This is a genomic window from Cellulosimicrobium sp. NPDC055967 (assembly GCF_042269845.1).
Lineage (GTDB): Bacteria > Actinomycetota > Actinomycetes > Actinomycetales > Cellulomonadaceae > Cellulosimicrobium.
Genome location: NZ_JBHJYJ010000015.1, coordinates 1 through 56,711 on the forward strand (window position 1 = coordinate 1; position 56,711 = coordinate 56,711).

Annotated in this window: 49 protein-coding genes (1 of these 49 running past the window's edge); 27 read left to right on the forward strand and 22 right to left on the reverse strand. The window is 74.0% G+C overall.

What is annotated here, in order from left to right; genetic code table 11:
- Window positions 1–1,196: 1,196 nt before the first annotated feature.
- From ACFC2L_RS16595 to ACFC2L_RS16605, 3 genes are all read right to left on the reverse strand, one after another.
- Window positions 1,197–1,700: a hypothetical protein gene (locus tag ACFC2L_RS16595; RefSeq protein ID WP_375825429.1), complete on the reverse strand. Its 504-nt coding sequence runs from the start codon at window positions 1,698–1,700 to the stop codon at window positions 1,197–1,199.
- 1,025 nt (window positions 1,701–2,725) lie between these two features.
- Window positions 2,726–3,397: a GAP family protein gene (locus ACFC2L_RS16600; protein ID WP_375825430.1), complete on the reverse strand. Its 672-nt coding sequence runs from the start codon at window positions 3,395–3,397 to the stop codon at window positions 2,726–2,728.
- A gap of 143 nt (window positions 3,398–3,540) precedes the next feature.
- Window positions 3,541–4,038 carry a DUF1269 domain-containing protein gene (locus ACFC2L_RS16605; protein ID WP_375825431.1) on the reverse strand — a complete coding sequence of 166 codons (498 nt, stop codon included), beginning with the start codon at window positions 4,036–4,038 and terminating at the stop codon, window positions 3,541–3,543.
- 212 nt (window positions 4,039–4,250) lie between these two features.
- Here ACFC2L_RS16605 and ACFC2L_RS16610 point away from each other — a divergent pair, with 212 nt between their 5' ends.
- From ACFC2L_RS16610 to ACFC2L_RS16620, 3 genes are all read left to right on the forward strand, one after another.
- A complete protein-coding gene (locus ACFC2L_RS16610; RefSeq protein ID WP_375825432.1) occupies window positions 4,251–5,576 on the forward strand; it encodes an ion channel protein in 1,326 nt (441 codons plus the stop codon).
- A gap of 149 nt (window positions 5,577–5,725) precedes the next feature.
- Window positions 5,726–7,366, forward strand: coding sequence for a SulP family inorganic anion transporter (locus ACFC2L_RS16615; protein ID WP_375825524.1), 1,641 nt, complete (start codon window positions 5,726–5,728; stop codon window positions 7,364–7,366).
- Window positions 7,367–7,698: 332 nt separating this feature from the next.
- Window positions 7,699–8,322, forward strand: coding sequence for a PAS and ANTAR domain-containing protein (locus ACFC2L_RS16620; protein ID WP_375825433.1), 624 nt, complete (start codon window positions 7,699–7,701; stop codon window positions 8,320–8,322).
- 46 nt (window positions 8,323–8,368) lie between these two features.
- On the opposite strand, the gene ACFC2L_RS16625 is transcribed toward ACFC2L_RS16620, so the two are convergent.
- The 3 genes from ACFC2L_RS16625 to ACFC2L_RS16635 form a co-directional block, all read right to left on the reverse strand.
- The gene (locus ACFC2L_RS16625; protein WP_375825434.1) at window positions 8,369–8,788 is read right to left on the reverse strand and encodes a phage holin family protein; all 420 of its coding nucleotides are present in this window, start codon (window positions 8,786–8,788) and stop codon (window positions 8,369–8,371) included.
- Between the two features lie 131 nt (window positions 8,789–8,919).
- Window positions 8,920–16,815 (reverse strand): DUF5979 domain-containing protein, encoded by a 7,896-nt coding sequence (locus ACFC2L_RS16630; RefSeq protein ID WP_375825435.1) that lies wholly within the window; start codon window positions 16,813–16,815, stop codon window positions 8,920–8,922.
- Between the two features lie 301 nt (window positions 16,816–17,116).
- Window positions 17,117–19,006 (reverse strand): alkyl/aryl-sulfatase, encoded by a 1,890-nt coding sequence (locus tag ACFC2L_RS16635; protein ID WP_375825436.1) that lies wholly within the window; start codon window positions 19,004–19,006, stop codon window positions 17,117–17,119.
- 179 nt (window positions 19,007–19,185) lie between these two features.
- On the opposite strand from ACFC2L_RS16635, the gene ACFC2L_RS16640 reads away from it, so the two are divergent.
- The 3 genes from ACFC2L_RS16640 to ACFC2L_RS16650 all read left to right on the forward strand — a co-directional run bounded on the left by ACFC2L_RS16640 (window position 19,186) and on the right by ACFC2L_RS16650 (window position 22,735).
- A complete protein-coding gene (locus tag ACFC2L_RS16640; protein ID WP_375825437.1) occupies window positions 19,186–19,881 on the forward strand; it encodes a hypothetical protein in 696 nt (231 codons plus the stop codon).
- Between the two features lie 170 nt (window positions 19,882–20,051).
- Window positions 20,052–22,064 (forward strand): sensor histidine kinase, encoded by a 2,013-nt coding sequence (locus ACFC2L_RS16645; RefSeq protein WP_375825438.1) that lies wholly within the window; start codon window positions 20,052–20,054, stop codon window positions 22,062–22,064.
- Entirely contained in the window at window positions 22,061–22,735 is a 675-nt protein-coding gene (locus ACFC2L_RS16650) for a response regulator transcription factor (RefSeq protein WP_375825439.1), read from the forward strand. Before ACFC2L_RS16645 ends, ACFC2L_RS16650 begins: the two co-directional genes overlap by 4 nt.
- Window positions 22,736–22,825: 90 nt before the next feature.
- On the opposite strand, the gene ACFC2L_RS16655 is transcribed toward ACFC2L_RS16650, so the two are convergent.
- Together ACFC2L_RS16655 and ACFC2L_RS16660 are read right to left on the reverse strand one after the other, a co-directional pair.
- Window positions 22,826–23,194 (reverse strand): VOC family protein, encoded by a 369-nt coding sequence (locus ACFC2L_RS16655; RefSeq protein WP_375825440.1) that lies wholly within the window; start codon window positions 23,192–23,194, stop codon window positions 22,826–22,828.
- Between the two features lie 18 nt (window positions 23,195–23,212).
- Window positions 23,213–24,673 carry a DUF1254 domain-containing protein gene (locus tag ACFC2L_RS16660; RefSeq protein WP_375825441.1) on the reverse strand — a complete coding sequence of 487 codons (1,461 nt, stop codon included), beginning with the start codon at window positions 24,671–24,673 and terminating at the stop codon, window positions 23,213–23,215.
- 165 nt (window positions 24,674–24,838) lie between these two features.
- Between ACFC2L_RS16660 and arsB the strand changes: the two genes are divergently transcribed.
- From arsB to ACFC2L_RS16675, 3 genes are read left to right on the forward strand one after another with little or no spacing between them, the layout of a single operon-like run.
- Complete coding sequence (gene arsB, locus ACFC2L_RS16665) at window positions 24,839–25,960, forward strand: ACR3 family arsenite efflux transporter (RefSeq protein WP_375825443.1); 1,122 nt, start codon at window positions 24,839–24,841, stop codon at window positions 25,958–25,960.
- Window positions 25,961–25,964: 4 nt separating this feature from the next.
- A complete protein-coding gene (locus tag ACFC2L_RS16670) occupies window positions 25,965–26,981 on the forward strand; it encodes a metalloregulator ArsR/SmtB family transcription factor (RefSeq protein WP_375825444.1) in 1,017 nt (338 codons plus the stop codon).
- 22 nt (window positions 26,982–27,003) lie between these two features.
- On the forward strand, window positions 27,004–27,441 hold the full coding sequence (locus ACFC2L_RS16675; protein ID WP_375825445.1) for an arsenate reductase ArsC: 438 nt from the start codon (window positions 27,004–27,006) through the stop codon (window positions 27,439–27,441).
- A gap of 50 nt (window positions 27,442–27,491) precedes the next feature.
- Here the strand turns inward: ACFC2L_RS16675 and ACFC2L_RS16680 are convergent, their stop codons facing one another.
- A complete protein-coding gene (locus ACFC2L_RS16680; RefSeq protein ID WP_375825446.1) occupies window positions 27,492–28,910 on the reverse strand; it encodes an FAD-dependent oxidoreductase in 1,419 nt (472 codons plus the stop codon).
- Window positions 28,911–28,994: 84 nt separating this feature from the next.
- Here ACFC2L_RS16680 and ACFC2L_RS16685 point away from each other — a divergent pair, with 84 nt between their 5' ends.
- Window positions 28,995–29,357, forward strand: coding sequence for an ArsR/SmtB family transcription factor (locus ACFC2L_RS16685; RefSeq protein WP_375825447.1), 363 nt, complete (start codon window positions 28,995–28,997; stop codon window positions 29,355–29,357).
- A 120-nt stretch (window positions 29,358–29,477) separates the two neighbouring features.
- Here the strand turns inward: ACFC2L_RS16685 and ACFC2L_RS16690 are convergent, their stop codons facing one another.
- A complete protein-coding gene (locus ACFC2L_RS16690; protein ID WP_375825448.1) occupies window positions 29,478–29,768 on the reverse strand; it encodes a hypothetical protein in 291 nt (96 codons plus the stop codon).
- Between the two features lie 123 nt (window positions 29,769–29,891).
- Here ACFC2L_RS16690 and ACFC2L_RS16695 point away from each other — a divergent pair, with 123 nt between their 5' ends.
- The 3 genes from ACFC2L_RS16695 to ACFC2L_RS16705 all read left to right on the forward strand — a co-directional run bounded on the left by ACFC2L_RS16695 (window position 29,892) and on the right by ACFC2L_RS16705 (window position 33,334).
- Window positions 29,892–30,908, forward strand: coding sequence for a 5'-3' exonuclease H3TH domain-containing protein (locus ACFC2L_RS16695; RefSeq protein WP_375825449.1), 1,017 nt, complete (start codon window positions 29,892–29,894; stop codon window positions 30,906–30,908).
- Between the two features lie 122 nt (window positions 30,909–31,030).
- Entirely contained in the window at window positions 31,031–31,828 is a 798-nt protein-coding gene (locus tag ACFC2L_RS16700) for an alpha/beta hydrolase (RefSeq protein WP_375825450.1), read from the forward strand.
- Between the two features lie 117 nt (window positions 31,829–31,945).
- Entirely contained in the window at window positions 31,946–33,334 is a 1,389-nt protein-coding gene (locus tag ACFC2L_RS16705) for an FAD-binding oxidoreductase (RefSeq protein WP_375825451.1), read from the forward strand.
- Between the two features lie 42 nt (window positions 33,335–33,376).
- Here ACFC2L_RS16705 and ACFC2L_RS16710 read toward each other — a convergent pair whose 3' ends face one another.
- The 4 genes from ACFC2L_RS16710 to ACFC2L_RS16725 form a co-directional block, all read right to left on the reverse strand.
- Entirely contained in the window at window positions 33,377–33,964 is a 588-nt protein-coding gene (locus tag ACFC2L_RS16710; RefSeq protein WP_375825452.1) for a histidine phosphatase family protein, read from the reverse strand.
- Between the two features lie 55 nt (window positions 33,965–34,019).
- Window positions 34,020–34,595: a DUF4240 domain-containing protein gene (locus ACFC2L_RS16715; RefSeq protein WP_375825453.1), complete on the reverse strand. Its 576-nt coding sequence runs from the start codon at window positions 34,593–34,595 to the stop codon at window positions 34,020–34,022.
- Window positions 34,596–34,665: 70 nt separating this feature from the next.
- Complete coding sequence (locus ACFC2L_RS16720; RefSeq protein ID WP_375825454.1) at window positions 34,666–35,136, reverse strand: protein-tyrosine phosphatase family protein; 471 nt, start codon at window positions 35,134–35,136, stop codon at window positions 34,666–34,668.
- Window positions 35,133–35,846: a DedA family protein gene (locus ACFC2L_RS16725; protein ID WP_375825455.1), complete on the reverse strand. Its 714-nt coding sequence runs from the start codon at window positions 35,844–35,846 to the stop codon at window positions 35,133–35,135. Before ACFC2L_RS16725 ends, ACFC2L_RS16720 begins: the two co-directional genes overlap by 4 nt.
- Before the next feature lie 130 nt (window positions 35,847–35,976).
- Between ACFC2L_RS16725 and ACFC2L_RS16730 the strand changes: the two genes are divergently transcribed.
- Together ACFC2L_RS16730 and ACFC2L_RS16735 are read left to right on the forward strand one after the other, a co-directional pair.
- On the forward strand, window positions 35,977–37,140 hold the full coding sequence (locus ACFC2L_RS16730) for a sensor histidine kinase (protein ID WP_375825456.1): 1,164 nt from the start codon (window positions 35,977–35,979) through the stop codon (window positions 37,138–37,140).
- Window positions 37,140–37,778: a response regulator gene (locus tag ACFC2L_RS16735; protein WP_375825525.1), complete on the forward strand. Its 639-nt coding sequence runs from the start codon at window positions 37,140–37,142 to the stop codon at window positions 37,776–37,778. Before ACFC2L_RS16730 ends, ACFC2L_RS16735 begins: the two co-directional genes overlap by 1 nt.
- A 13-nt stretch (window positions 37,779–37,791) precedes the next feature.
- Here ACFC2L_RS16735 and ACFC2L_RS16740 read toward each other — a convergent pair whose 3' ends face one another.
- Both ACFC2L_RS16740 and ACFC2L_RS16745 read right to left on the reverse strand, forming a co-directional pair.
- A complete protein-coding gene (locus tag ACFC2L_RS16740) occupies window positions 37,792–39,534 on the reverse strand; it encodes an acyl-CoA dehydrogenase family protein (RefSeq protein WP_375825457.1) in 1,743 nt (580 codons plus the stop codon).
- 88 nt (window positions 39,535–39,622) lie between these two features.
- The gene (locus ACFC2L_RS16745) at window positions 39,623–40,354 is read right to left on the reverse strand and encodes a TetR/AcrR family transcriptional regulator (RefSeq protein ID WP_375825458.1); all 732 of its coding nucleotides are present in this window, start codon (window positions 40,352–40,354) and stop codon (window positions 39,623–39,625) included.
- Window positions 40,355–40,504: 150 nt separating this feature from the next.
- Here ACFC2L_RS16745 and ACFC2L_RS16750 point away from each other — a divergent pair, with 150 nt between their 5' ends.
- Window positions 40,505–42,070 (forward strand): class I adenylate-forming enzyme family protein, encoded by a 1,566-nt coding sequence (locus tag ACFC2L_RS16750; RefSeq protein WP_375825459.1) that lies wholly within the window; start codon window positions 40,505–40,507, stop codon window positions 42,068–42,070.
- 25 nt (window positions 42,071–42,095) lie between these two features.
- On the opposite strand, the gene ACFC2L_RS16755 is transcribed toward ACFC2L_RS16750, so the two are convergent.
- Window positions 42,096–42,557 carry an Lrp/AsnC family transcriptional regulator gene (locus ACFC2L_RS16755; RefSeq protein ID WP_375825460.1) on the reverse strand — a complete coding sequence of 154 codons (462 nt, stop codon included), beginning with the start codon at window positions 42,555–42,557 and terminating at the stop codon, window positions 42,096–42,098.
- Window positions 42,558–42,747: 190 nt separating this feature from the next.
- Here ACFC2L_RS16755 and ACFC2L_RS16760 point away from each other — a divergent pair, with 190 nt between their 5' ends.
- Window positions 42,748–44,208, forward strand: a complete 1,461-nt coding sequence (locus ACFC2L_RS16760; protein WP_375825461.1) for an NAD(P)/FAD-dependent oxidoreductase — start codon at window positions 42,748–42,750, stop codon at window positions 44,206–44,208.
- A 139-nt stretch (window positions 44,209–44,347) separates the two neighbouring features.
- Here the strand turns inward: ACFC2L_RS16760 and ACFC2L_RS16765 are convergent, their stop codons facing one another.
- Entirely contained in the window at window positions 44,348–44,683 is a 336-nt protein-coding gene (locus tag ACFC2L_RS16765; protein WP_087470594.1) for a YnfA family protein, read from the reverse strand.
- A gap of 199 nt (window positions 44,684–44,882) precedes the next feature.
- Here ACFC2L_RS16765 and ACFC2L_RS16770 point away from each other — a divergent pair, with 199 nt between their 5' ends.
- The 4 genes from ACFC2L_RS16770 (at window position 44,883) to ACFC2L_RS16785 (ending at window position 47,816) form a co-directional block, all read left to right on the forward strand.
- Window positions 44,883–46,016 carry an RDD family protein gene (locus ACFC2L_RS16770; protein WP_375825462.1) on the forward strand — a complete coding sequence of 378 codons (1,134 nt, stop codon included), beginning with the start codon at window positions 44,883–44,885 and terminating at the stop codon, window positions 46,014–46,016.
- A 297-nt stretch (window positions 46,017–46,313) separates the two neighbouring features.
- Window positions 46,314–46,559: a hypothetical protein gene (locus ACFC2L_RS16775; protein ID WP_375825463.1), complete on the forward strand. Its 246-nt coding sequence runs from the start codon at window positions 46,314–46,316 to the stop codon at window positions 46,557–46,559.
- A 54-nt stretch (window positions 46,560–46,613) separates the two neighbouring features.
- Window positions 46,614–47,399 (forward strand): deoxyribonuclease IV, encoded by a 786-nt coding sequence (locus ACFC2L_RS16780; RefSeq protein ID WP_375825464.1) that lies wholly within the window; start codon window positions 46,614–46,616, stop codon window positions 47,397–47,399.
- Between the two features lie 3 nt (window positions 47,400–47,402).
- Window positions 47,403–47,816, forward strand: coding sequence for a VOC family protein (locus tag ACFC2L_RS16785; RefSeq protein WP_375825465.1), 414 nt, complete (start codon window positions 47,403–47,405; stop codon window positions 47,814–47,816).
- Window positions 47,817–47,879: 63 nt separating this feature from the next.
- On the opposite strand, the gene ACFC2L_RS16790 is transcribed toward ACFC2L_RS16785, so the two are convergent.
- Window positions 47,880–48,470, reverse strand: a complete 591-nt coding sequence (locus ACFC2L_RS16790; protein ID WP_375825466.1) for a hypothetical protein — start codon at window positions 48,468–48,470, stop codon at window positions 47,880–47,882.
- Window positions 48,471–48,674: 204 nt separating this feature from the next.
- Between ACFC2L_RS16790 and ACFC2L_RS16795 the strand changes: the two genes are divergently transcribed.
- The 3 genes from ACFC2L_RS16795 to ACFC2L_RS16805 are packed head-to-tail and all read left to right on the forward strand — an operon-like array spanning window position 48,675 to window position 50,634.
- Window positions 48,675–49,361, forward strand: coding sequence for a YceI family protein (locus ACFC2L_RS16795; protein WP_375825467.1), 687 nt, complete (start codon window positions 48,675–48,677; stop codon window positions 49,359–49,361).
- A 20-nt stretch (window positions 49,362–49,381) separates the two neighbouring features.
- Entirely contained in the window at window positions 49,382–49,888 is a 507-nt protein-coding gene (locus tag ACFC2L_RS16800) for a sigma-70 family RNA polymerase sigma factor (RefSeq protein ID WP_375825468.1), read from the forward strand.
- Window positions 49,885–50,634 carry a zf-HC2 domain-containing protein gene (locus tag ACFC2L_RS16805; protein WP_375825469.1) on the forward strand — a complete coding sequence of 250 codons (750 nt, stop codon included), beginning with the start codon at window positions 49,885–49,887 and terminating at the stop codon, window positions 50,632–50,634. The genes ACFC2L_RS16800 and ACFC2L_RS16805 overlap by 4 nt, the downstream gene beginning before the upstream one ends.
- A 69-nt stretch (window positions 50,635–50,703) precedes the next feature.
- On the opposite strand, the gene ACFC2L_RS16810 is transcribed toward ACFC2L_RS16805, so the two are convergent.
- Window positions 50,704–51,153 (reverse strand): Lrp/AsnC family transcriptional regulator, encoded by a 450-nt coding sequence (locus tag ACFC2L_RS16810; protein ID WP_375825470.1) that lies wholly within the window; start codon window positions 51,151–51,153, stop codon window positions 50,704–50,706.
- Between the two features lie 105 nt (window positions 51,154–51,258).
- Between ACFC2L_RS16810 and ACFC2L_RS16815 the strand changes: the two genes are divergently transcribed.
- Complete coding sequence (locus ACFC2L_RS16815; protein WP_375825471.1) at window positions 51,259–52,233, forward strand: SMP-30/gluconolactonase/LRE family protein; 975 nt, start codon at window positions 51,259–51,261, stop codon at window positions 52,231–52,233.
- On the opposite strand, the gene ACFC2L_RS16820 is transcribed toward ACFC2L_RS16815, so the two are convergent.
- Together ACFC2L_RS16820 and ACFC2L_RS16825 are read right to left on the reverse strand one after the other, a co-directional pair.
- Window positions 52,209–54,083, reverse strand: coding sequence for a cation:proton antiporter (locus tag ACFC2L_RS16820; protein ID WP_375825473.1), 1,875 nt, complete (start codon window positions 54,081–54,083; stop codon window positions 52,209–52,211). The two genes, ACFC2L_RS16815 and ACFC2L_RS16820, sit on opposite strands and share 25 nt — an antisense overlap.
- Window positions 54,084–54,272: 189 nt before the next feature.
- Entirely contained in the window at window positions 54,273–55,001 is a 729-nt protein-coding gene (locus ACFC2L_RS16825) for a DUF2306 domain-containing protein (RefSeq protein WP_375825474.1), read from the reverse strand.
- A gap of 301 nt (window positions 55,002–55,302) precedes the next feature.
- Here ACFC2L_RS16825 and ACFC2L_RS16830 point away from each other — a divergent pair, with 301 nt between their 5' ends.
- Complete coding sequence (locus tag ACFC2L_RS16830) at window positions 55,303–55,818, forward strand: DinB family protein (RefSeq protein ID WP_375825475.1); 516 nt, start codon at window positions 55,303–55,305, stop codon at window positions 55,816–55,818.
- 360 nt (window positions 55,819–56,178) lie between these two features.
- Window positions 56,179–56,711, forward strand: partial view of a peptidase gene (locus tag ACFC2L_RS16835; RefSeq protein WP_375825476.1) — the 5' portion only. The gene runs 139 nt beyond the window's last position; only the first 533 of its 672 coding nucleotides appear in the window; it begins with the start codon at window positions 56,179–56,181; its stop codon lies beyond the right edge, outside the window.

The window sequence follows — 56,711 nt, forward strand, 5'->3', positions numbered from 1 at the left end:
ACCCCGACGACGAGGACATCGACTGGTCGATCTCGGTCCACACCCGCCCCGGAGCACTCGGCGGCTACGAGATCGAGCACCGCGACGCCGCCACCAGCGAGCACACCACGACCACCGAGGCAGACCACACCACCATCACGAGCCACCTCCTGGACTGGATCAGCCACCGCTGACCACTTCCGAAACAGGCCCTAGGAACCCTCCTTGCGGTGACGCTACCCATCAGCCAGCCCTTGGCCTATCGGAGTTGGGCCGTCATGCTCATGGTTGACCCTTCGGTCAAACAACGTTTGATACACCGAAACCACGAGGGTGCCGAGAGAGAGGATCAACAAGAGATGCACGGCCGAGTTGGTGGCACCTTCCTCGATCCAACCTTGCCCGCCACGCGCGAAGCCCACCGAAATTCCACCGGCGGCTTTATCCCTGGCTGCAGCGAGGTAGAGACCCAACACACTCAGACCACCGACTGTGATGCAGAACCCGATCAAGAGCGAATGCCGTCTCCCACGCGGCCAGGCCGCGACCCCCAACGTAAGCATGTACGAGATGAGTGCGCCGGAACTGGCTATCGCCGCAAATTGGAGTATTGGTAGACGCGGATCGGTGACGCCCACTACCTCGTTGTTTAGCGAGAGCACCGCTCCGCCCTCTAGGGCGACGGCTTGAGCGCTCATAACGCCAATTATTGCCACCGCAAGAACCCCAAGAGCACCACCCGCTACACCCCAGGCAAATAACCTCATAGAACACCTCGGGTAGATCGTTGATGAAGCACGATAGACGTGTTGCTCGCTAGTAGGTGACTCGGCACGTTAGCTCAGCCGGATCGCCCCCGTAGCCGCCAACCGACCAGCGACAAAGGCTGGAAGCACTATATTGGCGCTGATGCTGGAAACTGATACTTCCCCCCGGCGTCGACGTCGCGGAATGAATAAGCATATATCCAGGCGCTGGATAGTAGTTCTCAAGCCTTACAACCACCAGGCCGAGGTTCACAAAAGCGCTGCCTCCTGTAATGCTTGAGCGAACGCCGGAATAAACATTCACTCCCTCGCTGGTAGGCCGAGCACTGGCGTATGTGTATGTCGCGGCCTGAGCGGTCGGAACTGCGATGAGGCATGTCACAGCGAGGATCGTCGCTACGAACCCAGCGCGGGATCCCCTGCCCGGCGTGAAGCGGAGTCCCTTTGCCTTCACTCGGAGACCTCCCGTGCAGGGGCGAACTGGAACACAGAGCCGTCAGCGCGTGAGACGTCGAACTGCGCCAAACCCGGCGATTCCGGATTGACTGAGACGAGATTCGATGTCGATGACGACACCTCCGCGCGCATGATGCTCTCGCGGTTCTCGTGCGCGGCCGTCGGGAGAACTATGTCGGCGGGAAAGAGGTACGCTTCGGCCGAGGTTTCTGGATCGCGGATGCCGCTTCCAGCGCTGAGTCCGATGCCGTGCCTGTAGAACGTCGTGATATCAGCGCAGGACGACGCACTCATCCCCTCCGTTCGGATGTGCGAGATAAAGCAAAGGCGCGATGTCCCCGACCGCGCGATCCAGTAGTCCGCCGCGGCATCACGCCCCAGGAATCGCGACGAGGTCTCATCGATGTCGCCGAGGTCTTCAAGCGGCACTGAGCTCGGAACGATATCAGCAGCGTCTTGCGGTGTCGAAAATTGGGGAATCATTACCTCGAGGCTCACGCCCTCACCGTCCGCGAGCGCAGGGCCCGCGGCGGTAAGCCCTACCAGCGTTGCCACTGCGCCAAGAAGCCCTGTTGTAGTGCGTCGCATGTGTACTCCTATCTAGCCGCGACTAACGCGTCTTGCAAGTAAGGTCCAGGTTCCCGATGTTCGAACCAGAGAATGGAAAGTCCTACCAGCACTTGAAGTAGACGTTAGTTCGTCGCTGATGAGACATGTTCACCTCGCCGGCGGTCCCGTAGGTATAGTGCAGCGTTTGATAGCCAGGAGCGGGGATGAACGTCTCGATGTGCACGCGAGCGCTTGCCCCATCAGCACTGAACGCCTCCGTGAAGGCCGTCCCACCGCTGATCGACACGAGGGGCGGTGATTGCCTAGCGGACAGCTCGCTCGTACTGACCGCACTCGCATAAGTGACCGCCACCGCCTGGGCTGGCGGCGCGAGGGTGATGCACCGCGATGGCTGCGACTGTCACAATGAGCGTATTTCCGGCTCGGCGCAGACCGCCTAGTCTTGCCGACGACGACGTGGATTTCCCGGCGTGAAGTGCCGGGTGGTCTGTGCTCAACTCGACTCCTTCGTCTCGTTTTGTCTACCGTGCACCGTACGCGGGCCCCCTGGTGAATGCAAGGCTGACTCTTGACCCGTTGCAAGACTGCGTATGGTGCGGAGATCGCCTCAATCGCTGGAAGGCGTGTCCGACGCCGCGTCACCGGATGCGGTTCGAGCTGACTGACCCAGGTCTGGCCGCCATCGTCCGGTACCTGGTCTAGGCCGTTGCGATCCCGAGGCCCGTCACGTTCGCGAAGATTCTTGTGGTCCGCGGTGAGGCCTGTGCCGGGCGTGATGCCCAGTCGGGTTGCCCAGCCTGGTGATGAACGCGACTGGTCGCTGAGCGGTGACCACCGGTCGTCGTACTGCTGGAGACATGTTGCCGGAGCGACCCAGACGGTCTGACGGCCCGGGTGTGCATCGACAGCACCGGACGGCTCCGGCGAACCGGGCTCCCGTCGGCGGGACGCGGTCAGAGCGCCGCGACGCCGTCGCCGAGCATCTTGGCGCCCAGGACGAGCAGGAGGACGGCCATGATGACTGCGTTGTTGTGGATCATCCACGCCTTGAGCTCGTCGAGCATCGTGGCCGCGCGGGACCCCATGAACAGGTAGATGAAGACCGGGGTCGCGACGCCGAGGCTCGCGACGAGCGCGAACACGACGGACGCGACCACCTGGGCGTTCGTGTCCGCGGGGGCGGCCGACGCGATCGCCGCCCCGCCGGAGACCACGAGCAGCAGGTTCTTGGGGTTGACCGCGCCCAGCAGCACCGCGAGGCCGGCGGCCTTCACGGGCGTGAACGCGTCGATCGCCGCCATCCACGTCGGCGCCGGCGGCTCGACCCCGGCCCGCGGGCGACCGCGCCACTGCTTCACCGCGAGGAGGAGCAGCAGGACGCCCAGGACGATCTTGAGGATCGCGGCCCACAGCGGCGGGCCGTCGTCGTCCGGCGTGGCGGCCCCGGCGAGCGTCGCGACGAGCAGCGTGACCGCCCCGACCGCGACGAACCACCCGACGAGGAACGAGAAGGCGTTCGCCTTCGCCCGCCCGCTCACGAGCATGAGCGCGACCGCCACGATCGGCAGCGGGCTGATGAGCACACCCACCGCGACGGGGAGGGACTGACCGATCGCCGCGCCCATGGGCGGCCTCCTTCGTGGTCCGGTCCCGGGGCGGGACGACGCGGACTCCGCGGGCTACGGCACCGGTGCCGTCGCATACGGGCGGGTGAGGTGCCCGACGGCGGTCCGCGCCGCCGTCGGGCACCTCACCCGGGGAGGGCCGCTCAGGCGTTCTCGTCGAAGGCCGCGCGGAGCTTGGCCTCCTCGTCCGCCGAGAGGTTCGTCTGGATGAGCTCGCCGTGGACGCCGTCGGCCTGCAGCGCCTCGTGCACGCGGTCGATCACGGCGCCCGAGGTGAGCACGAACAGCGCCGACGTGCCCGGCGTGACCTTGCTGCGCACGGAGTCGATGAAGTCGTCGTCGATGCCGACGTCGGTCAGCGCGCCCGCGATCGCGCCGGACGCCGCGCCGATGGCTGCCCCGAGCAGCGGGACGAAGAAGAGGAGGCCGAACAGCAGGCCCCAGAACGTGCCGCCGAGCGCCCCGACCGCCGTCGTGTTGTTGCCCTGCCGCGTCTTCGGCTTCTTCTTGCCCTCCTCCCAGGACACGATCGCCGCGTCCTGGACCTGGATGAGCTCCTGCTTCTGGAGCGCGAGCAGCGCGTCCTCGGCGCGCTGCGCGCCCTCGGGGGTGTCGAACTTCCACACGGTGAGCGTTGCCACGTCAGACCTCTCGTTCCGGTTCGTACGTTCGGCGGGGGCGCGGCGCTGCGCCCCGGGACGCGTCGAACGTAACCCTGGGCCCTGGGTTGCGCGCGGCGAGCGTCGACGGTCTCGACCGGCGCGCCGCAGGCGCCGAGGCCCAGGGCTTCCACGGCTCCCGGGGCTCCGGGACTCCGGATGCAGCCCTGGCCCGCCCGTGGTTCTCTTCCCGTGTGTCCGACGCGCCGGCTACCGCCCTCACGACGAGGCGCCTCCTGCGGTCCGTGGTCCCGGCCCTCGTCGTCGGTGTCGTCAGCGCGCTCACGCTCCTCGCGCTCTCGGAGCTCGCGACCTGGATCCAGCACCTGGTGTGGGACCGGCTGCCGCAGGCCTGGGGGGTCACGACGACGCGCACGTGGTGGACGGTGCTCGTGCTCACCCTCACCGGGGTGCTCGTGGGTGCCACCGTCCGCTGGGCGCCGGGGCACGCCGGCATCGACCCGGCCACCACGGAGCTCGTCTCCGCCCCGCTCCCGCTCCGGGCCCTGCCGGGTCTCGCGCTCGCGCTCGTCCTGGGCCTCGCCGGAGGGGTGAGCCTCGGTCCCGAGAACCCGATCATCGCGATCAACGTCGCGCTCGCCGCGTGGTTCCTGTGCCGCCCGCGGTTCGGAGTCCCCGTCACGGGAGCGGTCGCGCTCGCGATGGCCGGCACCATCGGCGCGATGTTCGCGACTCCCCTCGCCGCGGCGCTCGTGCTCACCGAGAGCTTCGCCGAGCGCGGCGACCGGAGCGGCCCCCTGTTCGACCGGCTGTTCGCCCCCCTGGGTGCCGCCGGGGCGGGCGCCGTCACCATGACGGCGGTGGGCGCCCCGACGTTCGCCGTCGACCTCCCCGACTACCCCGGCCCGGCCCTGGGCGACGTGGCTAGCATGGCGGTGATCGCCACCGTCGCGGCCCTGGTCACGCTCCTCGCGGTGCTCGCGTTCACCCCCGTGCACACCCTCTTCCACCGTTTCCGCAGCCCGGTGCTCGCGCTGGGGCTCGGGGGGCTGGTGCTGGGCCTGCTGGGTGTCCTGGGCGGGCCCCTCACCCTCTTCAAGGGCCTCGAGGAGATGAAGGAGCTCGCCGACCAGGCCGACACCCTCGCCTGGTCCGCGATCCTCCTCATGGCCGTCGTGAAGCTCGCCGCGCTCGTCGTCGCGGCGGGCGCGGGCTTCCGCGGGGGCCGCATCTTCCCCGCGGTCTTCGTCGGTGTGGCCCTGGGGCTCTCGGCCTCCGGGCTCGTCCCCGCGGTGCCCCCCGCGATCGCCGTCTCGGCCGGCGTGCTGGGAGCCGTCCTGGTGGTGGCCCGGGACGGCTGGCTCGCACTGTTCATGGCGGCCGTGGCCGTCGGCGACGTCCAGCTGCTGCCGGTGCTGTGCGTGGCCGTGGTCCCGCTGTGGCTCGTCGTCCGCTCGATGCCGCCGCTGCGCGTCACCGTCCCCACGGGCAGGCCCGAGTTCGGCGCGCTCGGTCCCGTGCCCGCACCGGCCGGCCCGGCCGGCCCCGCGGAGCGCTGACCGTGCCCGGCACCGGCGCACCCGCCGGCCCCGGAGGCACGGGCCCCGACGACGGCCGTCACCCCGGGCGGACCGGGCGGACCGGGCGGACCGGGCGGACCGGCTGGGCCGGTCTGCTGCGACGCGCCGGGCGCCCGACGCGCTCGGACGTGGTCTCCGGCATGGTGACCGGACTCTTCTCGATCCCGGAGGGCATGGCCTACGCCTCGATCGCCGGCTTCAACCCGGTCGCCGGGCTCTACGCCGGTGTCGCGCCCGCGATCGTCGGGTCGCTGACCGCGCGGACCGTCCTCATGATCACGACGCTGACGAGCGCGATCGCGCTCACCTCGCAGAGCGTCCTCGCGGCCGCCGGCCTGGACCCCACGGACCCCGCCAACGTCGCGACGCTCACGATCATGGTCGGCCTCGTCATGCTGGTGCTCGGCGCGCTGCGCCTCGGCGCCGTCATGAGCTTCGTCTCCAACGCCGTCATGGTGGGCTTCTCCACCGGGATCGCCCTGCAGATCATCACGGGCGTCCTCGAGGACGCGACCGGTTACGACCCGCAGGGCCACAACCGGCTCTACCAGCTCGGCGACTGGCTCGTCCACGTCACGTCGTGGGACCTCGCGACCACGCTGGTCGCGGCCGCGACGATCCTCGCGTGGGCCCTGGCCCGGTCGGTCCGGCGCCTCGTCCCCGTCGCGCTCCTCGTCGCGATGGTCGCGGTGACCGTCGTCGTCGTGGTGGCCGGGATCGACGTGCGTCAGGTCGCCGACATCGCCTCGATCCCGTCCGCGCTGCCCAGCCTGTCGCTCCCCGACGTGTCCGCGGCGCCCGCCCTCGTGGGCGGCGCGGTCGCCGTCGCGCTCGTCGGACTGGCGCAGGCCGCGTCCATCGCGCCCTCGATGCCGAACCCCGACGGCTCCCGCGCGGACACCAACGCCGACTTCCGCTCGCAGGGGTGGGCGAACGTGGCCGGAGGCCTCTTCCAGGCCCTGCCGAGCGGCGGCTCGATGTCCCGGACCGGCGTCGCGGCCGAGGCGGGGGCGCGGACGCGCTGGGCCGGCGTGGTCAGCGGGGTCTTCCTCGCGCTCGTCGTGCTCCTCCTCGGCGGCCTGGCCGAGCTGATCCCCATGCCGGTGATCGGCGGGCTCATCCTCGTCGTCGGGGGCGAGCTCGTCTGGGGGAAGCGGCGCGAGATCCTCCTCGTGCTGCGGACGTCGCCCCTCTCGTCGCTCGCGATGGTCGTCACGTTCCTCGCGACGACGCAGATCCCGCTCCAGCAGGCGATCGTCGTGGGCGCCGTCCTGTCCCTCCTGCTGTACTGCGTCCAGGCGGCACGGCAGTCGCGCCTCGTCCTCCTGACGCGCGCGCCGGACGGCCGCTGGCGCGCGGCGCCGGAGCTCCCGACCCGGCTGCGCTCCGGCGAGGTCACCGTCCTCGACTTCTCGGGGACGTCGTTCTTCGCGGCGCTCCCCCGGATCGAGGGCCAGTTCCCCGACGGCAGCGGCGCCGAGCGCGCCGTCCTCGTCCTGGTGCTGCGCACCCTGCCGGACATCCCCTCCTCCGCCGTCATCGAGCTCCTGCACCGGACGGCGAGACGCCTCGCCGGGCAGGGGAACCGGCTCGTCCTCGTGGGCGTCACCCCCGCGATGCGCCAGCTCCTCGAACGCACGGGCACCGTCGCCGAGCTGGGCGAGGACGCCGTCGTCGACGCGACCCCCGAGGTCATGGGAGGGCTGGACGACGCGGTGGCGGCCGCCGAGCGCTGGGCGCAGCAGGCTCCGGGCGAGGGTGCCCGGTAGGCCGCTCCCGGCCTCGCGCGGACCTCACGGCCGACGACGACGTTCTCGCCGAGGCACCCAGCGTCGTGGAGCGCCGCTGTCGCCAGCGGGGCATCGACCGCCGCGCCGACGACAGCAACGCGCGCCCGAAGGACCGCGCGAGGATGTTCCCGCACGGCGCGCCGGAGCGGGCTGCTTCACGTCCGGCGCCCCGCGGCACCTCGGCCGCGTCTTCACCGTAGGAACCCCGCCCGGCGCTCGCCATCGCTGCGGGTCTCGTCGAGCGGTAGGCTCGGGAGGTCGAGTCTGGACCTGGCTCCTCACCCACCGGAGACCCGGAGGCCAGCATGTCCGTGGACGACCATGCCGTCGAGCAGGCCCTCGCGCGGGGAGCGCACCAGCAGATCGGCCAGTACCGCCTGGACCTGAGCACGGGCGTGTGGTGGTGGTCGCCCGAGACGTACCGCCTGCACGGCTTCGAGCCGGGCGACGTCGTGCCGACGACCGCCCTCGTGCTCGCCCACAAGCACCAGGACGACCGCGAGCGGGTCCGGCAGGTCCTCGACGAGGCGCGTCTCACCGGCGAGCCGTTCTCGAGCGTGCACCGGATCATGGACGCCCACGGCGGCGAGCGCTTCCTCGTCGTGGTCGGCCAGGGCCGGCGCGACCGCGAGACGGGCGAGGTCTGCGAGCTCGTCGGCTACTTCGTGGACGTGACGCGGACCGTCACCGACGCCGCCCAGGAGCGCGCGCGGCACGACATCGCCGCCGCCGCCGAGACACGGGGCGCGATCGAGCAGGCCAAGGGCATCGTGACGCTCGCGTACGGCGTGGACCCGGACGAGGCGTTCGCCCGCCTCCGGCGCGCGTCCAACGACCGCAACGTCCCGCTGCGCGAGCTCGCCCGGCTCGTGGTGCACGAGGGTGCGCAGGGCGGCACGGACGGCGTCGAGCGCGTCGCCGCGCTCCTGCGCTAGCTGTACTGACGACGGCGCCGCCCACCCTCGGGCGGCGCCGTCGTCGTCAGCCCTTGGCCGTGGCCTCGCGGATCCGCTTCTGCTCCTGGCGACGGTCCCACCAGCGCGTGAGGACGAGCCACCCGAGGAGCCAGCCGCCGAGCGCGCCGATCAGCCAGACGACGACCGTCACGCCGATCCACGTGGACGCGCCCGAGATCTCCAGGCCGTCCCCGACGAGCGTCGCGACCCACAGGGCGAGGAACGTCGACACGAGGCCGATCCCGCCCAGGATCGCCGACGCGTACTTGCGCGCCACGTTGAACACGAACGGCGCGAGGATCGCCTGGGCCACCGCGAAGATCAGCACCGCGACGACGAAGCCCGAGGCGTGCACCGTGACGCCGTCGAACAGGCTCGAGGCGACGAGGAGGCCCACGGCGGCGAGGACCACGTTGATCGCGAAGCTCAGCAGGAAGCGGATCATGCGGTAACGGTCCCGCCCCCGGTCAGGTTCCGCAACCCCAAGCACGCGCGCCTGCCGGGTCTGTCACGACCCGGGAGGCGCGCCGTCCGGGGGACCCGTGCCCCGGCGCGGGGAACAGGACCACCGTGGGGTCAGCCGCGGCTCGCGGTCCGGGTGCCGCGCCGCCGCGCGTCCGCCAGGAGCGCGCCCGTCCCGGCGAGCAGGACGGCGAGCACCGCGGCCGCCCCGACGCTCGCGCCGGTCGGCGGGAGGCTGCCCCCGCCGGTGGCGCGGAACGCGTTGGTCACGGTCGCGTCGACCTCGGCGGCGTCGCCCGTCGGGACGGTGAACGCGTCCGACGTCGGCGTCGCGTCGTCGGGGTCGACCGTCACGTCGGTCCCCGCGACGGCGAGCGTCACGGCCTCGGCGTCGCCCGCGTCGGTCTCCGCGAGCGTGCACTCGGCCCCCTGGGGGACCTGCTCGTAGACGGCGGTCCAGTCGTCGTCGTCCGAGAGCGTGCGCTCGGCGCCGCCCGGGACCACGACGTCCGTCGTGACGCCGTCGACCTCCCACGTGCAGGCCAGGTTGACGACGAACTCGTCGCCGCGGTGCTGCGACGCGCCCGGCCCGGCGAGGGCCTTGGTGACGACGACCTGCCCGACGTCGAACGTGTTCGTCACCGTCACCCGGGCGGGGTCCGGACCGATGGTGGCGGCCCCGGGCTCGCCGCCCTCGACCGCCGCGGAGATCGTGGTCGAGGCGGCGCCGCCGGTCGCCGTCTCCGTGACGACGCACTCCGCGCCGACGGGCAGGCCGTCGTAGACGGCGACCTCGCCCCCGGAGATCTCCCGGGTCGCTCCGCCGGGTACCTCGACGTCGGTGCCCTGGAAGGCGCACGCGAGACTCACCTCGAACGGCCCGGCGCCGAACGCCTCGCCACCGTCACCGGTGACGACCTTGGTGACCTCGATCGCGCCGGCGTCGTAGGTGTTGGTCACCGTGACCTCGACGGGGTCCCAGACCTCCGCCGTCGCGTCCACGACGACCGGGTCCGGGGTCACCGCGACCGAGGTCGCGCCACCCGTCTCGGTCTCCGTGACGGTGCACGTGTCGCCGTCCTGCAGCCCGAAGTAGAGCGCCGGGAAGCCGGGACCGAACCGACGGTCGGGACCGCCCGGGATGACCGTCACCGGCTCACCCTGGGACGTGGTGCACTCCAGCGTCACCGCGTACGGGAACTCGTCGAACGGCACGGCCGCCAGGTACTCCTGCAGCTCGTCGAGCAGCGCGAGGAGCGTCTCCAGGTCGATCGGTCCCTCTGGGACCTCGGGGAGCGGGGGCAGCTCCGGCATCGCCGGCGCGAACGCCGCCGCATCGCCGTCGACCACCTTGCGGACGACGAGCGGAGCCGTGTCGAACGTGTTCTCCACGGTGAGCGTCACGGTCGTCGGGTCGCCGTCGACCGCGGGCGGGACCACGACGTCCACCGACGTCCCGTCCACCGGCTCGCCCCCGTCGACGGCGATCGTCGTCGACGAGGCCCCGAAGTCGTCCGTCTCCGTCAGGGTGCACTCCGACCCGACCGGCAGGCCGTCGTAGACGACGCTCGCGCCGCCGTCGACCTCGCGGACCGCGCCACCCGGGATCGTCAGCTCGACGTCCTGGTACGTGCACGCGAGCGTGAGCTCGAACGGGCCGGGGCCGTAGAGCGCGCCGAGACCGGCGAGCTCCTTGTCCACCTGGATCGACCCGACGTCGAACGTGTTGGTGATGACCACGTTCGCGACGTCGCCGCTGCCGACCGTCACGGTGTCCGGGACGACGACGACCTCCTCGTCGGGGTTCGTCGCCCCGCCGTCGTCCGTCTCCTCGATGTCGCACACGGCGCCGGTCGGGAGGTTCGAGATCTGGGCCTCGAGCGGCCCGGCGGCGCCGAGCACGACGTCGGCGTCGTAGACGGTGCGCGGCACGCCCGGCCCATCGCCGTCGTCGTCGTAGGTGCACGTCACGTGGATGGTGAACGGGCCGGTCCCGTACGCGGGTGCGCCCTCGCCGGTCACGATCTTCTGCAGGTTGATCGCCCCGACGTCGTACACGTTCGTCAGGGTGACGTCGTTGGTGCTCAGGCCGCCGACGTCCCCGACCAGGCTGACGTCCGTCGTCGGGCCGTCCGTCGTCACCGGGTGGCCCGGCAGGCCCTGGTCCACGGTGATCGTCACGGACGACGCGTTGCCCGTGCCCGTCTCGGCGACGGTGCAGACCGACCCGACGGGCAGCTCGTCGAACTCGACCGTCTCGCCGTCCTCGATGGTGACCACCATCGGGTCGTCGGGGCCGTAGCCCGCCGCGTAGACGGGCTCGCCGAGGAACGTGCAGTCGACCGTCGCCTCGAACGGGCCGAACGGCACCGGGGTCCCGTCCTGGTCGACGGCGTCGGTGACGACCTCCTTGTCGATGACGAGGCTCGCGAAGTCGTACCAGTTCACAGCCTCGATGACGGCCGGGGCCGCCGGGTCCTCGCTGTCGATGGTCACGGTCTCGGGGACCAGGACGAGGCGCGTCTGCCCGTCGCTGCCGTCCTCGGTCACGGTGCACACCGCCCCGTACGGGAGGTCCGGCACGACCGTCGGGGTCCCCGGGGTCACCGTGATGGGGATGGGGTCCAGGACGGTCTCGACCCACGTCCCCACGGCGGACGTGCACTCGACCGTCATGGCGAACGAGTCGGGCGCGTACTCGGACGCGTCACCAGCCACGGTCTTGTTCACCTGGAGCGCGCCCGCCGCCGTCGCGACGCCGACCTTGGTGCCCTCGGTGGAGACCATGTTGAACCGGGTACCGCCCTGCGTCACCCCGACACCGTTCGCGGCGGCCGAGTTCCAGGCGATGGACCGGGGTCCGGCCTCGGGCACCTCGGGAGGCGTCGTCGTCGTACCGTCGATCGCGATGAACTGGCCCGGCTGGAACGGGAAGTCCGGGTCCATCTCGACGACGGCCTTGAGCGCGGTGATCTGCTCGTACGTCTCGGCGGGGATGTCAGCCGTGAGCTCGGCCCAGCCTCCCGCCGTCGGGTCGTCGGAACAGGTCGGCTCGTCGATCGGGGAGGCCAGGTCGTCCGCGCAGTAGTCGTCGACGAGCGTGTAGTAGAACGTCGTCGTGCTGTTCGCGGGCGCGTTGACGAGCTGCGGCGGGGTCGCGGGGTCGAGCAACGGCGCCCACTGCGACCCGCGCTCGGAGGTCGACCGGGGGTCGGAGGCGGTGTCTCCGGGCCGCGGGAGCCGGTCGTAGACGACGACCGTGTCGATCGGCAGGTTGCCGACGTTGTCCACGCGGATGCGCCAGGTCTCGTCGTGCCCCGGGATGATCACGGGCGTGCACGGGTAGGCGTAAAAGCCGTCGTCACCGAGCGGGAGGCACTCGGCGGGCGGGTTCGGCGCGGCAGGGTCGACGATGACGTCCAGCTGGTCGTCGGCCGTCGCCTTGACGAACTTGGACTGCGAGAGCACCGCCGACGGGATCGGGGTGACGTCGGCGTCCGCCTGGCACTGCCCGGTCTCGGCGTCGAGGCGGCTGACGCACTCGTCCCACGGCCGGTCGCCCGTGACTCCCGCGGTGTTGTTCACGACGGTGTTGGCGGCCAGACCCGTGCGGAACTGCACCTGGACGGTGATGGTGTACACCTGCCCGACCTCGAGGACCGTCCCCTCGGGGAACGTGAACGTCAGCCCGAAGATGTTGCCGTCGCGGTCGACCGTGACGTCGGCGGGATCCGTGGGCATCTGCGGTCCGTTGGGACGGCCCGGGGGCGGCGGGAGCGCCGGGTCACGGTCCTCCGGCTCCGTCAGCGCGTAGCTGTACGGCTCGTCCACGTCGGCCAGCCGCAGCTGCGGGCCGTCGGCGTCGCTGGGCATCGGGTCGTCGACGATCACCGGGTCGACGATCGGGCGGTTGCCCGTGTTCGTCACCGTGATGTTCATGGGGATCACGGCGTTGGGCTGCTCGGTGCCGCCCGAGACCACGCCCTCGAAGTCCTTGACGATCTGCACGCCGTTCTCGGTGTGCTGGTAGGTGATGCCCCCCTGCGCGTCGGCGTCGGCGGTCACCGGGACCGGGTTCTCCGGGTCGTCCGGGTTGAAGACGAGGTCGGCGCCCGTCACCGTCGACGTCACGTCGTTGGTGGCGAGGCCCGGCGCGGTCTCGCCCGGAGCGGGGGCGTTCTGCGCGAGGTCGCTCGGCACCGGGGTGCCCGGGTCAGAGCGCAGCGTGTCACGCACCTGGATCTCGAGGTTCACCGCCTGGACGGGGTTGGCCGGGTTCTCCCAGATCGCGCCGTCCGCCCGCGTGAACGTGAAGCGCAGGCCGGTGACGGTCGACGGGTCGGTGACGCCGTCCGGGAGGGCGAAGGCGTCGGCCGACTCTCCGTCGGTCCACGTGCAGTCGGCGAACGTGTCGTTCGCCTCGTCGTAGGTGCCGCCCACGCAGGCGTCGACCTGCACCTGGTCGATCGGCGCGGTCAGGACCGACGCGTCGAACCCGACCAGGTCGTACTGGTTCCAGAAGCTGCCGTCCACGTCGGTGAGCACCATCTCGACCGCGCGCGACGGGCCCGTCGGCTGGCCGGTGATGGTCAGCGTCGAGGTGGGGTTCTCCTCGGCGTCCGACCCCGGCTCGACGATCGTGGCCGGGTCGAACGACTTGGTCTGCACCAGGGAGATCGCGGCGTCCTGGAGCTCCATGTCAGCGGTGTCCCACGCCTGCGGGACGTCCGCCGTCGTGCCACCGGGGTCGACGACCTCCGCGCCGGCGCTGTTGGGCACCGGCGAGTAGTCGGCGACGGTGATCCGCGCCGAGGTGTCGTACCGGTCGAACTCGCGCAGGAGGAGCGTGAGGTCGAGGATGCCGGTCGCCTCGGAGTCCACCCTGCCGTCGAACGAGACGTCGATGCCGGTCACGTCCGCCAGGTCCGCGGCCGAGAGGTCCTCGGCGCCCGCCTCGTCGTACGTGTCCGTGCTCGTCGCGGCCCCGTCCCACCTCGTGAGGACGACCGTCGTCGTCTCGGCACCGCTCGGCGGCGTGATGTCGACGGCGGTGAGGGTGAAGGCGTCGAACGGTGACGTCCCCGGGTCGGTGACGGGGTCGAGGTCACCGTCCGGGTTGGCGGACGACGGCTCCGTGATCCGCAACGTGTCCACCCGGGCGACGGAGTCGTTGGTCGCCGTGATCACCGCGTGGGTCGACGGGTAGGCGTCGTCGGGCGTGCCGTCCGGCGGCACCGAGAGCGGCCCGCCGGTCCAGTCCTTGACGATCCCGACGTTGATGGGCTGGTCGATGATCAGCACGTCGTCGTCGTCGGTGTCCGTGCGGTCCGTCCCCTGGAACGTGGCCGTGCCGCGCGCGGTGTCGTTCACCAGGCCCGGGTTGCCCTCCCGGTTGTAGAGCATGCCGTTGGTGCTGCCGAGCGCGGGGCCGCCGCTACGACGGTCGTCACGGAGCTGGAACGTGAGGTCGAGGTGGCGGCCGTCCGCCTGCGTCGAGCGGGCCACGCCCGATCCCGCCGCGGGCTGCGTCGGGTCGGCCGGGAACTCCTCGCGTGTCGGGGACTCCGTGTAGGTGAGCCGCACCGAGGTGGCGTTCGCGCGCTCGTCGTCCGTCAGTGTGTACCCCGGGAACGACGTGTTGCACGGCGCGGCGACGCTGCACGGGTCGTTCTCGGCGTCGACCCATGCCCCGTCGACGAACAGGTCGACGCCGGTGACCGCGTCGTAGATCATGAGCGGGTCGGCCGACGGGTCGATGGCCTCCACCCGGACCAGGTCGAAGGCGTCGTAGAACGACCCCTCGATCGCGTCGTCGTCCGCGGCGACCGGGTCCGCGATGTCGCTGATCACCATCGGGTCCACGCCCTCGAACCCGTTGGTCGACCAGGTGATCTGCGCGGTGATCTCGTCCTGCGTCCGAGCCCGCACCGTGTACGGCTCACCCGTCTGCCCCTCCGGCGCCAGGAAGTCCTTCGCGATGAAGTCCAGGTCGCCCGGGTCGGTCGGCACCGGGAACGGGTCCACGGTGGCGCAGCCCTCCGCGGGCGGGGTCGGTGCGACCGCGCCCGACGAGGCGCTGGAGGCGCCGCAGTTCGCGATCGGGTCGTCGGCGTCCTCCGGGCCGATGTAGGCCGCGGTGAAGTTCGGCTGGAAGCTCGTCCCGGGCGGGAAGCCCTCGTCCGAGTGGTAGGCGAACTGCACGCCCTGGGCCCCGTCCGGCAGGTCGCAGTTGACGGTGGTCGCGCCAGTGAACGTGCCGCAGTCGGGGTCGGTGACCCACGCGGTGCCGTCCCAGTAGCTGATCGTCAGCGTCGCGCCGGCCGGCACGTCCGTGGAGCGTACCGAGGTCGCCTCGAAGTCGTTCCAGAACGCCTCGGGGGCGTTCGGGTCCGTCGGGTCCTGGACGACGACGTCGTTGGCGTCCGTGGTCGAGCCGTCCGGGCCGAACGGCAGGAGCTGGGTGGGCAGCTGCACGATGACGCTCTGCCCGGGCAGTGCCGGGATCGTGGACGGCGAGATCGACTTCGTGGTCTCGGTCGCGAGCCGGTCGGTCAGCGTGACGAGCGACGCGTCCGCGGTCTCCGAGTCGTTGGGGATCGTCGCCGTGATCTGGTTCGGGTGGGTGACGTCGTCCTCCGCCTGGTCCGGGTCGGTGTCCGCCTGGAACGGGATCGACGCCTCCGCGCCGGTGACGATGGCGCCCGTGAACGTCACCGTGAACCCCACGACGACGCAGCCCCCGGGCGGGTCGGGCAGCGTGTTCTCCGCCTCGGCCTGAACCGTGGGTGTCGAGCCGTCGGAGCACGTGTAGGTGACGCTCGCGGCGTCGGCGTTCGCCGGCCACTGGACCACGCCCGGGGCGTCGGGCGTGCCCCAGCCGGTGAAGGTCAGCGGGTCGTCGCCCTCGAACGGGCTGGGCGTGCCGGGTGACGGCTCGGTGATCGTCAGGGACGTGGTCGGGTCGCCGTCGTTCGTCGCGCCGATCGTCACCGTCGTCGGGTCGCCCGCGGACACGACGGCCGGGTCGAAGCTCTTGGTCGGCGTGACCGAGTTGTTCGGCGGCGTGATGACGTACGTGTCGCTCGCGTCCACCGGGTCCGTCTGCTCTTCCCCGTGGATCACGTTCGACGACGTGGTGTTGCTGACCGTGGTCGGGTCGGTGATCTCCGTGACGGCGTCGGTCTGCTCGACGTCGAACGGGATGCTCGCCGAGGCATCGATCGCGATCTCGCCGTTGAACTGCACCGTGAAGCCCTCGACCACGCAGTCGGCCGGAGGGTCGGGGAGCGTGTTCGGCGTCGTGCTGGTGTCCGACGGCGTCGTCCCGTCCGCGCACGTGAAGGTCACGTCCGCCGACGTCGCGCCCTCGGGCCACGAGACGTCGCCCCATCCCGTGAAGGCGAGGTAGGTGAACGGGTTCGGGTCCGTGCCCGTCGTCGGCTCGGTGAGGACGAGGGCGTCCACGGCGTCGTTCGACGTGTTGGTGCCGCCGATGGTCATGGTCGCCGGTGTCCCGGGGCTCGCGATGGCACCCGGCGGCTCGATCGTCTTGGTCGTCTCCGAGCCGAGGACGAGGGGGACCACGATCGCGATCGTGTCGGACGCCGACTGCATCGGCGCGTTGTCCGAGACGACGGTCGCGGTGTTCGTGTACGTCGCGCCGTTCTCGCTGTACGGGATGTTCTCGGGCACCTGTGCCGTGATGAGGACCTGCGCCTGCTGGCCGTTGTTGACGTTGTCCGCGGTGAACGTCACGGTGTCGGTGTCGGTGTTCGCGTCGACGGCCGGGTTGACGGTCCCCGCACCGGCGCTCTGGATCACCGCGCTCACGAGCTCGAGGTTCTCGGGCAGCGGGTCGGTCATCGTCACCGGCGCGCAGGGGTCGGCGTTGGGGTCCGAGCACGAGATGGTGACGGCCCACTGGACGTTCTGGCCGGGCTGGTACGGGCCGGTGCTGATCTCCGTCTTCGAGATCTGCCAGTCCGCGGCCGCCGCCGGCAGCGCGGGCACGAGCGCGAGCGGCAGCGCGAGGAGGACGGTCCCCAGAGCGGCCCAGGCGCGCCGTACGCGCCTCGCGCGTCGAACCGACCGTGTCCGGGTAGCCCGTGTCGCCCCGCTCGTCGCCCAGCCGTTCGCCATGCCGCCGCCCTCCGGTCACGCCCACCCACGGCGCACACCCGTGTACGCCTCGTCCCGACATTGACACAGCGGCTCCGCTTCGTCGCGGCGAAAGGGACAGCCGTCCCGGTCCGGGGACGACGACGCCCGCGCCACAGCCCTCGGGCTGCGGCGCGGGCGTCGGACGGCGAGGTCAGGGGGTGACGATGGCGAAGTCCGGGTCGCCGAGGTCGAGAACGGCGGTGAGCCGCGCGAGCACGCCCGCGTCCCCGGACACCTCGATGCCCGCCGCAGCGAGCGCCTCCGGGGTGGCTGCCCCCGTCGCCAGCGCAGGGAGCGCGCGGCTCGTGGCCGTGAGCGTCGCGTCGGCGTCACCCTGCTGGGGCGCGGCGGAGTACGTGAGCGCGCCGTTGGACAGGCGCAACCGGTAGCGGGCGCCGGTGTCGGTCAGCACGACGTCGAGCGACAGCTTCTCGTCCCACGCACGCGGCCCGTCGACCTGGATCGCGATCGCGTCGAACAGCATCTCCGGGGTGAGCGCCGAGATGACGTCGGCCGACGCGGAGACGGTCGGCGTGCCGAAGGAGCCTTCGCGCAGCTCGGTCGCGCCCGAGAGGTAGATGTTGCGCCACACCCCGTTCTCCGCACCGTAGCCGAGCTGCTCGAACGTGTCGGCGAGCAGCTCGCGGGCCGCGGCGTGGTCGGGCTGGGCGAACACGACATGGCTGAGGACCTCGGCCGCCCAGCGGTAGTCCCCGTCGTCGAACGCGGTGCGGGCGTTGTCGACGATGTTGTCGGCACCGCCGGCGAGGGCGACGTACCGCTTGCCCTGCTCGACCGGCGGGTGCTGCCACAGGTGCGCGGGGTTCCCGTCGTACCAGCCCATGTAGCGCTGGTAGATCGCCTTCAGGTCGTGGCTCACGGACCCGTAGTACCCGCGCGCGTGCCACGCGTTCTCCAGCGCCGGCGGGAGCTTGAGCTCCTCGGCGATCTCGGTCCCCGTCCAGCCCTTGTTGATGAGCCGCAGCGCCTGGTCGTGCAGGTACGCGTACAGGTCCCGCTGTTCCGAGAGGAACCGCACGACCCGCTCGTTGCCCCACGTGGGCCAGTGGTGGGACGCGAAGACGACCTCGACCTCGTCGCCGAACAGGTCGATCGCCTCGGTGAGGTACCCGGCCCACGCGTGCGGGTCGCGCACGAGGGCGCCGCGCAGCGTGAGCAGGTTGTGCAGCGTGTGCGTCGCGTCCTCGGCCGCGCACAGCGCCTTGTGGTCCGGGAACCACACGAGGAACTCCGCCGGCGCCTCGGTGCCCGGCGCCATCTGGAAGACCATCCGGACGCCGTCGACGACCTCCTCCTGCCCGGTCGTCGTGATGTCCAGCGTCGGGGCGATGAGCGTGATGTTCCCGGTCGCGACGGTCTGCGCGAGGCCGGTGCCGAGCGCGCCCTGCGGCCCGCGCGCGAGCGCGGCACCGAACATGTACGCCGACCGTCGCGCCATCGCGGTGCCCGCGTACACGTTCTCCGAGGCCGCGTGCTCCGTGAACTCCGCCGGCGCGATGATCGGGACACGGCCGGCGTCGACGTCCTCCTGCGTCGTGACGCCGCGGACCCCGCCGAAGTGGTCCACGTGCGGGTGCGTGTACAGCACCCCGGTGACCGGGCGGTCCCCGCGGTGCTCGCGGTAGAGCTCCAGAGCGGCCGCCGCGGTCTCCTCGGTGACGAGCGGGTCGAGGACCAGGACGCCCGTCTCCCCCTCGATGAACGTGACGTTCGACAGGTCGAACCCCCGCACCTGGTAGATGCCCGGTACCACCTCGAAGAGTCCTTGGATCGCGTTCAGCGTCGACTGGCGCCACAGGCTCGGGTTCGCCGTGTCCGGCGCGTCGCCCTGGAGGAACGCGTACGTGTCGTTGTCCCAGACGACCGTGCCCTCCGCGTTCCTGATCGCGTTGGGTTCGCGCGTGCCGAGCAGGCCCCGGCGTGCGTCGTCGAAGTCCTGCGTGTCCGAGAAGGGGAGGGACTGGAGGAGGGCGGAGTTCTGCGCGACTATCGCAGGCGTCGCTGGCTTCGGAGTCGACATGGTTCGGAGCATGTCAGCGGCACCGCAGGACCGCATCCGGAGTGCCGGTCCGCATCGCCCGGCACGTCGGGACGCCTGCCCCTGGGGCCCGGGACGCCGCCCGGCCGACGCTGCGGGGACCGTCGCGGCACGTGGCGGGCCCCGGCCGCGGGATGGGCGGCCCGAACGGAGGTCGTCCCATGCAGGACAGCTCGCTCACCGCCCCGTCGCCGCTCGCCGGCGACCCGACCCGCCGCTCGCGCGGCACGACACCCCGCGCGTGGGCCTGGACCGGCGTCGTCGCCGGGGTCCTGGGCCTCGTCTCGATCCAGTCCTCGATGGCGCTCGGCGTGAACTGGGAGGAGACCGCCGGTGACGCCGACGCGATCGTCGCCGACCTCGCAGGTCGCACCGGGACCCAGATCCTCTTCCACACCGCGACGATCGCGTGCGCGCTCCTCGTGCTCGTGTTCGCGGCCGGCCTCAAGCGCCGCCTCGACGCGCAGGCGCCGGCCGGGTCGCTCCTGCCGACCGTCGCGGGCTGGGGCCTCGTGCTCGTCTCGGTCGCGGGCCTGCTCGGCTCGGGCCTGGACACGCAGTTCCTCTTCGGCCTCGGCGACACCGCGCTCATCGTCCCCGAGTCGGGCGCGTTCTACAGCGACTGGGTCGCGACGATCCCGTGGCTGTGGGTCGGCGCCGGGGTCGCGGGCGTCGCGCTCGGCATCGCCGCGCTGCGGCACGCGGCCGCGCCGCGCTGGATCGGCGTCGTCGGGTTCGTGCTGGGCGGGATCGCGCTCCTCGCGGGCCTGTCGCCGCTGCAGTACATGGCGGGCTTCGTCGGGCCGATCTGGCTCCTCGTCACCGCGTTCGGCTTCGCGCTCGGGGACCGGCGCTGAGCGCGACGCGCGAGCTCGGCAGCACGGGGCGAGATCGGCACGTCCGGTCGAGGTCGGCGGTCCGGACCGCCGACCTGGGCTCGGACCGCCGATCTCGCCGCCGTCCGCGGCCGGGTGATCTCCCGCCCGGGCCCTTCTCGCCGCGCGTCCCCCGGCCCTACCGTGGGCCCGTGGCCGACCCCGGGCCCGGCCGCGCCGGGATGCCCCGCACGGGCTGGACGATCGGCGTCCTCGCCTGGGTGCTCGGCGTGTCCGCGCTCGCGCTCCAGCTCACGTCCGGGGTGCCGCTGCTGCTGGGCGACCTGCTGTTCGTCGTCGTCGACGCGACCGTCGCCCTCGTCTACGGGACCGTCGCCGCGGTGATCCTCGTGCGCCGGCCGCACGTCGTGGGATGGCTCGTCGCGCTCGCGGGGATCGGCGGCGGGGTGGCTGCCCTGGGCGGCGCGTGGCGCAGCTACGCCTCGACCCACCCCGGCCTCCCGCCGCTGACGCCGCTCGCCGACGCGTACGGGTGGGCGTGGGTCCCCGGGACGGTCGGGCTGTTCGTCCTCGTCCCGTGGTTCGTGCGCGGCGGCCGGCTCGGCGCGGGCGCGTGGTGCGGCGTCGCCGGCGGCGTCGCGTCCATCGCCTTCTTCTTCCTCGCCCCCACGGACGACCCGCGCCCGGCGATCGTGGGCGTCGTCGTCATGGGTCTGGTCACCGCCGCCGCCACCGCGTGGCGCTGGCGCCACGGACCGGTCGAGGAACGCCGCGGCCTGGGGCTGCTCGCCCTGGGGACCGGGCTCATGGCGCTGTCGTTCCTCCCGCTGCTCGGCACGTGGGCCAGCGCCGACGTGATCCTCGCGCTCCCCCTGACGCACCTCGCGTGCCAGGCGCTGTTCCCCGCCGCGATCCTCGTGTGCGTGCTGCGCAACCGGCTGTGGGGCATCGACCTCGTGCTCTCGCGCGCGACCGTCGCGGCGATGCTCGCGGTGGGCCTCGCCGTCGTCTACGCGGTCGTCGTCGTGCTCGCGACGGCGGTCGTCGAGGGCCCCGCCGCGCAGGTCGTCGCGGCGGTCGGGGTGGCGCTCGCCGTGCAGCCCCTGCACACGTGGCTGCGGCGCCGGGTCCGCACGCTCGTCTACGGCGAGGCCAACGACCCGGGCCGCGCCGCGCTGAGCGTCGGCCGCCACCTGTCGTCCGCGTCCACGGCCGACGACCTCGTCGTGAGCCTCGCCGTCGGCGTGCGGGAGGCGCTGCGCCTGGAGAGCGTCACGATCGAGCGCACCCCGGACCGCCCGACGGCGCCCGGCACCCCCGAGGACCCGCCCGCCACCGCCTGGGCCGGGCCGACGTCGCGCCCGACCGGGCAGACGGCCTCGCTGCCCGTCCTGCACGGCGGTCGCGTGCTCGGCCGGGTCCACGTCGTCGCGCGGGCCGGCGAGCGGCTCGACGCCCGGACGCGCGACGCTCTGGACCAGCTCCTGCCCGTGCTCGGTGCGGGCCTCGCACTCGCCCAGGGCGCGCGCGAGCTCGAGGAGGCGCGCGACGCGACGACGCGCGCCCGCCTCGCGGAGCGGCGGGTCATCCGCCGGGAGCTGCACGACGGCGTCGGGCCGTGGCTCGTGGGCCTGCGCCTGGGGCTGCAGGGCGCGCGGAACACGCTCGCGACGGACCCGGCCGCGGCCGCCGCGGTGCTGGACGCCCTCGGCGCCGAGGTGGCCCAGCGCGTCGAGGACGTGCGCGCGCTCTCGCGCAGCCTCCTGCCGCCGTCGCTCGACGAGCACGGGCTGGAGGTCGCGCTCGGTGAGCTCGCGGGGCGCCACGCGCTCGCGGGGTTCGTCGTGGACGTGCGGTGCGACCCGTGCGACGGCCTCGACCCGCGGGTCGCCGCGGCCGCCTACGCGATCGCGAGCGAGAGCATCGTCAACGCCGCGCGGCACTCCGGGGCCGACGAGTGCCGGCTGACCGTCCGGCTCGGCGACCGCTGCCTCCTCGTCACGTGCGAGGACGACGGGCGCGGGATCGCGGTCGACGCGCCCCGCGGCGTCGGCTCGCGGTCGCTGCGCGAGCGCACGGACGAGCTCGGCGGGCACCTGGACGTCACCGCCGTGCGGCCCGACGGCGAACGCCCGGGCACGCGCGTGCGCGCCACCCTCCCGCTCGTCCCGGCCGGGGCGCTCGCGCGCGAGGGCGCGTCGTGATCCGGGTCGCGGTCGTGGACGACCACCCCGTGTTCCGCCTCGGGATGGCGGCGCTGCTCGACTCGTTCGACGGCGTGCGCGTCGTCGGGCAGGCGGCGTCCGCCGCCGAGGCGCGCACGCTCCTCGGTCTGGACCCGGGCGAGGACCCGCCCGGGACGGGGGCGAGCGCCGACGTCGTGCTCATGGACCTCGACCTCGGGGACGGCTCGGGCGTCGACGTGACGCGCGACCTCGTGCGGGCGCACCCGGCCGCGCGCGTGCTCGTCGTGACGATGCACGAGGACGACGACGCCGTCGTCGCGGCCGTCCGCGCCGGGGCGCGCGGGTTCCTCGTGAAGTCCGCGAGCCCCGCCGAGGTCGAGCGCGCCGTCCACGCGGTGGCGGACGGCGCGATGATCCTCTCCCCGTCCGTCGCCGACCGGGCGATGGCGTACGTCGTCGGCGGGCGTGCGGCGGCGCGCGTGCCGTTCCCGCAGCTCACGGACCGCGAGCGCGAGGTGCTCGACCTGGTCGCCGCGGGGCTCGACAACGCCTCCATCTCCCGCCGCCTCGTGCTCAGCCCCAAGACCGTGCGCAACCACGTCGCGAACGTGCTCGCCAAGCTCGCGGTCCGCGACCGCTCCGCCGCGATCGTCCGGGCCCGCGAGGAGGGCCTCGGCACCGCGAGGTAGAGCCCTGGTCCCGCGAAGGAGAGGCGTGGTCCCCCCGAGGTAGAGGCGAGGTCGCGCGCCGGAAGGCCGTGGTTCCGCGGGCCGGCAGCCTCAGGCGTCGTCGTCCTGGATGACCGACAGCACGTTGCCGGCGGGGTCGGTGAACCACACGATGAGCGGGCCGCCGCCGCGGAAGACGAAGTCGCCGTCGGTCTCGACCGGCGTCCCCGCGTACTTCTCGAACGCGACGCCGCGCTCGCGCAGGGCCGCGACGGTGCCGGGGACGTCGTCGACCGGGAAGTTGAGGACGGTGAACGAGCAGCGGGTACGGGCGACCCTGGTCGTCGGTCGCGGACCGCCCGGTGACCACGAACCCCTGCGCGCGGTAGAAGCCGAGCGCGGACGGGTTCTGCTCGTTGACGTCGAGCTCGAGCACGGGGTCCTCCCACCCGAGCGGGCCAGCAGTGCGCGGCCCGACACCTCGGCGTCCGAGACCGCTCAGAGCGGTTCGACGTCGCCGGGGCGCCAGGTGCCGTCGAACCAGCTCTCGAGCGGGCCGTAGAGGCGCAGGAGGACGAACCAGCCCTTGCCCGGCACGGTCTGGACCCAGTTCGCGGCGAGCTCGCGCGGCTCCTCGGGACCGAAGACGATGTCCACCGAGCCGTCGTCGTTGGGGACGAGGTCGTCGCGCTTGGAGTTCCGGCTCGGCAGCGGCTGGCCCGTCTGGAGCTCCGAGCGGGTCTGGGGGTCGTACACCACGACCGACCAGAAGTCCGCGGCGGGCGCGTCGGCCGGGAGCCGGAGGCGGTAGGTCTTCCCTCCGTCGAGGGGTGCGTCGTCCACGTCCACGGTGGCCAGCGCGTACTGCGACCCCTTGCCGACCATCTTCAGCGCCATCGCGGGCGTGTTCACCGTCGCGAGGTAGAAGAACGTGGTGCGGGCGTCGAGATAGCGGCCGCCCGCGCCGCCGTCGCGCAGGAACCGGTAGTCGCCGCCGGGGAAGGGGCTCAGCCACCGGCGGTCCTCGTAGAGGAAGAACGCGGGCTCGCGGGACCGGAACGCCATGGCGCGCGCCGTGGCGTTCCCCACCGCGGCCGCGTCGGTGAGGATGCGGCGCATCCGGTCGTCCGGGGCGAACGGCGCGTCCTTGGTGATGCCGATCGAGGCGAGCAGGCCTCGCGTCTCCGGGTCGACGACCCCGATCGGCTCCTTGGCCACCACGTGGGCGACCTCCTCGTAGAACGAGAAGTCGTTCGCGTGGACCGTGTTCACCGTGACGCCCGACAGCGACGCCCACTCCATCGCCGGCGGGTCGTCCCGCCGCGACAGGGGGTAGACCCTGACGCCCGTCTCGAACAGCCGCACCGCGGCGTCGGGCCGCCCGTCGACGAGGAAGCCGCGCAGGATGACGAGGTTCACCGCGCTCGGCGTCTCGGCGACGAACCAGCCCTCGGGCCGCTCGCCGTCGTAGCCCGGCGGGACGACCAGGTACGTGCCGCCGGCGCCCCGGTCCGGGCCGGGAGCGCCGAGGTCCACCACGAACCGGAACCACGCGTCGTCGACCGTGCCGGGACCGCACCCCGGCGGCACCTCGACGACCGTCGGGCCGTCGCGCTCGACGTCGAGCATGACGATCGCGTACACCGTGTCGGTGTTGCCCGTGAGGAACAGCGGGTCGGAGTCCAGCAGGCGGTCGGCGATCGCGCCCTGGTGGCACGCCTCCCCCGCGACCTCGGCCATCCCCCGCCGGATCGCCTCCAACGACGCGGCCGGGATGCAGCCGAGGAACGCCTCGACGCCCCGCACCAGGTCGAGGTGGTCGAAGACCCGCGACGCCGTCTCGGGCGTGGGGACGCCGTCGACGAACCGCAGCTCGCCGATGCTCGTCGCCACCCGGTCCGGCGTGGTGATCTGGGCCGGGACCGCGGTGTTGTACCCGGGCCGGACGTCGATACCCATGCTGTCCTCCCTGTGCCGACCGTCGGCATCCGTCACCAACCCATCAGAACCGGCGTGCGCACCCGGCGCCATCACGTGATCCGCGTGATCCCTGCCGTCGTTCCGCGACACCCGACCCGGGACTTGCGCGCCTATATTGGCTGGTGTCAATATAGACAAATGTCAATGCAAGAACCTCGCGCGAGCGATCCCACGGCACCCACGCGCGGCCGGTTGTCCACGCTGGACCGGTGGCTGCCGCTGTGGATCGGGCTGGCGATGGTTGCCGGGCTGACCCTGGGCCGGTTCGTCCCTGCTCTGGCCGACGTGCTCGCCGCGCTGGAGGTCGGCGGGATCTCCGTCCCGATCGCGCTCGGGCTGCTCGTGATGATGTACCCGGTGCTGGCCAAGGTCCGCTACGACCGCGTCGCTGCGGTCACCGGCGACAAGCGGCTCCTGGCGTCCTCGCTGGTGCTGAACTGGCTGGTCGGGCCCGCGCTGATGTTCGCGCTGGCGTGGGTCTTCCTCCCGGACCTGCCCGAGTACCGTACCGGGCTGATCGTCGTGGGCCTGGCCCGGTGCATCGCCATGGTCGTGATCTGGAACGACCTCGCGTGCGGGGACCGGGAGGCGGCGGCGGTGCTGGTCGCGATCAACTCCGTGTTCCAGGTCGTCGCGTTCTCGCTGCTCGGCTACTTCTACCTCACGGTGCTGCCCGGGTGGCTGGGACTGGACACCCAGGGCCTGGACGTGTCGGTCGGGCAGATCGCGCTCAACGTGCTCGTCTTCCTCGGCGTCCCGCTGGCCGCCGGGTTCGCCTCGCGGCTGGCCGGAGAACGCGTCCAGGGCCGGGCCTGGTACGAGGACCGGTTCCTGCCCGCCGTCGGTCCGTGGGCGCTGTACGGGCTGCTCTTCACGATCGTGCTGCTGTTCGCCCTGCAGGGCGAGGCCGTGACCTCCCACCCGCTCGACGTCGTACGCATCGCCCTGCCGCTGCTGGTCTACTTCGCCGCCATGTGGGGCATCGGGGTCGTGACCGGCAAGGCCCTGGGCCTGGGGTATGCCCGCACCACGACGCTGGCGTTCACCGCGGCGGGCAACAACTTCGAGCTCGCGATCGCCGTCGCCATCGCCACGTTCGGCGCCACCTCCGGCCAGGCCCTGGCCGGCGTCGTCGGCCCGCTCATCGAGGTCCCCGTCCTGGTGGGCCTCGTCTACGTCTCGCTGTGGGTCGCGCGCCGCTGGTTCGCCGTCGCCCCCAGCTCCCCTACGCCCCCACGACCCGAGCACCCGAGCTGGACGAGGTGAGGTCATGACCACCGCTCCCCTGCCGATGACCGTCACGGACGCCGACTGCACGCCGCAGGTCGAGGCGCACGCGATCGGGACCGAGGTCGCCGGCGCAGTCGCCACGACGCTCAAGGCCCTCGCCGAGCCGCTGCGGCTGCGCATGCTCTCCTTCGTCGCGACCTCCGCGGCCGGCGAGGCGTGCGTGTGCGACCTCGCCGCGCTCACGGACGTCTCGCAGCCGACCGTGTCGCACCACCTCAAGGTGCTGCGCGACGTGGGGGTGCTCACCTCCGAGCGGCGCGGCACCTGGGTCTGGTACCGCATCGCACCCGGGTACCGGGCGGCCGTCACGACGCTGCTGGACTCCTTCGCCCCGGCGGCGCTCGGGGCGACGCGCGCCGCGACCGCCCTCACGGGCCTCGACGACGTCGACGCCGCCCTCGACCACCTGGCCGACGACCTGGCCGGCGCCTTCCCCGACGTCCGGTTCGACGTCGTGCAGCGCGTGGTCCGCGAGTCGTACACCGACCTGGCCCGCTCGTCGAAGGTCTCGGCCCATCTGGTGCCCCTCACGGAAAGGTTCGCCCGGCAGCGGCTGAGCGACCTGACCCGCGCCGACGACGCGCGGCCGCACGTCCTGTTCGTCTGCGTCGCCAACGCCGGGCGCTCCCAGCTCGCCGCTGCCCTGCTGCGCCACTACGCCGGCGACCGGGTCGTCGTCCGCTCCGCGGGGTCCGCGCCTGCGGCCGACATCCACGACGGCGTGCGCGAGAGCCTGACCGCGCTCGGCATCACCGCGGACGACGCGTTCCCCAAGCCGTTGACCGACGACGCCGTCCGCGCGGCCGACGTCGTGATCACGATGGGATGCGGCGACGTGTGCCCCGTCCTGCCCGGCACGCGGTACGAGGACTGGCTCGTCGGCGACCCCGCCCTGGCGTCCCCCGCGGGCGTCGCCGCGATCCGCGACGACCTCGACCAGCGGGTACGACGCCTGCTGGCCGACCTGCTGCCCGACCTGACCCTGACCATCGCCTGACCCCACCGCCCTGGAGACCACCGTGACCGAGAACGCCACCACGAAGCCGTCCGCCCTGTTCGTCTGCGTCCACAACGCCGGCCGGTCGCAGATGGCCGCCGGCTACCTGCGCGCCCTGTCCGGCGGGGCCGTCGAGGTCCGCTCCGCCGGCTCGGCCCCGGCGGACCAGATCAACCCCGTCGCCGTCGAGGCCATGCTCGAGGAGGGCATCGACCTCCGCGCCGAGCAGCCCAAGGTCCTCACGACCGAGGCGGTCCAGGCGTCCGACGTCGTCATCACCATGGGCTGCGGCGACGCCTGCCCGATCTTCCCCGGCAAGCGGTACGAGGACTGGGCGCTGGAGGACCCGGCCGGCCAGGGCATCGATGCCGTGCGCCCCATCCGCGACGAGATCCGCGCCCGCGTGCTCACCCTCCTGGACGAGCTCGACGTCGCCCCGGTCGCCCTCCCGCGCGGCTGAGGGACCGGCCGCGCGGCGGTCCCACCCGGGACCGACGCGCGGCCGGGCGCTCAGGCGTGGTCCGCGTCGCCCGAGCGGCCGTGCAGGACGCCGGTCGCGAACCCGACCCCGGGCGGCGCCCCGACCCCGAGAGTGACCAGCTGCGGCTCGGCCGGGGCGGTGCCGCAGCACGACCCGGCCGCGCTCGCGCCGTCGGCCTCCAGGGCCAAGTCGGTCGAGCAGACCCCGGTCGCGGGCAGGTTCAGCTCGACCGCGTCCGCCGCGGCCCTGTCCCCGGCCAGTGCCGCGGCGATCGAACGGACCTGCTCGTAGCCCGTGGCGAGCAGGAAGGTCGGCGCGCGCCCGTAGGACTTCATGCCGGCGAGGTAGAACCCGTCGTCCGGGTGGGCGAGCACCTGCTCCCCGTGCGGGGGCACGGTGCCGCAGGAGTGCTGGTTCGGGTCGATGAGCGGGGCCAGCGCCCGGGGCGCCTCCACGACCGGGTCCAGGTCGAGGCGCACCTCGCGCAGCATGTCCAGGTCGGGACGGAACCCGGTCGCGTCGACGATCTGGTGCACCTCGAGGTTCAGGGCACCGTCCCGCGCGATCCCCAGCACCTGGACGGTCCCGGCGCCGGGCACGAGCCGTTCGATCGAGACGCGCGTGAGCAGCGTCAGGCGCCCCGCCTCCACGGCGGCGCGCAGGCGCGTGCCCAGCAGCCCGCGTGCCGGGAGCTCGTCGTCGGAGCCGCCACCGAACAGGCGTCGCGCGGACCCGCCGCGGATCGCCCAGGTGATCGTGGTGCCCGGCTCGGACTCGGAGAGCTCGACGAGGCTCAGGAGCGTGTTCGCCGCGGAGTGACCCATCCCGACGACGAGCGTGTCGCGACCGGCGAACCGGTCGCGCTGGGCGCCGAGCACGTCCGGCAGCGGACCGGTCACGAACACCGCCGACTCCGCCTCGCCCACGGCGGGCAGGCCCGAGGCCCCCAGCGGGTTCGACGTCGAGAACGTGCCCGACGCGTCGACCACGGCGCGGCCCAGCACGTCGCGCACCGCGCCGTCGGCGCCGACCGTCCGCACGCGGTAGGCGCGGCGGTCCCGTCCGAGCGAGCGTGTCTTGTCCGCCCCGTCGCGGGCCACCGCCAGCACCCGCGTCCCGGTGCGCAGGCGCGCCGCGATCTCGGGCGTCGCGGCCAGCGGCGCCAGGTACCGCTGGACGAGCTCTGCGCCCGTCGGCAGGGCGTCAGGCTCCGGCTCGGCCCATCCCGTCGGCTCGAGGAGCCGGCGAGCTGCCGGGTCGACGTCGTACCGCCACGGGGAGAACAGCCGCACGTGTCCCCACGACGCCACGGCCGTTCCAGGCCCATTGCCCGCCTCGAGCACCACGGGCTCGAGCCCCCGCTCCAGCAGGTGCGCCGCCGCTGCCAGACCCACCGGACCCGCGCCGATCACCACGACCGGGAGCTCGTCCCGCACCACCTCGACCATCACCACTCCTCGCATTGAAGGTTGTCGATATGAGCATCGTGGAGGACGTATCGAAGGTTGTCAATCTGTGCGACGATGGTGGGCATGACGACGACCGAACCGACCCTCGCGCCGGTCGGCGACGGCGCCGGCTGCTGCGGACCCGTCACGCAGGCCGTCGACCCCGAGACCGCGCGCGAGCTCGCCCGCACCTTCAAGGCCCTCGCGGACCCCACCCGGGTCCAGCTCCTCGCGATCGTCGCCGCGCAGGACGGCAGCGAGGCGTGCGTGTGCGACCTCACGGAGCCGGTCGGCCTCTCCCAGCCGACCGTGAGCCACCACCTGAAGATCCTGGTCGACGCGGGTCTGCTCACCCGCGAGCAGCGCGGCCGCTGGGCGTACTACTCGCTCGTCCCGGGCGCGCTCGCCCGGCTCTCATCCGCGCTCACCGCCACCACCGGCGGCTGACGGGCGGTTCGGCCCGCAGCCGGTCGTGCGGCGGCCGTGGATGTGGGTCGCAGTCGTCCCTCGTCTCGGGCCGCGCCGGGAAGATGGCGGCACCGACGCAGGACTGAGGCTCCGGGCCCCCTACCGACGCCCGCGCAGGGCGATCACCGGTCCCGAGAAGAGCGCGATGCCGAGCATGAACCCGACGTCGTACCAGTTCCCGTTGTTGTCGACCTCGTAGATGCTCACCGTGTCGGTGAAGAGGGACACGATGAACGTGATCGGCAGGATCATCCCCTGCCACAGGCCCCACCAGAACCCGTACCCGCCGGGGCTCGCGGCGACGTTCGGCCCGGCCGCGCAGGCTCCCAGGAGCAGGACCACCGCGACAGCGAGAGCCGCGCCGGCTCCTCGTCGTGCCGTCGTGGACATGACGCTCACCTCCCTGTACCAGTCGACGGCACCAGTGAACCGCGCGCGTCGCCCGACGGCGAGGGCAGGGGCGCGCGGCGCCACGGCGGGCCCCGTGTCGGGGCCGTGCGGCAGGATGGCGGCATGACGCAGAGCACGGACGACGGCGCCCCCTCGACCACCCCCGCGACGGCGGGCGGCGAGCTCATGCTGCTCGACACCGCGAGCCTGTACTTCCGCGCGTTCTTCGGGGTACCCGACTCGATCAAGGCCCCGGACGGCACGCCGGTCAACGCCGTGCGCGGCCTGCTGGACATGATCGCGACGCTCGTGACGGACCGCCGACCGTCGCGCCTCGTCGCGTGCTGGGACGTGGACTGGCGGCCGGCGTTCCGCGTCGAGGCCATCCCGTCGTACAAGGCGCACCGGGTCGCGGAGAAGGTCCCAGGGACCACGGGCGTCGAGGAGGTCCCGGAGAAGCTGGTCGCGCAGGTCCCGGTCATCGTCGACGTGCTCGCGGCGCTGGGGATCGCTCGCGTCGGCGCGGCGGGCTACGAGGCCGACGACGTCATCGGCACGCTCACCGCGCGCGAGGTCGCGCGGCGCGCGGCCGAGGGCGTGGCACCGGACCCGTCCGGACGGGCCGCCGTCGAGGTCGTCACCGGCGACCGCGACCTGTTCCAGCTCGTCGACGACGCCGCGGGCGTCCGCGTCCTCTACCCGACCAAGGGCGTGAAGAACCTCGACATCGTCGACCAGGCGCGCCTCGCGGAGCGGTACTGCATCCCGACGGGCGCGGCCTACGCCGACATGGCGGTGCTCCGCGGCGACCCGAGCGACGGCCTGCCCGGCGTCCCCGGCATCGGGGAGAAGACGGCGGTCGCGCTGCTCGCGAGGTTCGGCGACCTCGCGGGCGTGCTCGCCGCGCGCGAGGCGGGCGACCCCGGCCTGACGGCGACCCAGCGCCGTCGGCTCACCGAGGCGGCCCCCTACCTGGAGGTCGCGCCGCTCGTCGTGCGCGTGGCGCCGGACGCCCCCGTCGGGGAGGTCCACGACGCGCTCCCGACCGCCCCCGCGGACCCCGACGCGCTCGACGACCTCACCGAGCGGTGGGGCCTCGGGACGTCCGTGCGGCGCCTGCTGGACGCGCTCGGCGGCTGAGCCGCGAGGCTCGCCTCATCCCGACACGAGGGATACGGCGGGGCCTCGGGACGGCTCACAGCGGGCAGACTGAGGACGCCGTCGGGCACCCCGCGGCGCACCGACCTGCCAGGAGGCGACCCGTGGCCCTCGTCCGCTGCTCCTTCTACTCCGACGTGCTCGAGGTGAGCACGACGATGACCGTCGTGCTCCCGCAGGCCACGTCGACCCAGATCGGCATGGCCGGTTCCGCGAGCGCCTGCGCCGAGGGCGCGCCGGTGCTGTACCTGCTGCACGGCATGAGCGACGACGAGACGATCTGGACGCGCCGGACGTCGATCGAGCGGTACGTCGCCGACCGCGGGCTGGCCGTCGTCATGCCGCGCGTGGAGCGCAGCTTCTACGCCGACGAGGTGCACGGGCACCGGTACTGGACCTTCCTGTCGGAGGAGCTGCCGAGCCTGGTCGACCAGTTCTTCCGGGTGTCGTCGCGCCGCGAGGACACGTTCGTCGCGGGCCTGTCGATGGGCGGGTACGGGGCGTTCCGCTGGGCGCTGCGGCACCCCGAGCGGTTCGCGGCGGCGGCGAGCCTGTCCGGCGTGCTCGACCTCGCCGACGAGTCGTACCGGGAGCGCCGCCTGCCGGACATCGAGCGCGTGTTCGGCGACCGGGAGATCGCGGGCTCCGACGACGACCTGCTCGCGCTGCTGCGCCGGGCCGCCGCCGAGGGCCGGACGGCGGACCTGCCGGACCTTTTCCTCGCGTGCGGGACGGAGGACTTCCTCGTCGACGGCAACAGGGCGTTCGAGCGCGTGGCCGATGAGTCCGGCGTGGCGCTGCGGTCGGAGTTCTCGCCCGGGACGCACGAGTGGGGGTTCTGGGACCGCACGATCCAGGACGCGCTCGACTGGCTGCCGCTGGCCGGGACGCCACGAACCTGACGCGGCACCCTCCCTACCCCTCGGGGCACGTGTCACACACCGTGCCCCTGCGTCGTCGTCCGGGTGAGGCGCACCTGGCGTCGACACGCGCACACCGCGACGAAGGGGACCACCACCATGACCACCTCTGCCACCACGCTCCCGCCCACCGACGTCGCCGCGCTGCGCGACCGCGTCACGGGCCGCGTCCTCGCCCGCGGCGACCTGCCCGACGGCGGCCCGACCGCCGCGGAGGCCGTCGCCTCGCACAGCACGCTCGTCACGCACGACCCGGACCTCGCGGTGCTCGCCGCGACGGAGGCCGACGTCGTGGAGGCGGTCCGGTTCGCGACCCACCACGGGCTGCGCGTGCGCGCCCACGCGACGGGCCACGGCGCGGCCGCCCCGATCACGGACGGCCTGGTCCTCGGCACGGGCGACCTCGCCGGGGTCGAGGTCGACCCGGCGACCCGGGTCGCGCGCATCGCCGCGGGCACGCGCTGGAAAGCCGTCGTCGAGGCGGGCGCGGAGCACGGCCTGCTCCCGGTCACCGGGTCCTCGACGGGCGTGGGGGCGGTCGGCTACACGCTGGGCGGCGGGTTCGGCCCGCTGACGCGCAGCCACGGGCTCACGACGGACTGGGTGCGCGGGTTCCGGGTCGTGCTGGCCGACGGCTCGGTCGTCGAGGCGAGCGCGGACTCCGAGCCGGACCTGTTCTGGGCGCTGCGCGGCGGCAAGGGCGGCCTCGGTGTGGTGACGCGCGTCGACGTCGAGCTCGCGCCCATGCGCACCCTGTACGCGGGGGCGCTCACGTTCGACGCCCCGCACGTCGAGGCCGTGCTGCGCGGCTGGGTCGACTGGACCGCGACCGCGCCCGACGACGTCACGACCTCCGTCGCGGTCCTCGCCCTCCCGGACCTGCCGTTCGTCCCCGAGCACCTGCGCGGCCGCACGGTGCTCACCCTCCGTTTCGCCTTCCCCGGCGACGCCGCGGAGGGCGAACGTCTGGCCGCGCCGCTGCGGGCGCTGGCACCGGTGCTCGCGGACACGGTCGGCGAGATCCCGACGACCGCCGTCGCGACGATCCACTCCGACCCGGAGGACGCGGGCCCGTCGTGGGTCTTCGGTGCCGGGCTGCGCGACGTGGACGCGGCGTTCCTCGACCGGTTCCTCGCGGACCTCGGGCCCGGCAGCGGCTCGCCGTTCGTGGCGGCGGAGCTGCGGCACGTCGGCGCGGCCGGCGCGCGCGACGTCGACGGCGGGTCCGCCGCGGGCGGGCGGACGGCCGGGTTCCTGTTCAGCCTGGTCGGCGTGAACCCGCCGCGGGTGCCGGACATGGTCGAGGCAGCGGCGTCGTTCGCGCAGTGGTCGCAGCCGTGGGCCGCGACGGAGACCAACATCAACTTCCTGCCCGGCCCGTGGACGGACGAGGCGCTCGCGCGGGCGTGGTCGCCGGAGACGGCGGCGCGGCTCGCGTCCGTGCGGTCGGCCTACGACCCGGCCGGGCTGTTCGCCTGGCGGCTCTGACCGCGCGGGCCCTGACGGGCGTCCTGGACGACAGGTCGCCCGTCAGGGCCGTGCGACGGTCCCGTAGCCCGTCCAGCGCAGCTCGCGGGGCAGGTGACCCATGTCGTTGTAGAGGACGAGCGCGGGACCGCGGTCGTCGCGGTACTCGATCGTCGTGAGGGCGGCGTTGCCGTAGGGGAGCCGGAGCCAGCTCCCCGGCGGCGCGTCGAGCGCGTGCCGCACCAGCCAGGCGACCTGGAAGGCGTGCGTGACGAGCACCTCGTGGGTCTCCTGCTCCGCGGGGCGGGCGAACCTGCGCGTCAGCGCGGCCGCGAGACGCGCACCCTCGGGCGCCTCCGCGCGGTCCTCGTCGTCGAAGAACCCGGCCCACGCGGGAGGCACCGGGTCGGGCAGGTACGGCACGTGGTCGACGAGCTCGGCCGCTTCTCGCACGGGGACGCCGGGGAGCTGCGCCCCGACGATCGCCGCCGACCGCGCCGCGCGGGGCAGCGGCGAGTGCCAGACCGCGTCGATCGGGAGCGCGGCCAGACGGCGGCCGGCCAGCTCGGCCTGACGCTCGCCCTCCGTGCTCAGCTCGCCGGAGGGATCTGCCGCGCCGTGGCGCAGGACGTGCAGGTGTCGGGTCGCCATGCGCGGACCGTACCAAGCACCGTGCGCCGACCGGTGTCCCGCCCTCCCGCGAGGCTCACGCCCCGAACAGGGCCGTGAGCCGCGGGAGACGACGCGCGTTCTCAGCGTCGTCGTCGAAGTCCCACTGCTCGCCGGTGGGCTCGCTGCGCGCGTGCCCGGTCGCCGTCCGCTCGCGTGCCGCGTAGTACGCGTCGTCGTCCTCGCCCGTCGCGCGCGACCACGCGTCGCCGACGAGCGAGTCCAGCGACTCGTACCCGAACCAGGCGGACCCGTCGTCGGCCATGGCAGCGACCACGGGGTGGTCGGCGAGGGAGTCCGGGTCCGACAGCGCGCGCTCGAACGTCGCCCGGCCCGCGAGGACGAGCCCGTCGCGGAAGTCCATGAAGCCGTCGTCGCTGCACCCGCCCTCGACGAGGTACGCGGCACCCCACAGCGGCCACGCGTACGCGTCGTGCGCCAGACCACCCGCCACGTCGACGAACGCGAGCATCTCGTCCGCGGTGAGCCGCTCGACGAGCATCTCGGTCAGGGCGTCGGGCAGCGGGTCGTCCTCCGCGCCGCGGTCGTCGGCACCCGCGCCCGCCCGGTCACGCGCGGCGTCGACGATCTCCCAGAAGGTCTCTCGGTCCATGGCCCGGACGGTACGGCCGGTCACCCACAGACGCGGGTCGCCCGGCGGTGTCAGCGGTCCGGCCCTGGGTCTACGGGACCGCCCGGGCCCCGGCGCGGCGGACCCAGCGTCGCTGCCACGGCGTCTCGACGGCGCGGGGCCGGTAGCGCGCGCGGACCCAGGCCACGGCGTCGTCGGGACGGACGCCGCCCCAGACGGCGAGGAGCGCGAGCGCCGTGCCGGTCCGGCCGGTCCCGCCCCCGCACGCGACCTCCACGCGCGCGTCCGCCGCCCGCTCGTAGGCCTCGCGGAGCGTCTCGACGGCGTCCGGCGTGGACCGCGGCAGCGCGAAGTCCGGCCACCGGACCCAGCGCGACTCCCACGCCGCGGCCGGCGGCGGCGTCCCGGTGAGGTAGACACCGAGCTCCGGTACGTCGCCCGGCCCGGGCGGCCCGGACCGGAGCCCGCGGCCCCGCACCCGGCGCCCGTCCGGCAGCTCCACGACGCCGACGCCCCGTCCCCACGAACCCATGCGCTCCTCCTCGTCGACGCGGGTGCTCACCGACGCGCGTGCCGCTGCGGCGCGGGTCCACCGGGCCGCGGCACCGCGTCGGCACGCGCACGGCGGACCAGCAGGTGGACGACGTACGCCACCGCCAGCACGGCGACGACGGCGAGGACCCCCTTCTGGTACGTCCCGATCGCGGCCTCGATCTCGGGCCACCGCTCTCCGAGACCGTAGCCGAGCAGGACGAGCGTGGTGTTCCAGACGCCGCTGCCGACCGCGGTCAGGACGAGGAACCTGCCCAGCGGCATGCGCTCGACGCCGGCCGGGATCGAGATCAGGCTGCGCACGATCGGGACGACGCGCCCGACGAGGACCGCTGTCGTCCCGTACCGGGCGAACCACGCCTCGGCGGTGTCGACGTCCTCGACCCGGACGAGCGGCAGGCGTGCCGCGACGGCGCGGAGCCGCTCGGCGCCGAGCGCGGCGCCGAGCCCGTAGAGGAGGAGCGCTCCGACGACGGAGCCGGCCGTCGTCCACAGGATCGCCTCGAGCAGACCGAGACGCCCCTGGGCGGCCGTGAACCCGGCGAGCGGCAGGATCACCTCGCTCGGGATCGGCGGGAAGAGGTTCTCCAGGGCCACCGCCACACCGGCTCCCGGTGCGCCGAGGGACTCCATCAGGCTCACGGCCCAGTCCGTGAGGCGGGTGATCGGTCCGGGGTCGGAGGCGGTGGCTGCGAGGGCAGACGTCGAGGAGAGGCTCATGCCGACGACGCTAGGAAGGCACGAGCCGCGCCGGAACGCGGTGTCGCGCAGGGACTGCGACGGTTCCCCGCGGCTCGGGGTGCGGTTTTCCGCAGTCCGCGTCGCAGGTCGCGTCGCTAGGGTGAGTCGCGTGCCCAGCCGAGCGCCGTCCGTCGTCCGTGCCTCGTGCGGCGTCGTGGTGGGGGTCTGCCTCGTCCCGATGGACGCGGCGACGCTGCTCGCCGCCGCGGTGGCCGCCCCGTTCGCCCGCGCGTCCGCCCGGACGGCGGCCTGGCGGGACGGGCGGGTCCGGGCCGCCGTGCGCGTGCACGCGCGGCGCCTGGAGCGGTGGTTCGCCTGGCACGCCGACGCTCCGGACGGCACCGGTCGACCCCTGCGCTACCTCGCCGCCCGCCTCGCCGTGGGCCTGCTCAGCGCGGGGGTCCTCCTCCTGCTCGCCTACGGGGCGTTCGCGGCGGTGCTCATGACGGCGTCGTGGGCGTTGGACCTGCGGGTACCGGCGCTGGCGGACGACGACAGCGACCCGACGACCGGGCTCACCGTCCTCTCGGCCGTCCTCCCGGGCGGGATCCTGCTCTACCTCGCCTTCATGGGCCTGGTCGGCTCCGCGGCGCTCGAGCGGGCGGCGGCGAGCCGGTTGCTGGGCGAGGAGGACCGGACGCAGCTCCTCGCCCAGGTCGAGGCGCTCGCCGCCTCGCGCTCGGACATCGTCGCAGCCGTCGAGGCGGAACGGCGTCGGGTCGAGCGCGACCTGCACGACGGCGTCCAGCAGCAGGTCGTGGCGCTCGGGATGCTGCTTGACCGCGGCCGACGGGCCACCGACCCCGTGGTCCGCGACCGGCTCCTCGCCGACGCCGCCGACGAGGCGTCCCGGGTGCTCGCGGGCGTCCGCGACGTCGCCTGGCGCGTGCACCCCGCGGCGCTGGACACCCGGGGACTGCGCCCGGTCCTCGCACGCCTGGCGGCGCGGGCGACCCCGTCCGCGGAGCTCGACTACCGCCTCGAGGGGCGAGCGGGGCCCGCCGTGGAGGCGTGCGTCTACTACGTGGTCGCCGAGGCCCTGGCGAACGTCGCCAAGCACGCCGGCGCGACCCGCACGACGGTGACGGTGACCTCGGCCGACGGCGTCGTGCGGGCCACGGTCACGGACGACGGCCGGGGTGGCGCGTCGCCCCGCGGCGGTCGCGGGCTCGCGGGCCTCGCGGCCCGGGCGGCGGCGCTCGGCGGCTCGCTCGACGTCGCCAGCCCTGCCGGCGGGCCGACCACGGTGACGGCGGTGCTGCCGTGCGCGTGATGATCGCCGAGGACTCCGCCCTCCTGCGCGAGGGTCTCCGGGCCCTGCTCGTGGACGAGGGCGTCACGGTCGACGCCGCCGTCGGCGACGCCGACGAGCTCCTCGCCCTGCTCGGGCGTCGTCCCGCGCCGGACGTCGTGCTGCTCGACGTGCGCATGCCGCCGACGCACACGGACGAGGGCATCCGGGCCGCGATCGAGGTGCGCCGCCGCTTCCCCGGGGTCGGCGTGCTCGTCCTCTCGCAGTACGTCGAGGCCGAGCCGACGCGGGACCTCGTCACGAGCGACGGCGCGGGGGTCGGCTACCTGCTCAAGGACCGCGTGATGCGGGTCTCGGAGCTCCTGGACGCGCTGCGTCGGGTCGAGTCCGGCGACTTCGTCGTGGACCCGGAGGTCGTCCGCCAGCTCTTCGCGGACACCCCCCGCGCCGACCCGCTCTCGCGGCTGACGGAGCGCGAGCACGACGTCCTGCGCCTCATGGCCGAGGGCCGGACGAACGCCGGGATCGCGGCTGCGCTGCACCTGTCGCTCTCGGCGGTGGAGAAGCACGGCAACGCGATCTTCACCAAGCTCGACCTCGACGCCGCCGGCGGGTACAGCCGCCGTGTCCTCGCCGTCCTGCACTACCTCCAGGGCTGACGCCGACCCCGGCTCACGCGCCCGCGTGCCGGGCGAGGATCGCGTGCGCGTCGGTGCCGCCGGGCAGGACGCCGTAGCCGTGGCCGCGGTCCTCCCCGAGGCGCGCCGCGACGAACGCGTCGGCCGTGCCCGACGGCGCGTGCCGCACCACGAGCGACGCCTGGAGCGCGAGCGCGAGCGACTCCACCACGCGACGGGCCTGCGCCTGCTGCGCCCCGGCGTCGGCCCCCGCGACCTCCGCGAGCAGCCGGCGCGTACTCGCGACGTGCGCGTCGAGGAGAGGGTGCGCCCCCGCCGTCGTGCCCAGCTCGGCCTGGAACGCCGCGACCGACTCCGGCTCGCGACCCATGGCGCGCAGCACGTCGAGCGCGATGACGTTGCCCGACCCCTCCCAGATCGCCATGACCGGCTGCTCGCGGTAGCGGCGCGCGAGCGGGAACGCCTCGGTGTAGCCGTTGCCCCCCAGGCACTCCATCGCCTCGTACGCGTGGTGCGGCCCGCGCTTGCACACCCAGTACTTGCTCACGGCCGTCGCGAGGCGGCGGAACGCGCGGTCGTGCTCGGTCTCGCCGTCGTGCGCGGCGGCGAGGCGCACCGACGTGAGCGTCGCGGCCTCGGACTCGAGCGCGAGGTCCGCGAGCACCGCGGTCATGGCGGGCTGGTCGACGAGCGCCGCGCCGAACGCGCTGCGGTGCCGTGCGTGCCACAGCGCCTCGGTGACCGCCTGGCGCATGCCCGCAGCCGAGCCGTGGACGCAGTCGAGGCGCGTGCGCGACACCATCTCGATGATCGTGCGCACCCCGCGCCCGGGTTCGCCGACGAGGAACCCGACCGTGCCGTCGAGCTCGATCTCCGACGACGCGTTCGACCGGTTGCCCAGCTTCTCCTTGAGGCGCTGGATGCGGAACACGTTGCGCGTCCCGTCCTCCAGCACGCGCGGCACGAGGAAGCACGACGGGGCGTCGTCGCCGCCGCGCGCGACCCCGCCCGGCCCGCCCGGGACCTGGGCGAGCACGAGGAACGCGTCCGACATCGGCGCCGAGCAGAACCACTTGTGCCCGGTCAGCAGGTAGGCGCCGTCCGCCTCGGCGGGCACGGCCGTCGTCGCGTTCGCGCGCACGTCCGAGCCGCCCTGCTTCTCCGTCATCGCCATGCCGACGAGCGCGCCGGGCTTGCTGCCCGGGGCCGCGAGGGCGCCGTCGTACCCGCGCGCGAGCAGCCGCGGCTCCCACACCGCGGCGAGCGACGGCGCGTGCCGCAGCGACGGCACCGCCGCGTGCGTCATGGAGACCGGGCACGCGTGGCCCGGCTCGACCTGCGCGAACAGCGAGAACACCGCGCCCCGCACGACGTTCGCCCCCGGCCCGGGCTCCGCCCACGCGCTCGTGTGCGCGCCGTGCGCGACGGCCGCCCCGATCACCTCGTGGTACGCGGGGTGGTACTCGACCTCGTCGACGCGGTTCCCGCGGCGGTCGTGCGTGCGCAGCACGGGCTCGTGGACGTTCGCGAGCTCGGCCGCGCGCTGGAAGTCGCCCGTCCCGACGAGCGCGCCGACCGCGACGAGCTGGCCCTCGCCCCACGCCCCGCCGTACGCGTGCACCGCCTCGCGCAGCACGGGGTGGTCGAGGTACTCGTTGACCCCCTCGCGCTCCGGCGGCTGGTTGGTCACACGGTGCGTGACGTGCGGCGCGGGGTGCGCGCCGTCGGCCGGGTCGACGGCGGGACGCGTGGCGGGGGTGGTGTCGGTCGGGGTCATGGTGTGTCCTCCTGCGGCTCTGCGGGTGGCTCGGGGTCGGGACGCCGCCGGGCGGCGCCCGGAGGGTTCGGGGCTGGTCGGGCAGACGTCAGGCGGGGGCCGATGCAGGGGCGGCGGCCGCCGCCCGGGCGCCGACGGCGCCCAGGCAGAAGCGCAGGATCGTCGCGACGACGGCGTCCCGCACCGCGGGCGGGACCGTGCCGTCGGAGGCGGTCGGGCCGCCACCCGCGAGCGGGACCGTGCGGTCGGAGGCGGTCGGGCCGCCACCCGCGAGCGGGGAGAGCGGACCGGTGAGCGACTCGCCGATCGCGCCGACGAGGGCGGTCGCGACGACCGCGACGTCCTGGTCGGGGATCTCCCCGGCGTCGACGCCGGCGCGCACGACGTCCGCGAACGTCTCGGCGTACGCGCGCCGGTACTCCAGGCGTGCGGCGTCGACGGCCGGGTGGACGGGCTCGAGCAGCAGCGCCCACGCGAGCGTCGGACCGCGCAGGGCGCGCCGCGCGAACGTCTCCACGGCGCGGGCGAGGCGCGCGACGGTCCGCCCGCCCGGGAGGTCGTCGGGGCGGGCCGCGGCGGCGGAGCGCACGGCGTCCAGCTCGACGTCCGCCGCCTGCCGGAACACGGCCACGAGCAGGTCGGCCTTGGTCGGGAAGTACGAGTAGACGCCGCCGGTGCTCACCCCCGCGCGCGTGGCCAGCGCCTGCACGCTCGCCCCGGCGAACCCGTGCTCGGCGACGATCGTGCGCGCCGCGGCGAGCAGCGCCTCGCGCTTGCGCTCGCGGGCGGCACGCGTGGCGGGCGTCTCGCGGTAGGGCACGGTTCCTCCGTCGTCGTCGAGGGTGCGCCGCGTCGTCGCGGCTTCCCACCAAGAATTGAACCATGATTCAATTCATCGCGGCACCGGCCCCGTCCGGGCCGCCGAGACGGCGTCGACGACGACGCCGGGCAGGACGTCGAGGAGGACGACATGCACCTGGGCAGCATGCTGGAGAGCACGGCACGCAAGGTCCCCGCCAAGGAGGCGCTCGTGCTGGGCGAGCGCCGGCTCACCTACGCCGAGCTGGACGACGCCGCGCGTCGCGCGGCCGCCGTGTTCCGCGACGCCGGGGTCCGCCCGGGCGACCGCGTCACCGTCATGACGTTCAACACCCCCGGCTTCGTCGTCGCGGCGTTCGGCCTGTGGCGCGCGGGCGCCGTGCTCGTCCCCGTCAACCACAAGCTCCAGGCGCCCGAGGTCGCGCGGCTCGTCGCCCACAGCGGCGCCGTCCTGGGCGTCGCGGACGCGAGCCTGGCTCCCGTCGTGAGCGCCGCCGCGCCCGCGGTGCGCTGGCTGTGGACGGAGACGGACGCCGTCGGGCACGGGGCGGCAGGCGCCGAGGGGACGCCGGGGCCCGACGACTTCGACGCGCTGGTCGCGGCCGCCGAGGCGTGGGACGGCGTCCCGCCCGACCAGGACACCATCGCGCAGGTGCTCTACACGTCCGGCACGACGGCGGCCCCCAAGGGCTGCGAGCACACCCACCGCGGGCTGAGCTCGGTCGCGGCGTACACGACGGCCGCCGTCGGGCTGCGCGCGGACGACCGGTTCCTCCTCGCGATGCCGATCTGGCACGCGTCACCGCTCAACAACTGGTTCCTGTCGATGGTGTTCCTCGGCGGGACGACCGTGCTGCTGCGCGAGTACCACCCGATCGAGATGCTGCGGACGGTCGAGGCCGAGCGCACGACCGCGTTCTTCGGCGCGCCCATCGCGTACGTCGCGCCGCTCCAGATCGCCGCCGCGCAGGGCATCGACCTGTCGACGTTCGACCTGTCGAGCGCGCGGCTGTGGCTCGCCGGCGGCGCGCCCGTCGGCGCGGACACGGTCCGGGCGATCCGGGCCGCCTACCCGGGCGAGCTGCACCAGGTCTACGGCATGAGCGAGATGGGGCCGGTCGGCACCGCGCTCGGCCCGGCCGACCAGGAGCGCAAGGCGGGCTCGATCGGCCACGCCGGGATGCCCGGCGTCGACGTGCGGGTCGTGGACCTCGACGGGGACGACGTCGGCCCCGGCGGGACCGGGGAGATCTGGCTGCGGTCGGACACCCGGATGGTCGGCTACCTCGACGACCCCGAGGCGACCGAGGCCGTGTTCGTCGGCGACTGGTACCGGACGGGCGACGTCGTGCGCGTCGACGAGGACGGGTACCTCTTCATCGTCGACCGGCTCAAGGACGTCATCATCACCGGCGGCGAGAACGTGTACTCGCAGGAGGTCGAGGAGGCGCTGCGCGGGTCGCCGGAGGTCGCGGACGTCGCCGTCGTCGGCCGCCCGCACGCCGACTGGGGCGAGACCGTCGTCGCGTTCGTCGTCCCCGCCCCCGGGACCGAGCCGTCCCTCGACTCGCTGCGCGCGTTCCTCGCCGACCGGCTCGCGCGCTACAAGGTGCCGCGCGACGTCGTGCTCGTCACCGAGCTCCCGCGCAACCCCTCCGGCAAGCTCACCAAGCACGTGCTGCGGTCGCGCGTGCGCGAGGAGGCGACCGCCGGCTGAGCCGGTGCCGGGGCGCGACGGGACGTCAGGGACGCGCGTGCTCGAAGATCACGGTCGTGCTCGTCCCGGCGACCTCGGGCCGCACGCTGAGCGTCCGGGACACCAGGTCGCGCAGGGCGTCGGAGTCGGCGACCGCGACGTGCAGGAGGAAGTCGCGGTCGCCGGTGACGAAGAAGACGCCCTCGACGTCGGGCAGCGCGAGCAGGTAGTCGCGGAACGCCTCGAGGCCCTTGCGTGCCCCGGCCTGGAGCCGGATCGCGATGAGCGCCTCGAGCCCGCGGCCCAGCGCGGCCGGGTCGACGTCGGCCCGGAAGCCGCGGATCACGCCGCGCTCCACGAGCGCGCGGACGCGCGCGTGACAGGTCGACGCGGCGATGCCGACGCGGGCCGCGATCGCCGCGTTCGTCGCGCGTGCGTCGGTCGCGAGGACGTCGAGGATGCGGCGGTCGACGTCGTCCAGGACGGCGGGTCGAAGATCCTTCGGCACGGGGAGCCTCCTCTGGCAGTTCTACGAAGGTCGCGACGGTCGATTCCTATCGTCACGACGATCCTTCGGCACATCTTGCCGCACGCCGAAGGATCCACCACCCTGGAGTCGTGCGGCACCATCCCGCCGCACGCCAGCCACGCGCCCGCCTCGCCACCCGCGAGGCGGGCGTCGGTCGAAGGAGCCCGGCGTGAGCACGACCTCTCGTCCCCGTCCCCGTACCCGTGACGCCCGGCCCGCGGCGCCGGGCCGAGCGCCCCGCACGGCGATCGTCGTCGGCGCCGGCATGGTCGGCCTCGCCACCGCCTGGCACCTGCAGGAGCAGGGCGTCGAGGTCACCGTCGTCGACCGCGAGGGCGTCGCCGCCGGGTCGTCGTGGGGCAACGCCGGGTGGCTGACCCCCGGCATGGCGATGCCGCTCGCCGACCCGTCCCTGTGGACGTACGGCCCGCGCGCCCTCCTCGACCCCGCCGCGCCCCTGCACGTCCCGCTGCGGTTCGACCCGCGCCTGTGGTCGTTCTTCGCGCGTTTCATGGCGCACGCGACGCAGCGCCGCTGGGACCACGCGATGGCGGCCCTCACCCCGATCGACCGCGTCGCGCTCGACGCGTTCGACGAGCTCGCCGCGGGCGGGAGCTTCGGGCACGGCGTCGAGGCCGCGACCACGCCCGGGCCGTTCACCGTCGCGTTCGAGCACGTGCGCGAGGCGCGGCCGTTCCTCCGCGAGCTCGAGCACGTCGCCGCCGCCGGCCAGACCGTGCCCGTCCGGCGCGTCGAGGCCGGGGAGCGTGCGCACCAGCTCACCGACAGCGTCTCCACCGTCTACGCCCTCGAGGGCCAGCGGTTCCTCGAGCCCGGACCGTTCGTCCACGCCCTGGCCGACTCCGTGCGCGCCCGCGGCGGGCGGATCCTCACCGGGCTCGAGGTCCTCGACGTCGAGCCCGGCCGCCTCGGCGCGTGCGTCTACGCACGCGCGGTGCACCCCGACGCCGCCGCGCACCCCGCGCTCGTCGGCGCGACGCGCGGGTCCGGAGCCGCCCGGGCGGCGGGCGCGACGACCGGGCGGAGCGACGCCGTCGGGCCGGAGGCCGCGGAGCCCCGCCGCGCCGGGTCCCCCACCGAGCGCGAGGAAGGGGTCGTGCTGCGCGGCGACGCCGTCGTGCTCGCGACGGGTGCGTGGCTCCCGACGCTCGCCGCGCCGCTCGGCGTGCGCACGCGCGTCCAGGCCGGGCGCGGCTACTCGTTCACCGTGAAGACGGACGAGCCCGTCGAGACGCCGATCTACCTGCCCGCGCGCCGCGTCGCGTGCACCCCGTACCAGGGGCGGTTCCGCATCGCGGGGACCATGGAGTTCCGCGGCCCGGACGAGCCGCTCCAGCCGCGCCGCATCGAGGCGATCCTCGCGTCCGTACGGCACCTGTTCCAGGGCGTCGACCTCGACGACCGCCACGACGAGTGGGTCGGGTCGCGCCCCGTCACGCCCGACGGTCTCCCGCTCGTCGGCGCGACACGCACCCCCGGCGTCTACGTCGCGGGCGGCCACGGCATGTGGGGCATCGTCCTCGGCCCGGCCACCGGCCGCGCGCTCGCCCACCTCATCACGACGGGCGAGACCCCGGACGAGATCCGCCCCTTCGACCCCCTGCGCTGACCACCCCACCCCGCGCCGAGCACGACGTTGCTGTCGTTATCGGGCCGATAACGACAGCAACGTCGTGCTCGACCGGGAGCAGGGTCGTGGTCGACGGCGTCGGGTGGGTCGCGAAGGAGCGGCGCCCGCCAGGCTGTGGCTACTCCGGGCGCGGCGCGTACATGATGACCGCGACGCCGGCGAGGCAGAGCAGCGCGCCGACGACGTCCCACCGGTCCGGGCGGAAGCCGTCCACGACCATGCCCCACGCGAGCGAGCCGGCGACGAACACCCCGCCGTACGCGGCGAGGATGCGGCCGAAGTTCGCGTCCGGCTGGAGCGTCGCGACGACGCCGTAGAGCCCGAGCGCGACGACGCCCGCCCCGATCCACAGCCAGCCCCGGTGCTCGCGCAGGCCCTGCCACACGAGCCACGCCCCGCCGATCTCCAGCAGCGCGGCGAGCACGAACAGCGGGATCGAGCGCGCGAGGTCCATGCGCGCCAGCGTAGGCCCGCTCGGACACCCGCCGTCGAGCACGACCCTGCTCCCCGTCGAACACGACATCGATGTCGTTATCGCCCCGATAACGACACCGATGTCGTGTTCGGCGGGAGAGCCGGGCGGGCCGGCGGGCCCGGGGCGGGCAAGGGGCGGGCCGCTTCCCGGGGGGCGGGGTCTCTGACAGGATCGGCCGGTGGCCATCGACGCTCCGACCGGCAGGGGGCCGACGCACGACGTCGGAGCCGGAGACCTCGATCCGGCGCTGCCCGGGTTCGGCCCGGAGCCGACGCGCGAGGAGTACGCGAGCTGGTCCCGCCGCGTCGTCGCGTCGCTGCTCGACACGGCGATCGTCGCGACGGTGCTGTTCCTCGCGGTCGGGCCCGCCTACGAGGTGGCCTGGCTCCCCGGGATCAGCTTCGGCGTGACCGCGAGCACCGTGGTCCCCGGCGGGACCTGGTGGGCTCTCGGCACCGCGGCCGCGCTCTTCGCCCTCCAGGGCTGGACCGGGGCGACGCCCGGCAAGCGGACGGTGGGGATCGTCGTCGTGCACGACGCCACCGGACGGCCCGCCGGCGTGATCCGCACCGTCCTGCGACAGCTGGCCCACGTCCTCGACGCGATCCTGTACATCGGCTTCCTCCGCCCGCTGTGGCACGCGCAACGTCGGACGTTCGCCGACTCGCTGTGCAGCACGGTCGTGCTGCGGCAGGTCCGCCCGCCCGTGCCGTTCCTCGGCCCTGGCACCGGGCTCGGGGGCCCGACGCCGTCGCGCACCGTCACGGCCGTGGCGACGGTCCTGTCCGTCGGGAGCGCGGTGTTCATCCTGGGTCCCTCCACGTCCACCGCGGGGGACGTGTGGACGTCGACCTGCACGCCGGCCGTGGAGGACACCTCCCCGCTGGCGGTCGGGGACGTGCAGGTCGTCGCCTGGTCGACGCCGGGGACGGAGTCGCGATGGGGCGTGACGCGGACGACGCCCGCGCCGGAAGGAGCCGGCGACGAGTCCGGCCTCGACGCGTCGTTCGCGGTCGACCTCGACCTGGACGCCACGCCCGACCAGCCTCTCGACGCCGCGCTCGTCCTGCGCCTCGAGACCTGGCAGGGCGACGACCTCGGCACGTTCGAGTCGCCGTTCCGGGTCGAGCAGCGCGCCGACGGCAGCGGCGAGTGGGAGGTCGTCGCACCCACGCCGGACGGCTCCGGGCTCGACCGGGTCCACGTCCCGGCGGCGACGGTCGCCGCGCTCCCGACGGCGTGGAGCTGGGAGGCCTCGGTCGTCGTCGAGGGCGAGACCGTAGCGACGTGCGGGGCTCGCGGCCCGTCCTGACCACCCGCCTCCAGGACGAGACCCCCCGAAGCCCCCGGACGAGCACGACCCCACCCGCCGTCGAGCACGACGTGGGTGTCGTTATCCGCCGTATAACGACACCCATGTCGTGCTCGACGCCGGGGCGGGCCGCATCACGGAGCAACAGGACGGCTGCAACACTGCCGAAACGCCTCGGACGGCCGGATGAAACGTCGCCGGCGCACGATGGGGGTGCGCCGGGCCACGAGCCCGGCGCACCAGCATCCGTCCCGACCTCGCGGCCGCCCTGCGCGACCGCGGACCGAGGAGGCCACCGTGCCGGACAACCGCCCGCTCTTCTCCGCCCCGTCGACGACGACCGCTCCCACGACGGCGGACGGACTCCGACCCGGCGACCACGGCATCACCCTGGACCCCGACTCCCGCGACGCGACGCGGCGTCGGGCCAACCCCGGCGACGAGCTCACCGTGGACCCCGCCGACCGCCGTCGCCGCGCCCGCGCCGCGCTGCTCGACCTGCGCCGCGACGTCGTCCGCCGCAGCAGCGCCACCGGGTGGTGAGCCCCCGGGCGTCGGAGCGGCACGACGTGGGAGGCGACGCGTAGGTTGGTCCCCATGCGGATCGGAGCCCACCTCGACCAGTCGGACGTCGTCGCGCAGGCAGCGAGCATCGGCGCGGACGTCGCCCAGATCTTCCTCGGTGACCCCCAGTCCTGGAAGGGACCGGAGTTCACGTTCCCGGGCGGCGCGGAGGCCCTGAAGGACGCCGCCGCGGCGGCGGACCTCGAGCTCGTGGTGCACGCGCCGTACGTCATCAACGTCGCGAGCCCCAACAACCGCATCCGCATCCCGAGCCGCAAGCTGCTCCAGCAGATCGTCGACGGTGCGGCGGCGGTCGGCGCGACGGGCGTCGTGGTCCACGGCGGGCACGTCACCGCGAAGGAGGACCCGGAGAAGGGGTTCGACAACTGGCGCAAGGCGATCGACGCGCTCCAGACGGACGTCACCGTGTACATCGAGAACACCGCCGGGGGCGACTTCTCGATGGCCCGCCGCCTCGACCGGATAGAAGGCCTCTGGGCGGCCGTCCAGCAGGCCGACGGCGCCGAGAACGTCGGGTTCTGCCTCGACACGTGCCACGCGTGGGCGGGCGGCATCGACCTCACGACGGCGGTCGACCAGGTCCGCGCGATCACGGGCCGCGTCGACCTCGTGCACCTCAACAACAGCCGCGACACCGCGGGCTCCGGCGCCGACCGCCACGCGGGCCTCACCGCCGGGACGATCGACCCGGAGCTCCTGCTCGGGGTCGTGCGCGCCGCCGGGACGTCGGTCGTGTGCGAGACGCACGCGGACGTGCCCACCGACGTCGCGTGGCTGCGCGAGCAGCAGCTCGGCTGAGCCGTGGGAGACCCGCGCCCGCTGCGGCTCCGCAACGTCACCGTCGACGCACGCGACCCCCGCGCGCTCGCGGAGTTCTACCGTCGCCTCACCGGCTGGGAGTACACCCCCGGCCACGAGGTCGCGGACCCGGCCGGCGACGACTGGCTCTCGCTCCAGGTCCCGGGCGGCGCGTCGCGCCTCGCGTTCCAGCGGTCCGACGCCGACGTCCCGCCGTGGCCCGGCGGCGCCCGGGTGCACGTCGACCTCGACGTGCCTGACCTCGGGACCGCGCACGAGCACGCGCTCGCGTGCGGCGCGCGCCCGCTCACGGGGACGCCGGAGGAGGAGGGCCACCCTGACGACCTCTTCCGCGTCTACGCGGACCCCGAGGGCCACCCGTTCTGCCTGAGCTCGCCGCCGCTCGACCACGCGTGACCGGACGCGGGCGGGACGCGGGCCGGGCGCGGCAGCCGTCGCCGCACGCGGTCCGTAGCCCGGTCAGTAGCCCGACCCCGTCGCGGGTGCGGCGTCCATGATCTCGGTGCCGTCCGGCGCGACGACGTACCAGACGCCGTTGACGCCCTGACCCGACACGTCGCCCGGGCCCTGGTCGGCGGCGTACGTGTAGAGCGGACGGCCGTCGAGCGTGATCTGCAGCTCGCCGTCGACCCCGGTGATGGTCCCGACCTCGGCCGTGACGCCGTCGACCTCGGGGTCGACGCTCGCCGCGTGGACCGCGGGCCACGCGGCGGCGCACTCGCCCTCGCACGCGCTCTCGCCCGAGCCCGGCGTGTCCTTGTCGAAGTAGTAGACCGTCATGCCCTGGCCGTCGACGACGACGGTGCCGAGCGAGGAGTCGGCCGTGCCCAGGGCCGGCCCGGAGCCCGCGCCGTCGCCGGTCGCGCCGTCGCTCGTCGTGCCGGAGTCCGTGGACCGGCTGCTCCCGCCTCCGCCGTAGAGGCCGCCTCCCCCGCCGGAGCATCCGCCGAGCACGCCGGTCAGCACGCCGACCAGCCCGGCGACGAGCACGACGGTGGGGGCGGCGCGGACGGTCCGTGCCGGGGCTGTGGTGGTCAGGGTGCGACGCATGTCGACTCCTCGAGAGGGCGGTCGGGGTCGCGAGCACGGCCCCTACTCCCACGACGGCGCGGCGCCCCGCGAGGTTCACCCGGCCGCCGCGCGTCCCGTCGAGCGGCCGGCACGGACGTCCGGACAGGTCGGGGTGAACCGATCGGCCGACCGCCTCGTCTTCCTGGGTGACGGGGTCGACGGAGGATGATCGGAGGAACGGACGTGCGCAGGAGGACGAAGGTGCTCGTGGGTGTCGGGGTCGGTGTCGCGGTGCTGGGCGGTGCCGCGGTCGTGGTCGGCCCCGGCCTGTACGCGGACTGGTCCAACCGCGCCGCGGCCGAGGAGCCCACGCTCGACGCGCCGTCGGGCGACGCGGGCGCCCTGGACCCGGCGAGCCTCGCGGGCGGCTGGACCGTCGCGGACGGCTCGTTCGCGGGGTACCGCGTCCACGAGGTGCTGCAGGGCGAGGACGTCACCGTGACCGGCCGGACGGACCAGGTCACAGGGTCGTTCACCGTCGCGGACGGCGCGCTCACCGCGGCGACGGTCGAGGTCGACATGGCGAGCGTCGCGACGGACGAGCCGCCGCGGGACGCCTACTTCCGCGGCTCCGCGCTCGACGTCGGGACGTTCCCCACCGCGACGTTCGCCCTGACCGAGCCCGCCGACCTCCCGACGGGCACCGCCGACGTCGAGCTCACGGGCGACCTGACGATCCACGGCGTGACGCGGCCCGTCACGGTCGATGCCCAGGTCGGCACGACCGCCGACGGCGTCCAGGTGGTCGGGAGCGTCCCGATCACGTTCTCCGACTTCGACGTCCAGGCGCCGAGCCTCGGGTTCGTCACGGTCGACGACGCGGGCAGCGTCGAGTTCGGCCTCGACCTCGTGCCGTCGGCCGGGTCGTGACGGACGGGGAGGCGCCGCGCGTGCGCGCCGACGCCGACGACCTGCTGCGGGCGGTCCACGCCGCGCACGGTCCCGCGCTGGAGCGCTACGTCGCGCGCCTCACCGACGACCCCGCGCAGGCGCAGGACGTGGTCCAGGAGACCCTGCTGCGGGCGTGGCGCCATCCCGAGGTGCTGGGGCGCCCGGAGGGCTCGGTGCGCGCGTGGCTCTTCACCGTCGCGCGGAACCTCGTCGTGGACGAGCTGCGCAGCGCGCACCACCGCCGCGAGCTCGCGAGCGCCGACGTCCCCGACCACGGCGAGGCGGACGCGACGCAGGCCGTCCTCGACGCGTGGCTCGTCGCCGACGCGCTCGTGTCGCTCTCCCCCGAGCACCGGGCCGTCGTCGTCGACGCGTACTACCACGGGCGTTCCGTGGCCGAGATGGCGTCGGCGCACGGCGTCCCGCCCGGGACCGTGAAGTCCCGCATGCACTACGCGCTCCGCGCGCTGAGGCTCGCGCTGCAGGAGAAGGGAGTCTCGTCATGACCGCCACCCCTCCCCCGGACCCGTACCGCGAGTGGGACGCGGCGTACGTGCTGGGTGCGCTCAGCCCGCGCGACCGGCGCGCGTTCGAGCAGCACCTCACGTCGTGCCCCGCGTGCCGGGAGGCGGTCGGCGAGCTCGCCGGCATGCCCGGGATCCTCGGCATGCTCACCGCGGAGCACGCCGACGCGCTCGTGGACGGCGCCGGCTCTCGCACGCTCTCCAGCGCACCGGGCGTCGTGCGCGGCGACGCGCCGGACGGGGACGACGGCACCGTCGTCCCGCTCGCGGCCGTCGCGGCACGCGCGCGGCACCGCCAGGTCCGACGTCGCGCGCTGCTCTCGGCGGCCGCCGTCGGGCTGGTCGTGGCGGGCGGCGTGGGCGGCGCGGCGGTCACGCGGCCGGACGTCGCCGCGCCCCCGGTCGCGACCGCGACGACCGAGGTCGCGCTGGAGCCGGTCGGGGCGGCGGACGTGCGCGCCGACCTCACGCTGACCCCGGCCGCGTGGGGCACGCGTCTCGACTGGTCGTGCTCGTACCCCGTCGGGGAGTGGGAGGACGGTGCGACGTACCAGCTCGTCCTCGTGGACGACGCCGGCGCCCGGGAGGTCGTCGCCACGTGGTCGTCCACCGAGGCGGGGACCTCGGACGGGCTCGGCGCGTCGTCCGCCGTCCCCGTCGACGGCATCGCACGCCTCGAGCTCGGCGTCGTGGGGGTCGATGGCCCGCTGGCCGCGGCCGACGTGTGACGTCCCCGGCCCGGCGCCCGGCGGACGCCGCCGCGCGGTCAGGCCGGCGGGAGGGACGCCGCCGCGCGGTCAGGCCGGCGGGGTGGCGGGCGAGACCGGTCGCTCGAAGAAGGTCTCGAGGACGACGACGGACTGGGTCCCGCTGACGCCGTCGACGGCGTGGATCCGGCGCAGCACGTCCTGCAGCTGCTCGGTGGTGGCGGTCCGGACCTTGACCAGCACGGACGCCGTGCCCGCCGTGACGTGCGCCTCGACGACCTCGGGGATCGCCGCGAAGTCGTCCCCGGAGCTGCCCATCCAGGCGTCGGAGTCGACCATCACGTAGGCGAGCAGCGCCCCGCCGACCGCAGCCGGGTCGACGTCGATCGTGGTGCGACGGACGACGCCCCGCGCCCGGAGCTTGCGGACGCGCTCGTGCGCGGCGCCGGCCGAGAGGCCCACGGCCTCTCCCAGCGTCGCGTACGACTGCGTCGCGTCGCGCTGGAGCTGGACGAGCAGCTCACGGTCGAGGTGGTCCACGACTTCTCCGTCCGTTCGGCGATGACTTGCAAGGACAGTATCCCATCACCCAATCTTCTCGCTGTACCGAAGATTGTTCTTCGTTCTACGCGATGGGGTGGATGGATGAGTTCTCGTAGTCCGCTGTACGAGATGTTCGACGAGCGCTTCCGTACCGGACGCTGCATGAACGGCGACGCAGACCTGGAGGTCCTGTACACCGGGTGCCGATGGGCCGAGGGCCCGATCTACGTCCCGGCCTGGAGTCAGGTCGTCTGGAGCGACATCCCCAACGACCGGATGCTGCGCTGGGACGAGGAGAGCGGCGACGTCCGGGTCTTCCGCCGCTCCGCCGGGCACAGCAACGGCAGCACGCTCGACCAGCAGGGCCGCCTGGTCACGTGCGAGCAGGGCAACCGCCGCGTGACCCGGACCGAGCACGACGGCTCGGTCACGGTCCTCGCGGACCGCTGGGACGGCCGACGCCTCAACAGCCCGAACGACGCGGCCGTCCGGTCCGACGGCACCGTCTGGTTCTCGGACCCCGACTTCGGGATCACGAGCGACTACGAGGGGCACCGGGCGTCGAGCGAGATCGGTGCGAACAACGTCTACCGCCTCGACCCGACCACGGGGGACGTGCGCCTCGTCGCGGACGATCTCGGCGCGCCGAACGGGCTCGTGTTCTCACCCGACGAGCGACAGCTCTTCGTGTCCGACACCCGTGCCGGCCACGTGCGCGTCTACGACGTGCGCGACGACGGCACGCTCTCCCCCGGGCGCGTCTTCGCGGAGGCGGCCGGCCGTCCCGCCGCGCGCTTCGACAACCTGCGCTTCGACGCGGACGGGCGGCTGTGGGTGGCCGCCATGGACGACGGCGTGCACTGCTACGACCCGGACGGAACCCTGATCGGGCGCCTCGTCGTCCCCGAGGCGGTGTCGAACATCGCCTGGGGCGGACCCAAGCGCAACCGGCTCTTCCTCACCGCCGAGACGAGCCTCTACTCGGTGGTCATGGCCGTCACCGGGCTCCACCCGTCCGGTCCCGGCCGCCGCCCGGACGCGGCCCTCCGCCCTCAGTCGTCGTCGCCCGGGACGTAGGGGCCGCGGCGCAGCTCGAGGTCGATCTGCTCGGCGTCGAGGAGGTCGAGCGCGTGCCGCAGGGCCTGCGAGCTGTACGCGCCCGAGGTCCGCGCGTCGAGCAGCGCGACCCGCTGCGCCGCGATGGCGCGCAGACGCAGCTCCTTGTACTGGGCGAAGAGGTCGGCCGACGTCGCCGCGTCGGTGTCGCGGTTCTCCAGCTCGCGCACGACGTCGCGCCGCACGCGCGCGACGACGTCGCCGTCGTACGTGGTGCCGTCGTCGCGACGCAGGTCGGGCGCGTCGATGACGGCCACGGCGGCGGCGTCGAGCTCGACGCGGACGGCGCCGCGGTCCTCGTCGGCGCGGGTCGACCCGCCCGCCAGCCCCAGCCGGCGCACGACCCACGGCAGCGTGCCGCCCTGGACGACGAGCGTCCCCGCGGCGACCCCGAAGGCGACGAGCACGAGGAACGAGCGCTGCGGCGTGTCCGTGGGCAGGGTCTGCGCCGCCGCCAGCGTCACGACGCCGCGCATCCCGGCCCAGACGAGCAGCGTGCCCTCGCGCCACCCCAGCGGCTCGGCCGTGAGGTAGTCGATGTCGGCCGCGCGACGGCGCAGCGACGACCGCAGGCGGCCCACCCGCTCCGGGGGCGCCTTGGCGACCATCGCGGCGCCCCGTCGCTCCGGGGCCCCGTCCGGCGGTTCCTTCTCGACCGCGGGCGCGACGGGCGCGACGGGCGTCCCGTCCGGGGCGAAGCGCGCGTCGAGCTTCTCCTGCATGCCCTCGATGACGCCGCGCATCGACTCGCCGCGGCGCGCCCGCCGGGCGAGCGAGCGCAGGAGCGTGGCCACGTACGCCGAGCGCACGACCAGGACGACGACGGCGGCGAGCGCCGCGATCGCGACGGCCCGCCACAGGCTCCCGTGCGCCTCCTGCACGTCGGTGACGAGGGCGAACAGCTCGAGCCCCATGAGGAGGAAGACCGTGCCCTCGAGGAGGAGCTCGACGGTGCGCCAGTTCGACTCCTCGGCGAGGCGGTGCTGCGGCCGCAGGTACTTGGCGGCGCCGTTGCCGGTGACGAGCCCGGCGGTCACGACCGCGACGAGGCCCGACGCGCCGAGCTCCTCCGTGGGGAGGTACGCGATGAAGGGGACGACGAACGAGACGGCGGTGCTCAGCGCCGGGTTGACGAGCCGACGTCGCACGGTCAGGCCGAGGAAGCCGACGAGGAACCCGAGGAGCACCGCGACGACGACGGCGAACACGAAGTCGCCCGCGACCGCCCAGAGCGAGAACGCCGGGGCGACGCCGTCGCTGGCCACCGTGAGCGCGATGGCGGCGATCGCCGACCGCAGGAGCACGAGCGCGGACGCGTCGTTGAGCAGGCTCTCGCCCTCGAGCAGCGTCACGACGCGCGGCGACGCGCCGAGGCGCTTGACGATCGACGTCGCGACGGCGTCCGTCGGGCTGACGATCGCGCCGAGCGCGAAGCCCGCGGCGAGCGGGATGCCGGGGATCAGCCACGTGAAGAGGTACCCGAGCAGCACCGTGCTGAGCAGGACGAGCACGACCGAGAGCCCGCTGATCGCCGTGAAGTCCCGCCGGAAGTCCATCGTCGGCAGACCGACCGCCGCCGAGTACAGGAGCGGCGGCAGGATCCCCGCGAGGATCCACTCGGGCTCGAAGTGGATCTCCGGCACCGCGGGGACGAAGCTCACCGCGACGCCGACCGCCACGAGGACCAGCGGTGCCGCCACCCCCGCCCTGGGCGCGAGGACGTTCACGCCGACGATCGCGACGACCGCGAGCGTGCCCACGACGATGAGGGAGAGGATCTGCTCCTCGGTGAGGCTGAACGGGAACTCCATCGGCACCTCCGGCTACCACGGCGCCGCGCCCGGGTCGGCGCGCGCGGGGGACGGGACAACGCTAACCGCCGCACCGCCGTCGGGCCGCGCGCCGACCCGGGTCCGCGCGTCACCCCACCGTGCCGAGCCCGGGGTTGCGCGGTCGACAGACCTGCGCAGCCGGCACCCTGCGCAGGTCGTCGTCGCGGCCTACGAGTCGGGGCTCGTGCGCTGAGGTCGCCGGGCGCGCCGGCGACGGACGAGCAGCTCCGCGACGACGAGGTTGGGCACCCAGGAGAGGAACGGCGCGAGCGCATAGGCACGCTCGAAGGCGACGTCCGGGTCGAGCGCGTCGCCGAGGGCGACCGACTGGGCCGCGACGAGCGCCGTCGTCCACAGGCGCAGCGTCACGCCCGCGTAGGTGAGCGCGAAGCTACGCGTCATCCAGTCCTGGTGAGCGGCCACGTCGCCGCCGCGGACCGTGCGGTACCCGCGCCACGTCGTCCACAGCCACAGCACGGCCAGCGTCCCGAAGCCGAGCGTCCCGACGAGGCCGGCCTGGTTGACCGGGACGAGGACGAGCCCGGCGACGCCGCCGACCGCGACGGCCGCGACGTAGACGCGGCCCGTCCAGCGGTGCACGTCCGGGCGCCGGCGGCGCAGCCCGGCCCAGAGCTGGAACGGGGCGCACACGAGCGCGACCCCGCCCGCGACGACGTGGGCGTAGAACGCGCCGAGCACGAACCCCGGTGCCCCGGCGTACGCGGCGGCGAGCCCGACGTCGTCGCGGGCCAGCGCGGGGAGGGACGCCGTGAGGTACGGGAGGACGGCGAACGCCGCGATCGCGAGCGACGTGAGCGTCAGCGTCGCGACGGCGGTGCGCGCACCCCGGGCGCGGGGAGCGACGGGCACGGGGCGGACGGGCCGGGTGGTGGTCATGTCGGCACCGAACCACGGCGGCTCGCCCCGACGGATCGGGGAACACCCGGATCGTCGCCCTGACCGCTCCCTGAGCGGTGGGCGCGCGAGACCGCGCGTCCGCGCAGCACCCTGTGGACCGCGCGTAGCCGCTCGACCGGATCGTGGACGCGCGCCTGCACGTCGAGCACGGGCACGTCGAGCACGGGCGCGAGACGGGAACCGTCGTCGTCACCCTTCGCTGACGTGCCGTTCGGGTCGCGACCGCGCGCGGGTCGTCGGAGGCTGCTGGGGACGGTGCCCGACGACGAGAGGGAGACACGTGGACGCGCGCACGGTGCTGGAGGACCTGTTCGGCCGGATCGGACCGACGGCGACCCGCGCCATCGACGGGCTCGGGGAGGACGTGCTGACCGCGCGCGTCGACCCGGGCGCGAACACGATCGCCTGGCTGGCGTGGCACCTCGCTCGCGGCCAGGACGCGCAGGTCGCCGCCGCCGTCGGGCGGGAGCAGGTGTGGACGCGCGACGGGTGGGCGAGCCGCTTCGACCTGCCGTTCGACGACCGTGCGACGGGCTACGGGCAGTCCGCCGCCGACGTCGGCCACGTGCGGGCGAGCGACGACCTGCTGCTCGGCTACGTGCACGCCGTGCAGGTCGAGTCGCACGACGTGCTCGCCGCGCTGACGGACGAGGACCTCGACCGCGTCGTCGACGAGGCGTGGGACCCGCCGGTCACGCTCGGCGTCCGGCTCGTGAGCATCGCCGTGGACAGCCTCCAGCACGCGGGCCAGGCCGCCTACGTCCGCGGCGTCCTGGAACGCACGCACCGCGCGTGACGAGCGCCGGCACGACACCTGCAACCAGGTCGCGACCGCGAGAACGACGCTGCACGCCGTCGAGCACGACCTTGCTGTCGCTTTCGCCCTGATAACGACACCGGTGTCGTTCTCGGCGCGGGACATTCACCCGGCATCGAACTGGACGGCCGTTCAGTTCGCTGTCTAGCGTGGGGGCCAGCCGGTGCCCGTACGCTCAGCCCCCTGCCAGTGCGGGCACCGGCGATCACGGCGGTGCCGCCTCACGCGTCCGACACGTCCGCGCCCTTGCCACCCTGAACCGCCTGTTCGGCGGTGGCACGGTCGCGCCCTGGACGGCTCCCGTCGCGCTCGACCGACCACGACCCGACGGGAACCACCATGAGCACCACGACCGGACGCCGCACCCTGGTGCGGGCCACCACCGCCACCCTCGCCGCCTCCGCCGCGCTCCTCGCCGGCCCGGCCGCGCACGCCGCCGAGGATGACACGTACGTGCCGGCCCAGCCGTCGATGCGGCTGACGACGCTCGTCTCGGCGTGCGAGCAGGACGCGGCGTACCTGGACTACGCGATCGAGGTCGAGGGCACCGAGCACGACACGGTGACGGTCACGTGGATCAACCCCGACGGGGAGAGCGTCGTGACGTCCGGGCTGCCGCTGCAGGGTCGTCTGCTGTGGCCGGGCGCCGTCGTGGACGACCAGGGCCAGGGCGTGGACTGGCCGGGGTGGCGCCTCGAGGACGGCGAGTGGGTCCAGGGCGACGAGTACGACTGGGTGCGCCCCGCCGTCGACGTGAGCTTCGAGGTCAACCCGCACGTCCTGGTGACCACGGTCTACCCGCCCTCCTCGCCCGACTGCGCGACGAACCCGCCCGGGCACGACGACCCGGCCGGCGTCGTCCCCGTGTCGAA

Bases quoted from the DNA above. Each gene is read 5' to 3' on its own strand.
- arsB (WP_375825443.1), top strand. From the start codon at position 24,839: ATGCAAGAACCTCGCGCGAGCGATCCCACGGCACCCACGCGCGGCCGG.
- ACFC2L_RS16735 (WP_375825525.1), top strand. From the start codon at position 37,140: ATGATCGCCGAGGACTCCGCCCTCCTGCGCGAGGGTCTCCGGGCCCTG.
- ACFC2L_RS16680 (WP_375825446.1), bottom strand. From the start codon at position 28,910: ATGGTCGAGGTGGTGCGGGACGAGCTCCCGGTCGTGGTGATCGGCGCG.
- ACFC2L_RS16670 (WP_375825444.1), top strand. From the start codon at position 25,965: ATGACCACCGCTCCCCTGCCGATGACCGTCACGGACGCCGACTGCACG.
- ACFC2L_RS16600 (WP_375825430.1), bottom strand. From the start codon at position 3,397: ATGGGCGCGGCGATCGGTCAGTCCCTCCCCGTCGCGGTGGGTGTGCTC.
- ACFC2L_RS16825 (WP_375825474.1), bottom strand. From the start codon at position 55,001: ATGACCACCACCCGGCCCGTCCGCCCCGTGCCCGTCGCTCCCCGCGCC.
- ACFC2L_RS16765 (WP_087470594.1), bottom strand. From the start codon at position 44,683: ATGGACCTCGCGCGCTCGATCCCGCTGTTCGTGCTCGCCGCGCTGCTG.
- ACFC2L_RS16705 (WP_375825451.1), top strand. From the start codon at position 31,946: ATGACCACCTCTGCCACCACGCTCCCGCCCACCGACGTCGCCGCGCTG.
- ACFC2L_RS16780 (WP_375825464.1), top strand. From the start codon at position 46,614: ATGCGGATCGGAGCCCACCTCGACCAGTCGGACGTCGTCGCGCAGGCA.
- ACFC2L_RS16635 (WP_375825436.1), bottom strand. From the start codon at position 19,006: ATGTCGACTCCGAAGCCAGCGACGCCTGCGATAGTCGCGCAGAACTCC.
- ACFC2L_RS16790 (WP_375825466.1), bottom strand. From the start codon at position 48,470: ATGCGTCGCACCCTGACCACCACAGCCCCGGCACGGACCGTCCGCGCC.
- ACFC2L_RS16625 (WP_375825434.1), bottom strand. From the start codon at position 8,788: ATGATCCGCTTCCTGCTGAGCTTCGCGATCAACGTGGTCCTCGCCGCC.
- ACFC2L_RS16660 (WP_375825441.1), bottom strand. From the start codon at position 24,673: ATGGGTATCGACGTCCGGCCCGGGTACAACACCGCGGTCCCGGCCCAG.
- ACFC2L_RS16640 (WP_375825437.1), top strand. From the start codon at position 19,186: ATGCAGGACAGCTCGCTCACCGCCCCGTCGCCGCTCGCCGGCGACCCG.
- ACFC2L_RS16695 (WP_375825449.1), top strand. From the start codon at position 29,892: ATGACGCAGAGCACGGACGACGGCGCCCCCTCGACCACCCCCGCGACG.
- ACFC2L_RS16710 (WP_375825452.1), bottom strand. From the start codon at position 33,964: ATGGCGACCCGACACCTGCACGTCCTGCGCCACGGCGCGGCAGATCCC.
- ACFC2L_RS16740 (WP_375825457.1), bottom strand. From the start codon at position 39,534: ATGACCCCGACCGACACCACCCCCGCCACGCGTCCCGCCGTCGACCCG.
- ACFC2L_RS16715 (WP_375825453.1), bottom strand. From the start codon at position 34,595: ATGGACCGAGAGACCTTCTGGGAGATCGTCGACGCCGCGCGTGACCGG.
- ACFC2L_RS16750 (WP_375825459.1), top strand. From the start codon at position 40,505: ATGCACCTGGGCAGCATGCTGGAGAGCACGGCACGCAAGGTCCCCGCC.
- ACFC2L_RS16690 (WP_375825448.1), bottom strand. From the start codon at position 29,768: ATGTCCACGACGGCACGACGAGGAGCCGGCGCGGCTCTCGCTGTCGCG.
- ACFC2L_RS16815 (WP_375825471.1), top strand. From the start codon at position 51,259: ATGAGTTCTCGTAGTCCGCTGTACGAGATGTTCGACGAGCGCTTCCGT.
- ACFC2L_RS16685 (WP_375825447.1), top strand. From the start codon at position 28,995: ATGACGACGACCGAACCGACCCTCGCGCCGGTCGGCGACGGCGCCGGC.
- ACFC2L_RS16805 (WP_375825469.1), top strand. From the start codon at position 49,885: ATGACCGCCACCCCTCCCCCGGACCCGTACCGCGAGTGGGACGCGGCG.
- ACFC2L_RS16725 (WP_375825455.1), bottom strand. From the start codon at position 35,846: ATGAGCCTCTCCTCGACGTCTGCCCTCGCAGCCACCGCCTCCGACCCC.
- ACFC2L_RS16820 (WP_375825473.1), bottom strand. From the start codon at position 54,083: ATGGAGTTCCCGTTCAGCCTCACCGAGGAGCAGATCCTCTCCCTCATC.